The sequence below is a fragment of the Streptomyces sp. NPDC047017 genome, from assembly GCF_040644175.1.
Lineage (GTDB): Bacteria > Actinomycetota > Actinomycetes > Streptomycetales > Streptomycetaceae > Streptomyces.
This window is the reverse complement of record NZ_JBEYVW010000004.1, coordinates 224991-280831: the sequence shown is the minus strand read 5'-3', so window position 1 is coordinate 280831 and position 55841 is coordinate 224991. Positions and strand designations below refer to the sequence as shown.

Genomic DNA, 55841 nt, shown 5'->3' with positions numbered 1-55841 from the left:
GCATCGCGCCGTGCGGCACGGCGGCCGTCTCCCGCGCGAGCCAGCGTTCCGGCCGGAAGCGGTCCGGGTCGGGGAACGACGCGGGATCGTGGTGCAGCAGGTACGGGCTGTAGAGGACGGTGGCGCCGCGCGGCAGCCGGCAGCCGGCGAGTTCCGTCTCCTCGGTGGTGACACGGGTGAAGAGCCAGCCGGGCGGCGAGTGCCGCAGCGTCTCGGTGACGACGCTTCGGGTGTGGACCAGGCGCGGCAGTTCGCCGGCGGTGGGGGGCCGGCCGCCGAGCACCGCGTCGACCTCAGCGTGCACGCGGCGCTCCGCCTCCGGGTGCCCGGCCAGCAGGCTGAAGGCGGAGGCCAGGCACAGCGCGGTGGTCTCCACCCCGGTGAGCAGCAGCGTGATGAGGTGGTCGTGGACCTCGCGGCCGGTGATCGGCGGCCCCTCGCCCTCGCCGCGCTCGGCGGCCAGCAGCGTGCCCAGGAGATCGTCGCGGGGCGCCGACCGGCGGCGCTGCGCCACGGTCGCCTCGACCACGGCGTGCAGCCGCCGCAGGGCTTGGCTGTAGCGGCGGTTGGCGGGCAGCGGCACCCGGAAGGGCGCGTCGAGCGGTACGACCGTACGCACGAACAGGCCGCGCACCACGGTCGCCAGACACTCCCTCAGCTCCGCGGACGTCGTCTCGTCGAGGGTGTCGGACAGCAGGACGCGGCTGGTCACCCGGGTCGTCAGCGCCATCATGGCCGCGCTGACATCGACCCGCTCGCCCGGCCGCCAGCTGTCGCGGACGGCCACGGACTCCTCGCCCATCAGCGCCGTGTACGCCGCCACCTGGGACGGCTGGAAACACGGCTGGAGCAGGCGGCGCTGCCTGCGGTGCGTCTCCTGGCGGCTGGTGACCAGGCCGTCGCCCATCAGCGACCGCAGCCGGTCGTACTGGGGGCCGCCCTTGTCGAAGGTCCGGGTGTCCACCAGCACCCGGTGGACCAGCTCCGGACGGCACACCACCCAGGCGGGCAGCGGACCCAGCCGGATTCGGACGACATCACCGTATGCGGGAAGGGATTTCAGAAAAGCCAGCGGACGGCGGAACAAGGCGATACCGTGGCTGAAGAAGGGGAATATGCCCGGCGCAGTACCCACGGTCCAGACTCGGTCTGACGTGGGCACGGCACCGTGTAATGCACCGCTCATCGAATACCACCTGTCTCAGTCGACACACAGAAGCCGGGTGGCCCTTCAGGGCTGGGCGCTCGCATCGAGTCCTGCCCAGTCCAGCGCGTTCCCGGTCGTGGAATCGGTCGTCGACGGGGGCGCACGGAAGCGCGTGGAAGCGCGAGCTGAACCGCTTGTGTGATCTGACGTACGGCGACGGTGGTACCGCGTACACGTAGGCGGTGGTACGGCGTATACGGAGACGGTGGTACGGCGTACGGACACGCCTGACCCATCCGGCCTGTTACGGCCGGCTATGGCGCGCCCGCGCCTCCGCAGTTCTGCTACGCCTCTCCGGCACTCAGGAGCGCGCTCCGCCGTTCTGCTCGCTCTGCTCGGCGCGCTCGGCGTCCCGCTTCTTCAGCCGCGCCGCCTCCTTGCGGACCTCCGCCTGGGTGGCGCGCTCCTTCTCCAGCCACTCGGGCCGCTCCTGCTTCAGGGCTTCGATCTGCTCGGTGGTGAGCGCCTCGGTGACCCCGCCGCGCGCGAGACCCGCGATGGAGACACCCAGCTTGGCGGCGACCACCGGACGGGGGTGCGGGCCGTCGCGTCGCAGCTCACGCAGCCACTCGGGCGGATCGGCCTGGAGTTCGTCGAGCCGGGCACGCGAGACGGCGCCCTCCTGGAACTCGGCGGGCGTGGCGGGCAGGTACACACCCAGCTTCTTCGCCGCGGTGGCGGGCTTCATCGTCTGGGCGGTCTGGTGCGACTTCATGGTGTCCAGACTATCGACCGCCGGCGGGAGGTCCGACCACGCCGGGTAACCTGGCGGGGTGACAGGCTCGGAAACATCCCCCACGTTCCGGCTCGCGTACGTCCCCGGGGTGACGCCCGCCAAGTGGGTGCGGATCTGGAACGAGCGCCTGCCCGACGTCCCCCTCGCCCTCGTCCAGCTCCCGGTCGCCGCCGCGCCGGACGCGCTGCGCGAGGGCACGGCGGACGCGGGTGTCGTACGGCTGCCGGTGGACCGTACGTTCTTCAGCGCGATCCCCCTCTACACCGAGACGACCGTGGTCGTCGTCCCCAAGGACCACCTGCTGACGGCCGTGGACGAGGTCTCCCTCGCCGACCTGGCCGACGAGGTGGTGCTCCACCCCCTGGACGACGTCCTCGGGTGGGAGCAGCCGCCCGGCGAGGCCGCCTTCGAGCGCCCCGCCACCACCGAGGACGCCGTCGAGCTGGTGGCCGCGAACGTGGGCCTGCTGGTCGTCCCGCAGTCCCTGGCCCGCCTGCACCACCGCAGGGACCTGACCTACCGGCCGGTCGCGGACGCGCCGCAGTCCGGTGTCGCGCTGGTGTGGCCGGAGGAGACCACCACCGATCTGGTCGACGACTTCATCGGGATCGTGCGCGGCCGCACGGCCAACAGCACCCGGGGCCGCACCCGGACCCCGGCCGAGGAACGGTCCGCCCAGTCCGCGGACACGCGTGCCGACGGCGCCACCGCCCGCCGCAGGCCCACGGCCGGCAAGACCGGCGGCAAGACGGGCCGGGCGCCGCAGAAGCGGGGCGGTTCCGGCGGCTCCCGCGACGGCAGGGGCACCCCGGGCGGCGGCGGTGGCAAGGGCGGCAAAGGCGGCAAGCCGCGTCGGCGGTCCTAGCAGGCGGTCCTGACCGGTGGCCCTAGTCGGCGCTCCGCTCAGCGCGCGAGCAGTTCTCGCAGTGCCTCGGCCACTTCCCGTGGCGCCTCCTCGGCCATGAAGTGGCCGCACCCGACCGTGCGGTGGCGCAGGTCCGGCGCCCACGTCCGCCACAGCGCGGCGGCGTCGTACCCGAGGGCGGCACCCCAGTCCTGCTGCAGGACGGTGACGGGCATGGCCAGCCGGTTCCCGGCCTCGCGGGCGGCCCGGTCGTGGACCACGTCGATGGCCGCCGACGCCCGGTAGTCGGCCACGATCGAGGGGACGGCGGCGCGGGAGGCCGCCAGGTAGGCGGCCCGCACCTCGGCGGGCAGCGCCTGGGGGTCCTGGGTCCAGACATCGAGGAAATGGCCGAAGAAGTCGTCCGCCGCGGCGGCGATCATCCGCTCGGGCAGGCCCGGCGGCTGGGCCATCAGGTACAGGTGGAAGGCGACGGCGGCCTGCGCGCCGTGCAGCACGTCCCACATGTCGAGGGTGGGCAGGATGTCGAGCAGCGCCAGACGGCTGACCGCGTCCGGGTGGTCGAGTCCCGCGCGGAACGCGACCAGGGCGCCGCGGTCGTGCCCGGCCAGCGCGAACCGCCGGTGACCGAGGGCACGGGCCAGCGCCACGACGTCCGCGGCCATGGTCCGCTTGGCGTACGCCGTCCCGTCGCTGTCGGCGGGCTTGTCGCTGGCGCCGTAGCCGCGCAGGTCGGGGCAGATCACGGTGTGCTCGGCGGCGAGGTCGGCGGCCACGTGCCGCCACATGAGATGGGTCTGCGGGAAGCCGTGCAGCAGGATCACGGGCGAGCCCGAGCCGCCCACGGCGGCGGTCAGCTCCACACCGTCGGCGACCGGGACACGGCGCAGGTCGAAACCGGGGATGGTGGGTGTCATCGAAGATGCCTTTCGTCGAATGCGTCGAAATCGAACCGGACCGGTGAAGCGCCGGGCACCGGCCGCGACCACCGGCCCCACCGAGCCTGCCGTGCCCCGATCAGCGGACAATCAGCGCGAGTGCCTGGCGATCGATCGGCACGGCGAGAAAAACGTCAAGGAAACGGCGAGGTGGGTGCGGGATGGACGCGGTCCGGTTCGGCGTGCTCGGGCCGGTGGTGGCCGAGGGCGGCGGAGGCGCCCCGCTCGACCTCAAGGGGCCGCGGCACCGGGCCGTGCTGGCCCGGCTGGTCGTGGCCCGTCGCCGGGTCGTCCCCGTCGCCCGGCTGGTGGCGGACCTCTGGGAGGAACCCCCGGCCGGGGCCGTCGGCGCCGTGCAGACCTTCGTCGCCGCACTGCGCCGCGCCCTGGAACCGGACCGCCCGCCCCGCGCCCCCGCCCGCCTGCTGGTCACCGAGGGTCCGGGCTACGCCCTGCGCGCCGCTCCGGACGCGGTGGACGCCTGGCGCTTCGAGACGGCCGTGGCCGAGGCCGCCCGGCTGCCGCCCGAGCGGGCCCTCGGCCGCTTGGCGGAGGCACTGGCGTGGTGGCGCGGGCCCGCCTACACCGGGTTCGCCCACGAGGAGTGGTCCCGCGCCGAGCGCGCCCGGCTCGCGGAACTGCGGCTGCGCGCCGAGGAGCAGCGGGCCGCCGCCCGGCTGGAACTGGGCCGGGCCGCGGAGGCGGTACCCGACCTGGACGCCCATGTCACCGATCACCCCTGGCGGGAGGAGGCCTGGCGGCTGCTGGCCCTCGCGCTGTACCGCACGGGCCGCCAGGGCGACGCTCTCGCCGTCCTGCGCCGCGCCCGTACGACCCTGACCGGGCAGCTCGGCATCGACCCCGGCCCCGCGCTGCGCCGCCTGGAGGCGGACGTCCTCGCCCAGAGCCCCGCCCTGGACGCGCCGCCGACGAACGACGCGGCCGGCCTGTGGCACCGTGCCGCACAGGCGTACGACCGGACGGTGGCCGCCGGCTCGCGAGCCCGCCTGGAGTCGACGGTCGGGCTGCTGCGCGCTCTCGCCGTGACCGGCGGCGGGGGACTGGCCGCCGCCCGCGAGCAGCGGACCGCCGTGGTCGACGCCGCCGAGGAACTGGGCGATCCGGCGCTCACCGCCCGGATCATCGGCGCCTACGACGTTCCCGCGATCTGGACCCGCGGCGACGACCCGGAGGCGGCCCGGCGGATCGTCGCGGCGGCCGAACGCACCCTCGCCGCACTGCCGCCCCGCACGCCGGAGCACGACGCCGACCGCTGCCGCCTGCTGTCCACGATCGCCCTGGAGATGCGCGGCACCCGGTCACCGCGCGGACCGGAGGCGGCGGCCGAGGCGGAGGCGCTCGCCCGCCGGCTCGACGACCCGGCGCTGCTCGCCTTCGCCCTGAACGGCCGGTTCATGCAGTCCTGCACCCGGGCCGGGCTCGCCGCCCGGCGCGACGCGATCGGCGCCGAGCTGGTGACGCTGTCCGCGCGCCACGGGCTGGCGACCTGCGAAGTGCTCGGGCACCTCGTCCGCGTGCAGGCCAGGGCGGCGCTCGGCGACAGCGCGCGGGCGCACGCGCACGCCGTCGCCGCGGACCGCCTCGCCGAACGGCATGAACGCCCGCTGGCCACCGTCTTCACCGGCTGGTACCGCGCGATGCGGACCGGCACCGAGGAGGCCGTGCGGGCCGCCGCCGCGCTCCTGGACGGCGCCGGCATGCCGGGCCTCACGCGCGGGCTGCTGCCCCTGGCCCTGCTGTGCGTACGGCTCAGGGACCGGCCCCGAGCGGCCCTCGACGCGGCCGGAGCCGCGGCCCTTCTGGATCCCGCCGCCGACTGGGGACCGTACCGTCCCTGGGGCCTGCCCTTCGTGCTGCTGGGCACGGGGCGCCGTGCCGAGGCCGGGGACGCCCTGCGCGCGCTGCCCGAGCCGCCCGCCGACCTCCTCCACGAAGCCCTGTGCTGCCTGGAGGCGGCACTCGCCCTGGAACTCGGCGACCGGACCGCGCTGCGGCGCGTCCACGCCCGTCTGCTGCCCGCCGCCGGGGAAGAGGCAGGCGCGGGCAGCGGACTCGTCAGTCTGGGACCGGTCACGCGGTGGCTGGCGGAGATCACCGCCGAACTGGACACGCCGGAACTGTGATGAGAACTGGACACGCCGGAACTGTGATGACCGGCGGCGCCGGCCCCTCGACAGGCGGGGTCCGGGCGCGCGTCACTTCCTCGCCGCGTGGCCGATCGACTCCACCAGCGGCAGCAACCGATGCGGGACACGTTCGCGCAGGGCCACCTCCGTGCGGGTGCGGACCACGCCCGGCAGGCTGATCAGCTTCTGGATCACGTCCTCCAGGTGGGCGTTGTCCCGCGCCACGACCCGGGTGAGCAGATCGCCGCCGCCGGTGATCGAGAACGCCTCGACGATCTCCGGCACCCCCGCCAGCGCGTCCCCGACGTCGTCCAGATGCCCCTGGGTGACCTCGATGTGCACGAACGCCAGCACCGGGTGGCCGAGCGCGGCGGGGGAGAGGGCGGGACCCGTGCCGGTGATCACACCGTCCCGTTCGAGGCGGTCCAGGCGCGCCTGGAGCGTGCCGCGCGCGACGCCGAGGACGCGGGCGTACTCCCGCACGCTGGTACGCGGCTGTTCGAGGAGCAGGCGCAGGATGCGGGTGTCGAGTTCGTCCACGGCCACGGCGGTGCCGGCCTCCTCGGGGTGCGATCGGATCGGCGTACGACCATGAAGTACGACCGTACGGATGCGGGATGGTCCAGGGTGATGCGGGATGGTCCAGCGGACGTCGTCCATTGGCCCGTCACCGGCCAGAATAACCCGGCCGATGCTGTACCAATGGCCCAGTGATGCGGCGGTCGCTTGAGCCAGGGGTACCGATGATGCTCTGATGGACATGTCGATGGCGCTGCGGAATCCCGCGGCGCCTTTTTCATGCCGGTGCGTCCGTGCCGGCGTACCGGTTCTGCCAAGGGGGCGGTATTCCCGTGCTGAAGAGGGTGTTCGCGGCTCCGGACCCGGGGCGTGTACGACTGCGGTTCGCGGCCCGGGCGGTCCTCGGCATCGGCCTGGCGGTCCTCGTCTGCGGCCTGGCCGGGTACTCGCTGCCGGGCCTGGTCACCGGCGGCCTTGCCGCGCTGCTCGCCCTCTTCACCGTCACCGATCCCACGGTCCGCGGCCAGGCGGTCACCACCGCGCTGCTGCCGGTGGCGGGCCTGCCGGTGCTCGCCGCGGCGGCCCTCCTGCACGCGCATCCGGCCGCCCGGGACATCGCCTTCCTCGCCGTGGTCGGCGCCGGCGTGTACGCGCGCCGCTGGGGGCCGCGCGGGCACAGCCTGGGTGTGTTCGCGTTCATGACCTTCTTCGTGGCGCAGTTCCTGCACGCCACCGTGGAGCAGCTGCCCGAGCTGACCGTAGCCGTCGTCCTGTCGCTGCTCAGCGCGGCGGCGGCGCGCTTCGGACTGTGGTGCTACGAACGCCGGCTGCCCCAGGCCGTCGTGCCCGTGCCGCCGACCGGCACCGGATTCGCCCGGGTGACCACCCGGCAGGCGGTCCAGGCCATGGCGGGCGGCGGCTTCGCGCTCCTGGCGGGCCAGCTGATGTCCGGGCAGCGCTGGTACTGGGCCGTCGGTGCCACCTGGTGGGTGTTCGTGAACACCGCCTCGCGCGGCGAGACCCTGGTCCGCGGGTTCCGCAGGGTCCTGGGCACCGTGCTCGGCATCGGCATCGGCGCCCTGCTCGTCGCCCCGCTGCACGGCGCCGCGGTGCCCACGGCCGTCCTCGTCGCCGTCGCGGTCTTCGGCATCTTCTACACGGCCGCCGTGTCCTACACCTGGATGATGCTCTGCGTCACACTGCTCGCCGAGTCGCTCTACGGCCTCCTCGGCGTGCTCACCCCCGGCCTGGTCGCCCTGCGGATCGGCGAGACCGCCCTCGGCGCGCTCGGGGCCTGGCTGGCCGTGCTGTTCGTGCTGCCGGTCAGCACGCACGCCGTCACCGGCGCCTGGATCCAGCGCGCCCTGCGCTGCGTGCACACCTGCACCGCCGAGGCCGCCGCCCGGCTGGCGGGCACCGCGGACGCCGACCCGGCGCCCCGGGTGGCCGAACTGGAACACCTGCTCGGCCGGGTACGGCTCTCCGTCGCCCCGCTCGTGCACCCGCTGAACCCGATGCTCGGCCGCAAGCGACGCGCCCGCCAGGTGCTCGCCCTGCTCGACGACTGCGCCCGGGAGATCCGCGGCCTGGTCGCCATCGCCGCCGACCCGGAGGCCTCCCACGACGCGCGTCTGGCGGCCGCCTGCTGGCGGGTCCAGGCGGCGGTGGAGGCGCTCACCGCGGACGGCACCGAGCCCCTCACCGCGACCGACGCCGCCCCGCCCGCGGAGCTGCCCGCCCTCGCCCACCTGCACGGCCTGGAACGGGCCCTGGCGGACCTGGCCGCACCCCTGCGCGCCCCGTCGGGCTCCTTCCTGGCCGGCGCCTGACCGCAAGGGGGGCGTGCTCCCCACGCCCCCGGAACCGCCCGCCCTCCGACGCCCTCCACGAACCGCCCGCAGAACCGCCCCGCCTTGGTCTAGACCGCAGATGATCGACTGCTACCGTCACCCGCAACGCAACGGTCCGGCCGAGAGGAGACAGCGGTGGCAGACGAGGACGACAGGCGGCGGCAGGCGTTCATCGGGTCGTTCACGGCGGCGGGAGGCCCCGGCGTGGTCACCGCGGCCGTGGCCGACGACGGCGCGCTGACCTTGCTGAGCAGCGTGGACGGCGTCCTGGACCCGTCCTACCTCGCCCTGTCGTCCGACGGCGGCACGCTGTACGCGGTCAGCGAGACCGCCGAGGGCGCGGTGGCCGCGTACCGGGTGAAGGGCGGGACCGTCGAGCTGACCGGGCCGCCGGTCCGGGTGGACGGGAGCGGACCGACCCACCTGAGCCTGTTCGACGGGCACGTCCTCACCGCGAACTACGGCTCCGGCAGCGTCAGCGCCGTCCCCGTCCGTGCCGACGGCCGCCTCGGCCCCACCCCGTCCGGTGTGCTCCGGCACACCGGTTCCGGCCCGCACGACCGCCGCCAGCGCGGCCCGCACGCCCATCAGGTGCAGCCGGACCCCAGCGGCCGCTGGGCGGTCAGTGTCGACCTCGGCACGGACTCGGTACGCGTGTGCGCCCTGGACGACGGCCGGCCGGCCGTGCACCGGGAGATCGCGCTGCGCCCCGGCTCCGGCCCCCGCCACCTGGCCTTCCACCCCGACGGCCGGCACGCCTACGTCGTCAACGAACTCACCCCCACCGTCACCCTCTGCCGCTGGGAGGCCGCCACGGGCTCGCTCAAGCCGCTGGCCGAGACCCAGGTGCTCGCGGACGTCCCGGCCGGTGACGCCTACCCGTCGGGCATCGCGGTGTCGCCGGACGGCCGGTTCCTGTGGACCGCCACGCGCGGCGAGGACGTGCTGTCGGTGTTCGCCGTCGCGGCGGACGGGGAGCACCTGGAACTGCGCGGAACGGTCCCGTGCGGCGGCCACTGGCCACGGGCGCTCACCCTGTCCGGCGGCTTCCTGTACGTCGCCAACGAACGCTCCGGGGACATCACCTGGTTCTCCGTGCACCCCGGGACGGGCCTCCCGGCGCGCGCGGGCGCGGTCCGGGTGGCGGCGGCGTCCTGCGTGATCTTCGGCTGACACCGGGCGCGCGGGCGTACGGTACTCGGTCGCCCCGGTCGCCCCGGTCGCCCCGGTCGCCCCGGTCGCCCCGGTCGCCCCGGTCGCCCCGGTCGCCCGCGCGCCGGTACGGACGGCGAAGGGCCCGCCCCGCGGTGCGGAGCGGGCCCTTCGCGCTGTCCTACGGGCCTTGAAGCGGCCGTACGGGTCTTACGCCGCCGTACGTCTTACCCGCCGTACGTCTTACCGGGCGTACGCGGCTGCCGGGCGGGTCAGAGGACCGGCGCGCCCTGCGCCTGCTGCGGGGCGATGCCCAGCGCCGTCGTGTACTTGGCCAGGGCCAGCTTGCCGATCGCCGGGTACGGGCCGAGGGCCTGGGCGGCGGCGCACCCCGCCTCCTCGGCGGCCGCGCCGATCAGTTCGGCGTCGATCTCCGGGCCGATCAGGTACGGGGCCAGGGCCAGCTGCTGGGAACCCGAGGACCGCAACTGCTCGGCCACGCCCGCGATGGAACCCTCCTGGTCGAGGGCGGCGGCCATCACCGGCACGGCGAGCCGGGCGGCGAGCAGCATGCCGGTGATCCCGGCCGCCTGCACGGCCTCCTCACCGCCGACCGACGCGAGGATGATGCCGTCCGCGGCCGTCGCCACGGTGAACAGCCGGGCACGGTCGGCGCGGGCGAGACCCGCCTCCGACAGCCGTACGTGCAGCGCCTCGGCGAGCAGCGGGTGCGGGCCGAGCGCGTCGGTCAGCTCGGCGGCGACCCGGCTGTCCATGACGGCCTGGCGGACCCGGCGCAGCAGCGCGTTGTCCGGACCGGCCAGCAGCGGCACGACGACCGCCACCGGGCCCTCGGGCTCCTTGGTGCCCGCGCCGATGGCGAGGGACTGCTCGTAACGGGCGGTCCGCACGTCGGCCGCGCGCGCGAGCACGGACGGCAGGGTCGGGAACTCCGCCTCGTCCCCGTCGAGGTACCCGATCAGCGCGTCGAGGCCGGGCAGCTCGGAGCGGGCGATGCTCACGACCTCCTCGGCGAGGGCGCGCGTGGCGGCACCGGGCGTGCCCGGCACCGCGAGGACGAGCGCGGGCGCGCCCTCGGGAGCCGCCAGCGGCTCGGGTCGGCGGTGCCGTCCGGGCTGGCGGGGGCGCGGCATTCGTACTGGCAGGCCGGACGCGGGCCCAGTGGGGGAACTCATGGCGCCGCATGTTACTGGCTTTCGGGGTCCCCCTGTTCGGGGAGGGTGCGGGTGAGCGGTTTCCGTCCGGTTTTGTCTGATCGGTTACGGAGCGTTCGGAAATGATCGATGTGCGCAATCGGATCGGATGCGACAACTCGCCCGCGCGATGAGCGTACTTGTCCGGTCGATGTCCGAAGCATCGGGATGCGGGACGATCAATCCCCTTGTGCCGGTGGGACGTAGAGCATCCGCCCGTCGGCCGGCAGCGTGAGCGCGCCCCGGGCCAGGGCGGTCGCCAGGCGTACCGCGCCGTGCAGCGGATCGCCCTCGGCTGCCGTGCGGCGCGCGTGCGGCAGCCGTGCCGCCAGTTCCCCGGCCAGCGGTACGAGGAGGGGGTCGCCCATCTTGAAGAGGCCGCCGGTCAGGGCGATCAGCGGCGCTCCCTCGCGCGGGCAGACGGCGGCGGCCGATTCGGCCATGTGCCGGGCGGCGGTGCGCAGCGCGCCGGCCGCCACCGGATCGGCGGGGGCGCAGGCGGCCACCTGCGGTGCGAAGGAGGCCAGTACGGCCGCGCGGTCGGTGCGCGGGTAGAGCCTGCCGGGCAGGTGCGCGATCGGCCCGAACACCTCCTCGGCGCGGGCCAGCAGCGCGGCGGAGCCGCCGTCCCGCCCGTCGTGGGCGCGCAGCGCCGCGTCGAGTCCGGCCCGCCCGATCCAGGCGCCGCTGCCGCAGTCGCCCAGCAGATGGCCCCAGCCGTCCGCGCGCCGCCAGCCGGTCAGGTCGGTGCCGACCGCGATCAGACCGGTCCCGCCGGCGATCACCGCGCCGGACCGTTCTCCCAGCGCGCCGACATAGGCGGTGACCGCGTCGGCGGCGAGCGCGACCCTGCCGGTACCGAGTTCTCGGGCCAGCGCGCCGGGCAGTTCGGCGCGCAGGGCGTCGCCGAGGGTGGCGAACCCGGCCGCCCCGACGGCCACCGTCGCCAGCCGGTCCACTCCGGCCTCGGCGGCCGTCGCCCGCGCCATCGGCACGAGTTGTGCCATCAGGTGACCGGGGTCGATCCCGTCGGCGCCGGTGCGCACGGGCTCCCGGGACTCCCGCTGCGCCAGGGGTCCCTGCCCGGGTACGCCGACGACGACCCGGAGGCCGGAGCCGCCCGAGTCCACGGCGAGGAAGCCGGTCGCGTGACCCGCACCCATCAAGGTCCCCACCCACCTTCCCGAAAGTCCCGAGCTTCCCGAACGATGATCTCGACGACAGGGAAGAGTAGCGGCAGTGGCGTCCCGCGTGCCGGGATCTCCCCGACTGTGCGGGCACACGGCCCGGGCCAGTAGAGTGACGCGCCGTGGCACCACGACCCTTGCATGAACTCGTCGAAGCGGGCTGGGCGAAGGCTCTCGAACCCGCCGCCGAACGCATCGCGGCCATGGGGGACTTCCTCCGCGCCGAGATAGCGGCCGGCCGCACCTACCTGCCCGCCGGAGCGAACGTCCTGCGCGCCTTTCAGCAGCCGTTCGACGACGTGCGCGTGCTGATCGTCGGCCAGGACCCCTACCCGACGCCCGGGATGGCCATCGGGCTGAGCTTCGCGGTCGCGCCCGAGGTGCGGTCGCTGCCCGGCAGCCTGGAGAACATCTTCCGGGAGATGCACACCGATCTGGGGCTGCCCAGGCCGTCCAACGGCGACCTGACGCCCTGGACCCGGCAGGGCGTGCTGCTGCTCAACAGGGCCCTGACGACCGCCCCGCGCAAACCCGCCGCACACCGGGGCAAGGGCTGGGAAGAGGTCACCGAGCAGGCCATCCGGGCGCTGGTCGCGCGCGACAAGCCGCTGGTGTCCATCCTGTGGGGCCGGGACGCGCGCAATCTGCGGCCGCTGCTCGGGGATCTCCCGGCGATCGAGTCCGCCCACCCCTCGCCGATGTCCGCGGACCGGGGTTTCTTCGGCTCGCGCCCCTTCAGCCGGGCCAACGACCTCCTGCTGCGCCAGGGCGCGCAGCCGGTGGACTGGCAGCTCCCGTAGCCCGGGGCGGGCCGGTCCGCCGGCCCGCCACCGCCCCTCAGCGGATCACCACCGCGTCAACCGATCACCACGGCCTCAGCGGATCACCACCGCGTCAGTCGATCACCGCCGCGCGTACGCACAGCACGTCCGGCAGGTGCGAGGCCAGTGAGGACCAGCTGTCCCCGTCGTCCGCCGAGGCGTACACCTCGCCGTTGCGGTTGCCGAAGTACACGCCCGCCGGGTCCGCGTCGTCGGTGCACAGTGCGTCGCGCAGCACGGTGCCGTAGTGGTCCTCCTGCGGCAGGCCCGCCGCCAGCGGCTCCCAGCTCTTTCCGGCGTCCGCCGTGCGGAACACCCGGCACCGGTGGTCCGCCGGCACCCGGTCGGCGTCCGCGTTGATCGGGAAGACGTATGCCGTGTCGCCCTGACGCGGATGGGCGGCGACCGCGAAGCCGAACGTCGACGGCAGGCCCTCACCGATGTCCGTCCAGTGCGCCCCCGCGTCGTCGCTGCGGTACACGCCCCAGTGGTTCTGCAGATAGAGCCGGTCCAGGCGGGCCGGATCCTGGGCCACCTTGTGGACGCACTGACCGAACTCCGGATCGGGGTCGGGCAGGAACACCGCGGACACCCCGGAGTTGGACGGTCTCCAGCTCGCGCCGCCGTCGGTGGTGCGGAACACCCCGGCGGTGGACACCGCCACCGTGACGGCCCGCGGGTCGCGGCGGTCGGTCACCACCGTGTGCAGGCCCTCACCGCCGCCGCCCGGCACCCACCGGGACCGGGTGGGGTGCTCCCACAGCGGGCGGACCAGCGCGAAGCTCTCGCCGCGGTCCTCCGAGCGGTAGAGCGCGGCGGGCTCCGTGCCCGCGTACACCACGTCCGGCTCGGCGGCCGCGGGGTGCAGCTGCCAGACCCGCTCCAGCGAGGCCCCGGTGTCCCGCGGGAACCGCACCGCCGGCCGGGCCGGTTCCGTCCAGGTGCGGCCCAGGTCGTCGGAGTGGAACACGGAGGGGCCCCAGTGCGCGCTGTCGCCCCCGGCCAGCAGCCGCGGCACCGGGCCCCGGGTGTCGATCGCCACCGAGTAGACGGCCTGGGCGTTGAAGTGGGGCCTGTCGTCGAACTCCCACACGCCCCCGCGCCGCCGCCCGACGAACAGCCCTTTGCGGGTGCCCACGGCGAGCAGTACCTCGGGCATGCCGATCACCTCCGTGACCTCGCGCCCCGGACGCCTTCGTCCCGGACACCGGCCAGTCTGCACCCCGCCACTGACAGTCACCTCCGCGGCGGAGTCTTCGCAGGTCGCAACGGCACGTCCGGAACATCGCGGGGCTGTCGGGCCGCCGGACTGCTCCGCCTCTCACCCCACTCCCGCCAGCGCCCGCCCCAGGATCGCGTCCAGGTCCGCGGTGTCCGGCAGCGTCCCGAAGGAGTGCCCCCAGTCACCGCCCAGGCGGGTGGCGCAGAAGGCGTCGGCGACGGCGGGCGGAGCGTGCCGGACCAGCAGGGAACCCTGCAGGACCAGCGCCATCAGCTCCACCAGGCGGCGCGCGCCCACCGGGGACGCCGCGCCCAGGCCGTCCTTGAGCCGGGTCACGGCCGCGTCCAGCCGGGCGTCCGCACCCCGGGCGAGCCCGAGTTCCGCGAACAGCGCCTCGGCGGCACCGGGCTCACGTCCCAGCGCGCGCAGCACGTCCAGGGCGTTGACGTTCCCCGACCCCTCCCAGATCGACAGCAGCGGGGCCTCACGGTAGTGCCGGGGCATGCCGGAGTCCTCCACATAGCCGTTGCCGCCCAGGCACTCCAGGGCCTCCGCGGTGAAGGCCGGACCCCGCTTGGTGACCCAGTACTTGCCGACCGCGGTCGCGATCCGCCGGAACGCCGCCTGCTCCGCGGCCGCCGCGCCGCCGCGCACCGCCCGGTCGGCCGCCCCGGCCAGTCGCAGGGTGAGCGTGGTGGCGGCCTCGGACTCCAGCGCGAGATCGGCCAGCACATTGCGCATGAGCGGCTGGTCGGCGAGGAGCGCGCCGAAGGCCCGCCGGTGGCGCGCGTGGTGGCCCGCCTCCACGAGGGTCTTGCGCATGAGCGCCGCCGACATCATCACGCAGTCCAGCCGCGTGCAGTTGACCATCTCGATGATCGTCCTGACGCCCCGCCCCTCGGGCCCGACGAGCCAGGCGACCGTTCCCTCGAACTCGGGCTCGGAGGACGCGTTGGACCGGTTGCCCAGCTTGTCCTTGAGGCGCTGGATGCGGAAGGTGTTGCGGCTGCCGTCGGGCAGCACGCGCGGTACCAGGAAGCAGGACAGCCCGTCCGGCGCCTGGGCCAGCACCAGGAAGACATCGCACATGGGCGCCGACGTGAACCACTTGTGCCCGCGCAGCGTGTACACGCCGGGCTCGGCGGCCGGGGAGGCCGTCGTGGTGTTGGTCCGTACGTCCGAGCCGCCCTGCTTCTCGGTCATGCCCATGCCTGCCAGCAGACCCGGCTTCCCGGTCGGCACACGCAGGCCCGGCTCGTAGACCCGGCTGGTCAGCAGGGGTTCGTAGATCGCCGCGAGGTCGGGCTGGGCGCGCAGCGTGGGCACGGCGGCGTACGTCATCGACGCGGGACAGCCGTGCCCGGCGTCGGTGTGCCCCCACACCAGCCCGCTCGCGGTGCGGGCCACATGGGCACCGGGCCGGGGGTCCGCCCACGGCGCCCCGGCCATGCCCCCGGCGACGGCGGCGCCCAACAGGTGGTGCCAGCTCGGGTGGAAGTCGACCTCGTCGATCCGGTTGCCGTACCGGTCGTGGGTGCGCAGCTTCGGCTCGTGCCGGTTGGCCAGCTCGGCCCACTCCTGCGCCTGTTCGCTCCCGGCCCGCGCCCCGAACCGCCGCACCTCGTCCTCGGCCCAACCCGCGCCCTCGCGGCGCAGGCCCTCCAGCAGCGCCACGTCGTCGGAGGCGTCGTACGGGGCGAGGGGAGGGGCCTGGTTGGTGACGTCGTGCGTGGCGTGCGGCGGGGACGGCGCCGGGGTCCGCCGCGCCCCCGACGACTGACGGTCCTGCCGCTGGTGCGGCTCATGCGGCTCATGCGGCTCATGCGGCTCATGCGGCTCATGCGGCTCATGCGGCTCGTGCCGTTCATGCGCGAATGTGGAGGCCATGCCTCCAGTGTTGCACTTCCGCTGCGGCCGCAGCAATGATGCAACACTGGGGAAGTCCGTACAGTACGTGACCATGAACGCCGCCTCCCAGGAGATAGCCCCGGTCGAGCTGCGCCCGCTGTCCGCGCGGTCCGTCGTCCTGAGCCTGCTGCTGGGCACCCACCCGCCCGAGCTGCCCGTGAAGGACCTCCTGCGGGCCGTCGAACCCTTCGGTGTCGGCGCTTCCACGCTGCGCGCGGCGCTCAGCCGGATGGTGACCGCCGGCGACCTGCGCCGCTCCGACGGCGGTGTCTACGGCCTCAGCGACCGGCTGCTGGAGCGCCAGCGGCGCCAGGACGCGGCCGTGCACTCCGGCACCCGGCGCTGGGACGGCGACTGGGAGATGGCCGTGGTGACGGCCACTGGCCGCGGCCCCGCCGAACGCGCCGCACTCCGGGCCCGGCTGACCGCCCTCAGACTCGCCGAACTGCGCGAGGGCGTCTGGCTGCGCCCCGCCAACCTGGACCGCCCGTGGCCCGACGGCCTCGACGGCGTGGTACGCCGCTTCACCGCCCGGCCCGAGGAGCCCGCCCGTGAACTGGCCGCACGGCTGTGGCCGGTCGAGGCCTGGGCGGCGACGGCCCGGGTGCTGCTCGACCATGTGGCCCGCGGCGGCCGCCCGGCCGACCGCTTCACCGCCCTCGCCGCCGTCGTGCACCATCTGCTGGCCGACCCGGTCCTGCCCGCCGCCCTCCTGCCCGCCGACTGGCCGGGCCCGCGCCTGCGCGCCGCCTACACGGAGTACCAGCGGGAGCTGACCGAGGAGACCCTCGGCCGGACCGGGCGCTGACGGACGCGCCGGAACGCGGCCACGACGACACCGGCCCCCGCGCCGAGCACAGCGACCGCGACGACCGCGACGACAGCGGCGACCGCGGCCGGCACCGGCACTGCGACGACCGCGGGTGGCGCGGGGGCGGTCCCTGGCGTTCCCTGAGAGGGACGGGGTGACCGGCGCGCGGTCGCGGGCACCCGGTCGGCACGGAAGGGATCTCATTGCAGGCGAGGGAAGTCATGGCTGAGCAGAAGTCGTCGTCGCTCCTTACGGCTCCCCTGCACGGCGCCGTCTCGGTGCTGCGGAGGGTGCCCGGGGCCGGGACCGTCGGCAGGGCCGCACAGAGCACGCTGGACAAGGTCGGCGCCGTCTCGCCCCGTGGGCGGCGGTTCGCCGTCTACACGGGCGCCGGGGTGCTCGGCGTCGCCGGGGTGGTGGAATGGCCCGTCGCCCTCACCGGCGCGGCGGTGGCCTGGCTCACCCAGCCCCGGCCCGACCACCCGGACCACCCCGACCGGCCAGGCAAGACCGGACAGCTCACGGACGGCGGCCGACAGGCTCCCGCGCCGGACACCGGCGAGACGGGCGACGCCCAGGACGACACCTCCGCCCAGGACGGCACCCCGGCGCAGGACGACACTCCAGCCGCCCGGAACGCCGCCCGGGACACCGGCACCCCCGCCCGGAAACCCGCCCGCCGCTCCGCCGACCCGCCCGAGCCCGCCGAGGACCTCGGCACCGCGGCCCTCCGGTCCGCGCGGGACGCCGGCGCGGACGTCCCGCCCTACGCGGCGACGACCGGCGCCGAGGGCCCCGGCCCCGTACCCGATCCCGTACGCGGGAAGGAAGCCCGGCCGGCCAAGGCGGCGAAGCAGTCCAGGACCGCTGCCGCCGGACGCGGCCGGGGCAAGTCGCCCGCGCGGGCGGCCACCGACAACACCGGCACACCTCCCGCCGGCGCCCCGCCCATCGGCACACCGCCCAAGGGCCAGGCGGCCACCGGGCCCCTCGGTCCGACGGCGCGACCCGACCGCACCACTCTCTGAGAGGCCGTCATGGTGCTCGGTCTGCTGACAGCGCCCTCGGCCGCCGTGCGGCTGCTGCCCGCCGCGCCCCGGCTGCTCGCCCGGGCCGCCGCCCCGGCGGTCGGAGTGGCCGCCGGAGCGGCGGCGGGCACCGCGCGCGCCGGAGTGCGCGGCGCGGACGCCGCCGTGCGGGTCGTACGGGTGGCCCGCAACGCGCTGCCCGGCGCCGGAGGCCACTGGCGCTCCGGAAGCCGGGCCCACCTCGCCCTGCGCCCCGCCGACCCCGAGCGGGTCCGGCGCGCCGGTGGCACCGAACACCTGGCCCGCCGGGTGGCCGCCGCGCTCGCCGAGCACCCCGACGTCCTCCTCGCGTACTGGGACCAGGGGCTCGGCCGGCTGGTCGTCACCGCGACCGAGGACGAGCTGACCGACCAGGTCCTCGACCACGCGGGCGACCTCGCCGCCCGGCACGGGCTGGCCCTGGCGGGCGGCGACCCCGAGGAGACGGAGCACCCGGCCGACCCCGCCGGCGTACGGGCGGCGGCGGCCACGCTCGCCGCCGACGGAGCGGGCATCGCGGTCGGGCTCACCGCCGCCGCCCTGCGGCTGCCGCCCTCACCGCGCCTGGTGACCGCCGTCGTGACGCTGCTCCGGGAGAACCCGCGCTTCCGCGCCCGGCTGCGCGCCCAGCTGGGCAGCTCCCGGATGGACCTCCTGCTGGCCTGCGCGAACGCCGCCGCGCACGGCACCGGGCAGACCCCCACCGCGCTCGCCCTCGACGGCGTCCTGCGCGCCTGCCAGCTGGCCGAGACGGTGGCCCGCTCGGCCGCCTTCGACGCCGTGCACGACCGGCTGTGCTCGCCCGACCGCGTCAGCGTTCCCGCCGACCCCGCGCCACGCCCGCCGCTGCGCCTCTCCCCGGCCCAGGAGTACGCCAACCACGCCTCCGCCGGCAGCCTCGCCGGTGCCGCCGCGACCCTGCTGGTCAAGCACGACACGGCGGAGGCCGCGGAGGCGCTGCTCGCCGGTTCGCCCAAGGCCGCCCGCTACGGCCCCGCCGCCTTCCACTCCGTGTTCGCCACCCTGCTGGCCCGCACCGGCGTGCTGGTCCGCGACCCCGAACGGCTGCGGCAACTGGAGCTGGCCGGCACCGTCGTCCTGCACCCGAGCGCGCTGCGCACCGCGGACGGGGCGGCGGACCCGTGGGCGGAACCGGTGCTGGACGCGGCCCGCCGGGCCGGGCTGCGGGTCGTCGTGGTGGACGACCCGGCCCTGGAGGACCTCACCGGCCTCGCCGATCAGGTCGTGGACGCCCGGCGGCCCCTGGACGACGTGGTGTACGGGCTGCGCGGCGAGGAGGACGCGGGGGCGGTGCTCACCGTCGCCCGGATCGGCTCCGCCGACGACCACGACGTGCTGGCCGGGCTGCACGGCAGCGACATCGCCGTCGCGCTCACGGACGGCGACAGCGCGGTCCACTGGGGTGCGGACCTGCTGGCCCTGCACGGCCTGCCCGACGTGTGGCGGCTGCTGACCGCGGTCCCGGCCGCCCGCACCGTGGGCCGCCGGGCGCAGACCCTGGCCCGTTCCGGCGCCGCGCTGTCCGGCCTCCTCGTCGCCGTCGGCGAGTCGAAGGGCCGCCGCGGACGCTGGGCCGTCCTGCCCGGTCTGCGGCACGCGCCGGTCGACATCGGCGCCGCCGCCGCCCTGCTCTCCGGGGCCCGCGCCGCCGTCGGCGCGGCGGCGGCCCGCGCCCCCCACCCCCGCCCGCGGGTGCACTGGCACGAACTGGACCCCGAAGCGGCCGAGCGGCGGCTGGAGCGGGAACCGGTCACCGAGGCGACCCCGCTGGAACAGGCCACCGGCCGGCTCCGCGAAGCGGCCGGCGGCGCCGCCCGGCACTCCGCGCTCGCCCCGGCCCGCTGGACCTTCCAGCTCGGCCGGGCCGTACGCGGCGAACTGCACGACCCCCTCACCCCCGTCCTCGCCGTCGGCTCGGCCGCCTCCGCGATCCTCGGCTCCGTCCTGGACGCGCTGCTCGTCGTCGGCGCCCTCGACCTGAACGCCCTGGTCGGCGGCGTCCAGCGACTGCGCGCCGAGCGGGCGCTGTCCGGGCTGCTGGCCGAGCAGAAGCAGAAGGCCCGGCTCGCGCCGCCGAAGTCGCAGGCACCGGCCGGCGGCACCCGCACCGTCGAGGCCGGGCGGCTGCGGCCCGGCGACGTGATCGAACTCAAGGGCGACGACGTGGTGCCCGCCGACGCGCGTCTGCTCTGGGAGGAGGGCCTGGAGGTCGACGAGTCCGCGCTGACCGGGGAGTCCCTGCCGGTGCAGAAGCAGACCGACCCGACCCCGCACGCGGTCGTCGCCGACCGGCACTGCATGGTCTTCGAGGGCACCACCGTGGTGGCCGGGCAGGCCCGCGCGGTCGTCGTGGACACCGGCGACCGCACCGAGGCCGCCCGGGCCGTGCACCTGGCCGCCCGTACGCCGCCGTCCGCCGGCGTCCAGGCCCGGCTGCAGGAACTGACCCGCAAGGCGCTGCCGCTGACCCTCGCGGGCGGCGCGGCGGTGACCGGACTGGCCCTGCTGCGCGGCACCCCGATCCGCGATGCGGTCAGCGGCGGCGTGGCCGTCGCCGTGGCCGCGGTCCCCGAGGGCCTGCCGCTGGTGGCGACGGTGGCGCAGCTCGCGGCGGCCCGCCGGCTCAGCCGCTACGGCGTGCTCGTGCGCACCCCGCGCACACTGGAGGCGCTGGGCCGGATGGACACCGTCTGCTTCGACAAGACCGGCACCCTCACCGAGAACCGGCTGCGTCTGGTCCGGGTCTCCGACGCCGAGGGCACGGTCGGCCCGGTGGGCGACGCGGCCGGCGCCGCGACGCTGCGCGCGGCGGCGCGGGCCTGCCCCCGGACCAACGGCGGCTCCGACCGGCCGGTGCACGCCACCGACGAGGCCGTCCTCGACGCGGCCGCCCCCGACCCGGAGTGGACCCAGCTCGAAGCCCTCCCCTTCGAGGCCGCCCGCGGCTACGCGGCCGCCGTGGGCCGCGACGCCGACGGCACGCGCACGCTCGTGGTGAAGGGTGCCCCGGAGACCGTCCTGCCCGGCTGCTCCGAGCTGCCGGCCCACGCCTCCGCGGCGGCGCACGGGCTGGCCGGTGCCGGACTGCGCGTCCTGGCGGTCGCGAGCCGTCGCCCGGCCGAGCACGAGCAGAACCCGGACATCCTCGAACAGCCCCTGGAAGGACTGGAGTTCACCGGGCTGCTCGCGCTGTCCGACGTGGCCCGCGAGACCTCCATGGCCCTGGTGAGCGGCCTGTACGAGGAGGGCGTACGACCGGTCATGCTCACCGGCGACCATCCGCAGACCGCCCGCGCGATCGCCACCGAACTGGGCTGGCCGGCCGACACCACCGTGGTCACCGGGGACGAACTGGCCGCCGCCGACCGCACCGCGCGCGCCCGGATGCTGCGCGACGCGGGCGTGGTGGCGCGTGTGGCGCCGGAGCAGAAACTCCAGGTCGTCGAGGCGCTGCGGGACGCGGGCCGGGTGGTCGGCATGGTCGGGGACGGGGCCAACGACGCGGCCGCGATCCGCGCCGCCGACATCGGCGTGGGCATCAACGCCCGCGGTTCGGCCGCCGCGCGCAACGCCGCCGACATCGTGCTCACCGGCGACGACCTGACCGTCCTGATCGACGCGATCGGCGAGGGCCGCGCCCTGTGGCACAGCGTCGCCGACGCGATCGCCATCCTGATCGGCGGCAACGCGGGCGAGGTCGGCTTCGGCATCCTGGGCACCCTGCTGTCCGGGCGGGCGCCGCTGTCCACCCGGCAGATGCTGATGGTGAACCTTTTCACCGACCTCTTCCCGGCGATGGCGGTGGCGGTGACGCCCAACGAGGACGCCGCCGGGCGGGCGCGGGCCGGTTCCCCCGAGGACGCGGCCGGCGGGGTACTGGGGGAGCCGCTGGTCCGGCAGATCCGCCACCGGGCGCTGACCACCTGCCTGGGCGCGTCGACGGCCTGGCTGATCGGCCGCTTCACACCGGGCACCGCCCGCCGCTCGGGCACGATGGCGCTGTGCGGCGTGGTCGGCACCCAGCTCGCGCAGACCCTGCTGGACCGCCGTGACAGCCCGCTGGTCCGGTTCACCTCCGTCGGCTCCGCCGCCGCGCTCGTCGCCGTGGTGCAGACCCCGGGCGTCAGCCATGTGTTCGGCTGCACCCCGCTGGGCCCGGTCGCCTGGGCCGGTGTCGCCGCGGCCATCGCGCTCGCGCTGGCGGGCCAGCGGGCGCTGCCCCGCCTGGAGGAGACGGTCGTACGGCTGCTGCCGACGAGCGGTGCGCACAAGGGCGGGAGCGCGGCGGCGACGGCCGGCGCCGGATCGTGAGCGTGCCCGTCCGCACCGGACGGTGCGGACGGGCACGGCGGGGTCACGCTCGGGGGTCTCGCTCAGACGGACCGCGCTCAGACGGACCGGTGGTACTGGTCCGGCACGTGCACCGGGCCGCCCAGTTCACGCGCCGCGTGCCGGGCCCAGGACGGGTCGCGCAGCAGCTCGCGGCCGAGCAGGACGGCGTCCGCCTCGCCGTTGGCGACGATCTTCTCGGCCTGCTCGGCCTCGGTGATGAGCCCGACCGCCGCCACCGGCATCGGTGTCTCGGCCTTCACCCGGGCGGCGAAGGGCACCTGATAGCCGGGCCCGACCGGGATGCGCGCCGCGGGGACGTTGCCGCCGGTGGAGACGTCGAGCAGGTCGATGCCGTGGGCGTGCAGCTCGGCCGCCAGCCGCACCGTCTCGTCGGTCGTCCAGCCGCCCTCCTCCAGCCAGTCGGTGGCCGAGAGGCGGAAGAACACCGGCTTGTCCTGCGGCCACACCGCCCGCACCGCGTCCACCACCTCCAGCGCGAAGCGCACCCGGTTCTCGTACGAGCCGCCGTACGCGTCCGTGCGGTGGTTGGAGTGCGGGGAGAGGAACTCGTGGATCAGATAGCCGTGGGCGCCGTGGATCTCGACGATCTCGAACCCGGCGGCGAGGGCGCGGCGCGCCGCGTCCGCGAACTGCCGTACCACCTCGTGGATCTGGTCGGTGGTCAGCTCCGCGGGGACCGGGTGCCCGTCCGCGAAGGGCACCGGGCTCGGCGCCACCGGCTGCCAGCCGTGCTCGTCCGGTCCGATCGGCGCGCCGCCCTTCCAGGGGCGCTCGGTCGACGCCTTGCGGCCGCTGTGGGCCAGCTGGATCGCGGGCACGCTGCCCTGGCCCTTGAGGAAGCGGGTGATCCGGGTGAACGCCTCGACCTGCGTGTCGTTCCAGATGCCGAGGTCGTAGGGGGAGATCCGGCCCTCGGGGGAGACGGCGGTGGCCTCCACGACGATCAGGCCGGTGCCGCCGGCCGCCCGCGCCGCGTAGTGGGCGAAGTGCCAGTCGTGCGGAGCGCCGGCCGAGGGACCGTCGGGCGCGGCCGAGTACTGGCACATCGGGGCCATCCAGACCCGGTTCGGGATCGTCACTTCGCGCAGGGTGCAAGGCTGGAAGAGCGCGCTCACGGCGGACTCCATTCGTCACGGGACCGAGGGGCAGGCTTGTACGATAAACCTCGTATTACGGCGACTGTCAAACTACGATGGTTCTCGTAGGACCCGTAGAATGAGCTTCTCCTACGAAGTGGAGCCGCCCGTGACCGCTGCCCCCGCCCGCGCGTCCGTCCCCGCCGCCGGCGGCCGCGACCTCCCCCACCCCCGGCGGGAGGAGATCCGGCTGGAAGGCGTGCTGCACGCGCTCTCCGACCCGTTGCGGCTGGGGATCGTGCGCGAACTCGCCGGCATCGGCGCCGGGGAGCTGTCCTGTTCGCACTTCGAGCTGCCGGTCACCAAGTCGACCACCACGCACCACTTCCGGGTGCTGCGCGAGGCGGGCGTGCTGCGCCAGGTCTACCGGGGCACGGCCAAGATGAACGGCCTGCGCCGCGACGACCTCGACGACCTCTTCCCGGGCCTGCTCGACGCACTGCTGGACGCCGCCACCCGCCAGGCGGCCCGCCTCGGCGACGGCTGAGACACCGTCCCGACGGACGCGACACCCGTCCCGTTCCGTTCCGTCCCGTCGCCACGCCCGTCCCTCCCGTACGTCCTCCCGTCCTGCCCCCCGCGCCGGTCCGTCCCTACGCCCCCGCCGTGCGGGCCGCCGCCCGCAGCGACTCCCAGTCGGGCAGCTTGACCACGCTCCGCCCGAGCGCGGCGCCCAGCTCCGCCTCGGCCCGCTCGATGGCCAGCCAGCCCGCCCAGAGCACCGGCTCGACACCCTCGGCGCGCAGCGCCGCCAGGACGTCCCCGGGGACCGGCTCCCGTACGAGCGCGGGCGCGTCCGCCAGCAGTGAGGCCACCGTCTCCTTGGCGCACGGCCGGTTGGTGCCGATCACCCCCGTGGGTCCCCGCTTGATCCAGCCCGCCACGTACTCGCCGGACGCGACCTCGCCGTCCCGCAGCACGCGCCCCTCCCGGTGCGGCACGGTGCCGGTGGCGTCGTCGAACGGCAGCCCGTCCAGCGGCGTGCCCCGGTAGCCCACCGAGCGCAGCACCAGCCGCGCGGGCACGTCCTCGTACCGCCCCGTCCCGGTGACACCGCCCCGCCCGTCCGGCGCCGTCCGCTCGAAGCGCACCGCCGCCACCCGGCCGCCGGCCGCACCGAGCAGTTCGACGGGCCGCAGGAAGAAACGCAGCCGGATCCGCCGCGCCGCACCCTTCGGCGGCGCCTCCGCCCAGGCCCGCAGCACCTCCACATTGCGCCGCTGGGCGGCGGGCAGCGCCGCGGGGTCCGCGCAGGCCGGGTCCAGCGCCAGCTCCTCCGGATCGACGACGACCTCGGTGCCCGGCAGGGCGCCCAGCTCGCGCAGTTCCTTGGTGGTGAACCGGGCCTGCGAGGGACCGCGCCGGCCCACCATGTGGATCTCGGTGACCCGGCTCGCGGACAGCGCGGTGAGCGCGGCCGCCGGCAGGTCGGTCGGGCTCAGCTCGGTGGCGCCCCGGGCCAGCATCCGCGTCACGTCCACCGCCACGTTGCCCACGCCGACGACCACCGCGCTGTCGGCGTCCCGCAGGAAACCCGCGTCCACGGCGTCCGGGTGCGCGCTGTACCAGGACACGAACTCGGTCGCCGACCAGCTGCCCGTCAGATCCTCGCCGGGGATGCCGAGCCGGCGGTCGGTCGCCGCGCCCACGCAGTACACCACCGCGTGGTAAAGCTCCCGCAGCCGGGCGGCGGGCAGCCCGCCGGGACCGCCGACCCGCACACCGCCCAGGAACCGCACGCGCTCGTGCTCCAGGACCGAGCGCAGGTTGTTCTGCAGGGACTTGATCTTCTCGTGGTCCGGCGCCACCCCGTACCGCACCAGCCCGTACGGGCACGGCAGCCGGTCGATGACGTCGACACGCACCGAGGCGTCCCGTTCCACGAGGCCCTGAGCGGTGTAACACCCGCTCGGCCCCGAGCCGACGACGGCGACACGCAACACGGCGGAACCCCTTACCCCGGCGGACACAGGAGGTCGCTGCTGCCTCCAGCATGGCACCCGGCGGCCCGCCGGGGCAGGGCGACCGCGTCGGGGACGGCGTGTCGCGGGGCTGCGCCGGGTGTGGATGCGAGGGGAGGGCGAGGGGGCGGAGTCGGACAGCGGTGCCCGGACGGCGCCCTCGTCAGCCCGGCGCGCCGGGCTGCTCCGACTCCGGCCCGGACCGCCGGGACCGGCGAGGCCGCTGGGACGCACCGGACGCACCGGCGGGCCCCCCGGACCCTCCGGACACCGCAGGAGCGTCGTCCGTGGCGAAGAACCGGGAGACATCCGTGCCGCAGGAACCCCCGGGCGCCCCGGCACCTGTCGGCAGCCCCGCGTCCAGGTCGAGGCGGTAGCGGTCGAACAGCTCCGCCCGAAGCACCGGCACCGGCATCGGTGCCCCGGGGACCAGCACCGCGTAGACCGCGCCCATCAGCAGGGCGCGCAGCATCGGGTAGTCGGCGTCGACGTCCGCCGAACCGTGCCGGGCCACGGTGTCCCGCAGCAGGAACGACAGCCGCTGCTGCTCGGGGCACTGCACGAAGCCCTCGGCCTGGAGGATCCCCGCCATGTGCTGGCGCATCAGCACCGGCCGGTCCCGGGCCAGCCCCAGGATCGCGTCGATGGCCCGGGCCATCCGCTCCCGGCCGTCCTCGGTGTGCGGCTCGCGCTCCAGGGCCTCTTCCAGCGTGCGGTGCATCAGCCGGTGCACGGCGGACTGCACGAGCTGGCGCTTGCCGGGGAAGTAGTACGACACCAGGCCCCGGGCCGACCCCGCCCGGTCGGCGATGGCGCCGAGCGTCGTCGCGTCGTACCCGAGCTCGCCGACCAGTTCGACCGCCGCCTGCAGGAGCCGCTCGCGGGAACGCCGTCGCAACTCTTCATTGACCGAGGCGCTTCGCGGGGACATCCTGTAACTCCTGCGTTGACTGGCTGCCAGCCAACTATACTCAACGCGGGTGGACCGGCCCTGCCCTTCGGGACCCGGTCGGCCCACTGCCCGTCTCGGGCGACACGGGGGAGCGTCCGAGGCGGGCGCATCTCCACCCCGATGGTTTCCTCGGGCTACTTGCCCTCGTCGGTGACCAGGCCGAGCACGGGCCGCAGCGCGTCCGGCCGCCGCGCGACGGGCAGATGGTCCACGAAGTGCACCCCGCAGCCCAGCGCCGCCGCGCCGCCGTCCGCCTCCCGGCTGTCGCCGACCATCAGCACGTCCTCCGGCTCGGCGCCGAGCGCCGCGCAGGCCACCGCGAACAGCCGTGGGTCCGGCTTCTGGATGCCGTGTTCGTACGACAGGACGTAGGTGTCCACGTAGGCGTCCAGGCCGTGTTCGCGGAACACCGGGCGCAGGTCCCAGCCGATGTTGCTCACCACGCCCACCGCGATCCCGCGCTCGCGCAGCGTGCGCAGCACCTCGGGCGCGTCCGGGTACGGGGTCCAGGCGGCCGGGGTCATGTGCCGCTCGTACAGCGCGTCGTGCAGCGCCGGGTCGGGCAGCGGTACGCGCCGGGAGGCGCCGGTGTAGGCGGCCCGGTGCAGTTCGGCACTGCGGTCCCGGACCGCCCAGAGGCCGGCCAGCTCGTCCGGGACGCACACCGGCTCCGCCCCGCCCGGCAGCGCGCCCGCTTCCTCCAGGCCCCGTGCCGCCTCGGTGAACTCCTGCTCGCCCAGCGGCAGTTCCGCCTCGTCGAGCACGGCCCGCAGCCAGGACTCGGCGGACTCGATACGGAAGAGGGTCCCGGAGAAGTCGAAGAGAACGGCAGCCATGGTGATGATCATCGTCCATTCCGGCCGCCTGGGCCAGCGGTTGCGGGAAACCGACGTGACCGGAGCGCTCGGCGTGCTCGGGGTGACCGAAGTGCTCAGCGTGACCGGAGTGCTGGACATGACCGGCAGGGAGTGACGTGACCGGGGTGATCCACGCCGGCCGGGCGGGTGATCCACGCCGGCCGGGCCCCGCCTCCCCGCCCGTACGGGTCAGCCCAGCGCCCGCAGCCCCGGCACCAGGGCCACCAGCACCGGGACCACCGGCACCAGCGACGCCACCGCCGTCAGGCGCAGCCGGCGGCCCGCGGTGAGGCGGTCCGGGGGAGTGAGCAGGCGGTGCACGCGCTGCGGGACCTGGGCGTGCGGGGTGGGGCAGGGGCCGAACACGCCCCGGTCCTCGTTGAGTCCGACCAGGGCGAGAGCGGTGGTCAGCCGGCCGAAGCGGCGGGAGGCCATGTCGTCGGCGGCGAGTTCGACCAGGCGGTGCATCTCGTCGCGGAACGCCGCGAACACCGGCACCTGCGGGAAGCCGTCCGCCAGCGCGGCCGAGCAGTGCAGCAGCCAGTCGTGCCGGGCCCGCGCGTGTCCCTGCTCGTGAGCGAGGACCGCGTCCAGCTGCCGGCCCTTGAGCCGGCGCAGCGCGGCGGTCGTGACGACCAGCCGGGGTTCCGCGCCGGGCAGCCACCGGGCCTGCGGCCGGTCGCTCTCCAGGACGGCCAGCCGGTCGGCGCCGGGCTCCTCGCCGGGCAACAGCGGGGCCCTGACGAGCAGTTCGGCACGCCGGTGGCGGCGCCGGGCCCGGGCCCGTACGACCTCGCGGACCAGCATGGCCGCGCTCCACACCCCGCCGCAGGCCAGCGCCACCGCGGTGGTCGGCGCCCACAGGCCGGCCGGGCCGAACGCGTACGCCTCCACCACGGCACGCGGGGCCGAGGCGAACACGTGCCCGCGCACCTCCTGCCAGGCGGCCGCCGCGCTCAGCGTCATGGACAGCGCGCAGCACAGCAGGACGGCGGCCACCACGCACTGCCACGCCCACAGCGCGACCACCGGTTCGCGGTCGGGCCAGTCGGCCCGGGCGAGCAGCCGGGGAGCGACGACGGCGGTCAGCGCGCCGAGCAGCAACAGGACCGCGGGGACCATCATGCGCTCACCCTATGAGCGGCCGGCCGCCCACGGGTACGCCCCGGCCGGCCAAGTGACACAGGCCACGGCCCGCCCGCGCCCCCGGCCCGAGCCGCCGCCCTCCCCTCCGACGCGAACGCCGTCACAGCGTCAGGAGCATCGCCACCATCGCCATCCCCATCGACAGCCGGCACGCCCGCGCCAGCTCCGGCCGGTCGCCCCACCCCGGGGGGCCGCCCGTCGGCCCGCCCGTCGAAGGGCCCTGGCCCGTGGCCGCGGCCGGTACGAGCCGGGCGCCGGAGCGCAGCACGTACCCGGCGAAGTACAGCAGCAGCGCGCCGGTCAGCAGGGGTATGCCGGCCCCGCCGTGCATGTGCTCGTGGGGGCCGGGCGAGGCGGCCATCGTCAGGGACATGTAGACCATGGCGGCGGAGCCGACCAGATGGTGCAGGTGGTGCGCGCTGGTCCGCGCCGACCACAGCGCGCGCAGCGCGACCGCGCCGAACACCACCGCGTAGACGGGCCAGGTCCAGGCCGGTGGCGTGAACGCCGCCGCGGGCACCGCCATGGCGGCCATCCCGAAGCCCATCACGGCCTCCCCGCCCGCGGCGCGGCGCTGCTCCTGGACAGGGCTGCGCATGCGCAGCAGACAGTAGGCGCCGGTGGCCGCGCACAGCGCGACCAGCAGCCAGCCCGGTGAAGCCGGTGCGTGCACCCCCCACCTCCCCGCTCGAAGGTCCGGACCGCGCGGTGCGGCGGCCGTCCGGTCGGTCAAGCGATGCCCAGGGCGCGCCGCGTGCACACGAGCGCAGGGAGGTGCACGGGGAGCACTCACGGGCGCACGCGTCCGCCCCCGTCCTGCCGCCGTGCGGGGTGGCGGTGCTCACAGAGCACTAATTTACCGGTAAAACACCTGTTAATATTTCAGGTATGAGCAGTGCGACCCCCACCCCCGACCCCACGGCCCGGTCCGCCCGGCGCCTCCCGCTCACCGGTGTGCTGCGGCTCGGCCGCCCCTCCGACATCTGGTTCAAGCCCGCCCTCAGCTCCGTCGTCTCGGTCGCCCCGCCCAACCTCACGCTGCTCGCCCTCGGCCGGCTCGACCTGGCGATGTACACGATGGCCGGTTCGCTGTGCGCCCTGTACGCCCACAACCGGCCCTACGCGGCCCGCGCCCGCGTACTGGCCTGGGTGGTGCTCGGCATGGTCGGCGGCCTCGCGATCTCCCTGCTCACCGCCTCGCTCACCACCGACCCGGTGATCCTGGTCGCCGTCGGCGCGCTGATGGCGGCCACGCAGAAGGTGCTGTGCGACGCCACCCGCGTCGGCCCGCCCGGCAACGTCGTCCTCACCTTCATCAGCTCCGCCTCCCTCTTCGTCCCGCAGACCCCCGGCCAGATCCCCGGCCATCTGGCGCTGGCCGCCGGGGCGGCGCTCTGGGCGTGGCTGGTCTGCATGGCCCCCGGCCTGCTGCGCCCGCACGGCCCCGAACGCCGCGCCACCGCCCAGGCGCTGAACGCCGCCGCCGCGTACGCCGCGACCCGCGGCGCCGGCGACGGCCACCCCCAGGCCCGCGCCGCCGCGGCCGCCGCCGTACAGGCCGCCTGGCAGGCGCTGCTGGCCACCGGCGCCCGCGCCCGGCCCCGGCGCGCCCTGGAACGGCTCGTCGTCCGCGCCGAGGTCGCCCTCGCCGCGCCCGCGGACACCGACCCGGAACGGCTGCGGACCTGGGCCCGCGCCCTGTGCGGCAGCGGCCCGGTCCCGGCGGCCGGCGAGACGGCGGCGGCCACCGACGAGATCCTCGGCGTGGAGGCGGAGGCCGCCGCGCCGCACCCCCCGTGGTGGACCCGGCTCGGCCCGCTCACCCCGATCGCCGTGCGCACCGCCCTGGGCTGCGCGCTCGCCGGATACGCCTCCCTCGCGCTCGGCATCGGCCGCCCGTACTGGGCCCTGGTCACCGCCGCCGCCCTCTACCAGGCCAACGTCACCCTCACCTGGAGCCGCGGCGTTCAGCGGGTCGTCGGCAACCTCCTCGGCGTCCTCGTCTTCGCCGCGATCAGCCCGCTCGCCCACACCAGCGGCGTGGCCCTCGTCCTGTGCGCGGTGGCCCTCAACTTCGCCGCCGAGGCGCTGATGGGCCGCAACTACTGGCTCGGCAGCATCTGCGTGACCCCGATGGCACTGCTCGTCACCGAGTTCGCCCGGAAGCAGGCGGCGGGCGAGCTGATGACCGAACGGGCCGTGGACACGGTCGTCGGTGCCCTGGTCGGCTTCGCGGCGGCCGTGGCCGTCACCAACCGCCGCGCCGGTGACCGCGTCGAGGACGCCCTGACCGCCGTCGACCGGGCCCGCGAGCGGGCGGCGCGCCTGCTCGCCGAGGAGCGGCCCGCCCCCGTCGCGCTGGAGTCCGCCCGCCGGGCCCTGGCCGCCACGCTGGTCGAACTGCGCGCCACCGCCGACGCCGCGGCCGGCGAGTGGTGGCAGCGCGCCCTGCCGCAGGAGCGGGTCGTGCTCACCGAGCAGTCGGCACACCGTACGCTCGCCGCGACGGTACGACGCCTGGGCCTGCACGCCCCGGCGCCGAGCACGGGCAGGACGACGGAGGACGTACGGCCATGACGGCGAGCAACGGGCGGCCGGCCGCGGGGGAGACCGCACCCCGGGCCGGGACACCAGCCGGGCACCCGGCGCCGGTCCACGGGACGGGAGACGGGCCGGCGGGGGACACCGTGGCCGGTGTCGTCCGCCAGTGGCGGGCCGTCCACCCCGATCTGGACACCGCGCCGATGGAGATCATCGGCCGGATCAACCGCTGCGCCGCCCTGCTCCAGCAGGCCGAGGACGCACCGCTGCGCCGGGCCGGGCTCAGCCGGCCCGAGTTCGACCTGCTCGGCGCGCTGCGGCGCACCGGACACGAGCTGACCCCGGGCGAGCTGGCCCGCGAGACCTTCTCCTCGGGCGCCGCCGTCACCAAGCGGCTCAAGCAGCTCACCGAGCGCGGCCTGGTGGAGCGGCGCGGCGACACCCGCGACCGCCGGGTGGCCCACGTCCGCCTCACCGACGCCGGCCGGGAACTCGTCGACGGCCTCCTGCCGCATCAGCTCGCCTACGAACGGACCGTGCTCGCCGGCCTGGACCCCGACGGGCGCGGCGACCTGGCCGCACTGCTGGGCGAACTGCTCAGCCGGCTGGAGGGCCGCACCGGCGCGGCCGGCGGCTGAACCCAGGTCCTTCTCTCAGCCCGCGCCGCCCCTGCCCTCCGCGCCGCTGTCCTCCTCGTCCCCGGCCTGGTACACGCCGAACGCCGCGCCCTGCGGGTCGCGCAGGATCGCGATGCGGGGGCCGCCGGGCACGGAGGCGGGTTCCTGGATGGCCCGCGCACCGGCCTCCACCGCGACCTCCGCGGTCCCGTCCACGTCCTCGACCGCGAAGTACGGCAGCCAGTGCGGCGGCACGTCGGCGGGGAAACGTTCGTGCAGCGCGGTCACCCCGCCGAAGTCCATGCCGTGCAGGCCCCACTGGGTGTACCACTCGGAGGCGTTCACACCCCACCCGAAGACGGTGGTGTAGAAGTCCCGGGCCCGCTTGACGTCCCGGGTGGCCAGCTCCACCCAGCCGAGCGCGCCGGGCCGGTTGAACACCCCGGCGCCCGCGAAGTCCTTGGCCTGCCACAGCTGGAAGGCCGCGCCGGACGGGTCCAGGGCCACCGTCCGGCGGCCCTCGTCGAAGATGTCCAGCGGGCCGCGGACCACCGTCCCGCCGGCCCGCACCACCCGGTTCGTGACCGCGTCGGCGTCGGCGACGGCGAACGAGACGTTCCAGGCGACCGGCTGGGTGGTCCGGTACAGCGGGCCGATCCCGGCGACCGCCGGCTCCCCCAGGTGGGCGACGGTGTAGCCGCGCAGCTCCGGCCGGGGGTCGGGCGCGGCGCACCGCCAGCCGAAGACCTCGCCGTAGAACCGCCTGGCCGCCTCCAGGTCACTGGTACCCAGCTCCGCCCAGCAGGGGCCGCCGATCACCGGCTTGTCGAACTCCATGGCACTCCTCCGGGAAGGCTCGCCCCCACCACCAGAACGCTATCCCCGGTCACCGACGGTGGCCAGCGGAGCCGTACGCCCGGGAACCGGCTCAGATACCCGGCCGGTACCGCAGCGGATGGTCCGCGGGCACCTCGACGAGCACGATGGGAGTGCCGTCCGGATCGGCGGTCCACATCTCGATCAGCCCCCACGGCTCCCGCACCGGCGGGCGGACGATCTCCACGCCCTTGGCCCGCAGCTCCTCGTGGGCCGCCGCCACGTCCTCGACCTGGACCCACAGCCGCAGGGCGGGGGAGCGCGGCGCGTCGGAGCGGCCCGACAGCTCCAGGAACCCGCCGCCGAGGAAGTAGACGGTGCCGCGTTCCGGCCCGGTGCCGAACTCGCGGTGGACGGCCAGGCCCAGCTGCTCGCCGTAGAAGACGCGCGAGCGCTCGGGGTCGGAGGGCTGGAGCAGGATCCGGCTGCTGAGTACATGCACCATGCCGCGGAGCCTAAGCCCTGGGCCCGGCGTTACGCTCGGTGCTGCCCAGCCGCGTCCGAAAACGAGAGGCCCCTTCCATGGACACCGCCGCCGCACCGACCTTCCGTGACGCCACCGATGCCGACGTCGATGTCCTGGTGGCGCTGATCGAGTCGGCGTACCGGGGGGACGCCAGCCGGGCCGGCTGGACCACCGAGGCGGACATCCTCCAGGGGCAGCGCACGGACCCGGAGGGCGTGCTGGCCGTGATCAAGTCGCCCGACAGCAGGCTGCTGACGGTCGAGCGGGAGGGCCGGGTGGTCGCCTGCTGCCAGCTGGAGCACCGCGGCGACCACGCCTACTTCGGCATGTTCGCGGTGAGCCCGGCCCGGCAGGGCGCCGGACTCGGCAAAGTGATCATCGCGGAGGCGGAGCGGCGGGCCCGCGAGACCTGGGGCGTCAGCGCGATGCACATGACGGTCATCTCCGTGCGCGAGGACCTGATCGCCTGGTACGAGCGGCGCGGCTACCGCCGTACGGGAGAGACGAGCCCCTTCCCGTACGGCGACGAGCGCTTCGGCATCCCGCTCCGCGACGACCTGCGGTTCGAGCTGCTGGTCAAGCCGCTCGCGTAGCGCCGCGACCCGGCGGCCGGCGGCGCGGCCGGGCGGCTACGCGGTGAAGCGGCCGGTGCGTTTGATCTCCGGGTAGTCGGTGGTCGCCCCGTCCAGCTCCAGGGCGCGGACCAGCCGCAGGTGGTCCAGCGTGTTCACCACCCAGCCGATGATCCGCAGATCGGCCTCCCGCGCCTGCTCGACGACCTCCAGGGTGAGTCGGCGGATGTTCAGCACGAGGGTGCCCGCGCCCGCCGCCCCGGCGCGCTCGACGACCTCGGTGCCGTAGTGGTCGGCGACCAGCGCGGTGCGCACGCCCGGGACCAGCCGGGCCACCTCGGTGATCGCCTCGTCGTGGAAGGACAGCACCTCGACCCGGGAGACCAGATCGCGGCGGCGCAGCACCTCGGCCAGCGCACGCGCGGCGGCCACGTCCTTGATCTCCGCCTGCAGCGGCGCCCGTACGGCGTCCAGCACCTCCTCGAAGACGGGAACCCGCTCGCCGTGCCCCGCGTCGAGCGCGCGCAGCTCGGCGAGGGTCTTGTCGGCGATCGCCCCGCTGCCGTCGGTCGTGCGGTCCACGTCCGGGTCGTGCATGACGACGAGGGCGCCGTCCTTGCTCAGGTGCAGATCGAGTTCGATGGCGTCGAGCCCGGCCTGCTGGGCGGCGACGAAGGAACGGAGGGTGTTCTCTGGTTCCACACCCATGACTCCGCGGTGACCGATGGTAAGGAAGTTCAAGGTACAACTCGCTTCCGTCGACGGCGGCTCGGCACGCACGCGGACCTTCGGGGACCTCGTCGTCCACGCGGCAGGGCCGCAGCCTAACGGCCCGGGGACGCGATGAACCCGCGCGTACACGGGGCAGTGGGGTGACGGCCGGGGCACGGCGGGGCCGTACCCGCCGGGACGGTCACTCCGGCGTGGGCGAGTCCCACGGACGTTGACCTTCACACCCGGGCCGCCGCACCGCCGTCGCCGACGGCCGGAAACAACCCCTGGTCCGGAGCGGGGCGTTCACCCGACCGGCGTAGCCCAAGTGGCCGCCATCCGGGTGTCCGGCAGGAAAATAGGCGGTGATGGCGCGGGCTCGCAGGATAATTTCCGGAGGGCACCCTTGCTGGGAGAAACCTCGTATGTATACGGTTCCCTTACGCGAGCTTCTCCCGTGGAGGATGGGTCATGACGGAAATTCTTGTGCAGACAGGTATGGAGGGGCAGGTTCCTCCGACGGACAGGGTGGTCGAGCACCCGGCGTGGCCTGTGCTCAAGGATGTCGTGGAGCAGATCCGGCCATGGCAGTCCAAGGACGGCTCGATCGACTTCGCGGCCGAGGGCGCCCCCGCGCGCGAGGACGCCGACGCCGCCGTGCGCCGGCTCGTCGAGGCCGTCGAGGAGCTGTCCCCGCTGCTGCCGCACGACGCCGACTACCACCGCGCGCTCGTGGCCGACCTGCGCCGCTGGGCCGGCGACGGCTTCCAGGTCCCGGACTTCCTGGACTCGCTGCTGGCCTTCCAGCCCGCCGCCCACCGCGCGGACGGCCTCCAGCACCTGGTCGTCTTCGCGATGTACACGCAGAACGGCAACCCGGACCGCAACCTGGAGGCGGTCGTGCTGCGCATGGTCTGGCCCGAGTGGCTGGCCGAGCTGGAGCGCACCCGGTACGACAACCCGCTCTTCTGCGGCATCACGTTCGAGGACTTCACCTCCGGGTACGACACCAACTCCGCCGTGCTCTTCCCCGAGACCATCGCCGTGCGCGAGGCCCCGGAGCGCTTCTCCTGGGGCGGCATCTTCTGCGACCGCGAGGCCGCCCGCTTCCGCCGGGTGACCGCCGCCGCCGTCGACCTCCTGGGCCTGCGGCTGCCCGAGGACATCGCCGCGATGGTCCACGACCAGAAGCGCTGCGAGGAGGCGTTCGTGCTGTGGGACATGGTCCACGACCGCACCCACAGCCACGGCGACCTGCCGTTCGACCCGTTCATGATCAAGCAGCGCCAGCCGTTCTGGATGTACGGCCTGGAGGAGCTGCGCTGCGATCTGACCGCCTTCAAGGAGGCCGTCAAGCTGGAGGCGGACGGCGTCGCGCAGGCTCGTGACGTGCAGTACGCGGTCCTCTTCGACCGCATGTTCCGCTTCCCGGTCACCGGTGAGCGGGTGCGCAACTACGACGGCCTCGGCGGCCAGCTGCTCTTCGCCTACCTGCACAAGCACGACGTGGTCCGCTGGACCGACAACAAGCTCTCCATCGACTGGGAGCGCGCCCCGCAGGTCACCAACCAGCTCTGCGCCGACATAGAGCAGCTCTACCGCGACGGCATCGACCGCCCCAAGCTGGTGCACTGGTTCGCCGGCTACGAGCTGGTCGCCGGTTACCTCGCCCCGCACCCCGGCTCCAGGTGGGCCAAGGGCCCCGACGCCCTCGACCTGACCCAGCCGCCGCGCAAGCTCGTGGATGACGTGCTTCCGGACGAGTTTCCGCTCAGCATGTTCTACGAGGCACTGTCCAAGAAGCTGAAGCATGTGATCGCCTCCACCAAGGGCATCACGGCGGACGGCGCCGAGCAGGTCGCCGCGTGAGCGACCGCGTCCAGAACACTGCTGCTACGGAGGCGAAGAACATGGGGAACGGGGCTCTCAGCGGTGCGGTGATCGCGGTGGCCGGCGCGGGCGGACCCGCCGGCCGGGCGGCGCTGCTCAGGCTCGCCGAGGCGGGCGCGACCGTCGTCGGCGCGGACAACGACCCCGAGCGGCTCTCGGAGGCCGTGGACGCGGCCCGCTACGCCTCCGGCGGCGCCAGCGTCATCGGGGACACCGTCGACCTGCTCGACCTCAACTCCACCCGCGAGTGGGCCGCCCACATCGAGAAGGACTTCGGCCGCGTCGACGGCCTGGTCCACCTCGTCGGCGGCTGGCGCGGCAGCGAGACCTTCACCAAGACCAGCCTGGACGACTGGGACTTCCTGGAACTGCTGCTTGTCAAGACCGTCCAGCACACCTCCCTCGCCTTCCACGAGGCGCTGCAGCGCAGCGACCGCGGCCGCTACCTGCTGATCAGCGCCTCGGGCGCCAGCAAGCCCACCGCGGGCAACGCCGCGTACTCCGCCGCCAAGGCCGCCGCCGAGGCGTGGACGCTGGCCATGGCGGACTACTTCCGCAAGGCCGGCAAGGCCGAGGGCGCCGAAGGAGCGACGTCGGCGGCTGCGATCCTGGTGGTGAAGGCGTTGGTGCACGACGCGATGCGCGCCGAGCGCCCCAACGCGAAGTTCGCGGGCTTCACGGACGTCAAGGACCTGGCCGAGGCCATCACCGACGTCTGGACGAAGCCCGCCGCGGAAGTGAACGGAAAACGTCTGTGGCTGACCGAGCAGCCGTGAACCCTGCCAAGACCGACGCCCGCCGCCACCACGACCCACAGGTCCGCGGCTTCGCCAGCGACAACTACGCCGGGGTCCACCCGGAGGTGCTCGCCGCCCTGGCCCTGGCCAGCGGCGGGCATCAGGTCGCGTACGGCGAGGACGAGTACACCGAGAATCTCCAGCGGCTCGTCCGCAGCCACTTCGGCGCCACGGCCGAGGCGTTCCCGGTGTTCAACGGCACCGGCGCCAACGTCGTCGCGCTGCAGGCCGTGACCGACCGCTGGGGCGCGGTGATCTGCGCGGAGAGCGCGCACATCCACGTCGACGAGTGCGGCGCCCCCGAGCGCATGGCCGGCCTCAAGCTGCTCACCGTGCCCACCCCGGACGGCAAGCTCACCCCCGAGCTGATCGACCGGCAGGCGTACGGCTGGGACGACGAGCACCGCGCGATGCCGCAGGTCGTCTCGATCACCCAGAGCACCGAGCTGGGCACCCTCTACACGCCGGAGGAGATCCGCGCGATCTGCGAGCACGCCCACGGGCACGGCATGCGGGTGCACCTGGACGGCTCCCGGATAGCCAACGCGGCGGCCTCGCTGGACGTGCCCATGCGCACGTTCACCAACGCGGCCGGCGTCGACATCCTCTCCCTGGGCGGGACGAAGAACGGCGCGATGTTCGGCGAGGCGGTCGTCGTCATCGACCAGGACGCCGTCCGGAAGATGAAGCACATCCGCAAGATGAGCATGCAGCTCGCCTCCAAGATGCGTTTCGTCTCGGTGCAGCTGGAGGCCCTGCTCGCCAAGGACCTGTGGCTGCGCAACGCCCGGCACGCCAACGAGATGGCGCAGCGCCTGGCCGAGGGCGTGCGCGCCGTGCACGGGGTGGAGATCCTCTACCCGGTGCAGGCCAACGGCGTCTTCGCCAAGCTGCCGCACGACGTGGCCGAGCGCCTGCAGAAGAGGTCCCGCTTCTACTTCTGGGACGAGGCCGAAGGCGTCGTGCGCTGGATGTGCTCCTTCGACACCACCGAGGACGACGTGGACGCGTTCGTGGCGGCGGTGAAGGAGGAGATGGCGCGCTAGCCCACCTCGTGCCAGACCCCGGCGCGGCGCGCCCGGATTTCGCATAGTTATGCGATCACTCGTAAAGTCATTGACTCACGAGTGATCGCATTCCTATGCTCTGCCGTCATGGAGCTGATCCAGGAAACCCCTGACCTGTCCGCCTATCTGGCCGCCGACGAGGCGATCGACCATGGGCATCCGGTGGTCCGTGAAACGGCAACCCGGCTGGCCCAGGGGGTGACGGACTCGTATGCCTATGCGCGGGCCGCGTACGAGTTCGTCCGCGACACCGTGCCGCACTCCCAGGACGCGGACGACCCGCGCGTCACCTGGCGCGCCTCCGACGTCCTCAGGTTGCGGACCGGGATCTGCCACGCCAAGGCCCACGCCCTGGCCGCCCTGCTGCGGGCCGAGGGCATCCCGACCGCGCTCTGCTACCAGCGGCTGGCCTGCGACGACGGCGGCGGATACGCGCTGCACGGGCTCGTCGCCGTCCGGTTCCACGGCGCCTGGCACCGGCAGGACCCGCGCGGCAACCGGCCCGGCGTCGACGCGCGGTTCTCCCTCGGCACCGAGCGCCTGGCGTACGTACCGGATGAGGAGTCGAATGAGATGGACTACCCGGTACTGTACGCTGAACCGCATCCGGCGGTGCTGAGCGCCCTCAAGGCCGCTCCCGACCGGCAGCGGCTGGGGAAGACGCTCCCCACCGCGCTCTGAGACCGAGGCGGGAGACGATGACGCTCACACTGACCGTGTCCGACGAGGTGCGCACGCTCGCGCCCGGCTTCACCCATGTCGCCGTCGAGGCGCACGGCCTGGTCAACGGCCCCAGCACGGAAGCCGGTTCGGCCCTCCTGGACGACGCGGCCCGCCGCCTCGCCGCACGGCTGGCCGGGCGCGCCCCGCACGAGGACCCGCACATGGCCGCCTGGCGCGAGGTCTACACGGCGTTCGGCAGCAAGCCCTCGCGCACCCGCAACTCGGCCGAGGCCCTGGCGAAGAGGGCGCTGTCCGGCGCCGGACTGCCCCGCATCAACCTGCTCGTCGACCTCTACAACGCGATCAGCGTCGCCCATCTGATCCCGGTGGGCGGCGAGGACCTCGACCGGATCGAGGGCGGCATGAGCCTGGTGCGGGCCGGCGGTGACGAGGACTTCACGACCGTGGCCGGCGGCGAGGAGGTCGTCGAGCACCCCGACGAGGGCGAGGTGGTCTGGCGCGACAAAGCCGGTGTCACCTGCCGCCGCTGGAACTGGCGCCAGGGCCCCCGCACCCGCCTCACCGAGCAGAGCACCTCGGGCGTCTTCCTGCTGGAGAGCCTGGCCCCCGTGCCGGTGGCCGAGGTGGTGGCGGCCGGCGCGGAACTCGCCGAACTCCTGGAGAAGTTCAGTCCGGGGGCGCGGATCACCGTCCGGCCCCCGTGGTCCGCGGCCTGAGACGGCCGCCCGGGCGTCAGTGCGCCTCGGCCAGCCGCAGCTGCTCCGGGGTCGGGGCCGTGCCGCCGAGGTGGGCCGGCATCCACCAGGTGTCCTCCGGGCCCCTGGGCCGCACCGGGTAGGCGCGCTGAGCGGCCTCCAGCAGCTCCTGGACGCGCTCGCGCAGCCGGCGGGTGATGGCGCCCGCGTACTGGTCGAGAGGGGCCTGGACCGCCTCGCCCACGCGGATGGTGACGGGCGTGTGGCTGCGCCGGAAGTTGCGCGGGTGCCCCTTGGTCCACAGCCGCTGGGTGCCCCAGACCGCCATCGGGATCAGCGGGACGCCCGCCTCCTGGGCCAGCCGCGCCGCGCCCGACTTGAAGCTTTTGAGGGTGAAGGACTGGGAGATGGTCGCCTCGGGGAACACCCCGATCACCTCGCCGGAGCGCAGCGAGTCCAGCGCGTGCTCGTAGGCCGCCTCGCCCCGGGTGCGGTCCACCGGGATGTGCTTCATGCCGCGCATCAGCGGACCGGAGATCCGGTGCCGGAACACCGACTCCTTCGCCATGAAGCGCACCAGCCGCTTCTGCGGGAGCGCCGCCAGCCCGTTGAAGATGAAGTCCAGATAGCTGATGTGATTGCTCACCAGCACGGCGCCGCCCTCGCGCGGGATGTTCTCCGAACCACGGCAGTCGATCTTGAGATCCCACACCTTGAACATCGTGCGGGCGAAACCGATGACGGGACGGTAGACAAGCTCGGCCATGGGCGGGGCGGACCCTTCTGTTCGCCGGGGAGGGGAGTCCCGGCGGAAGTTACGCTGCCGTAGGTTTACGGCATGTCGCAGATCGTGCCCGAAGAACGGCCGGGGAGCCAGTCCCCGTGCCCGTCCACGGCGAGATCCTCGTCACGTCGGCCCAGCGGCCGCGGGGACCGCCCGCGGGAATGACCCCGGCCGTGCGCGCGCTGGAACGAGGTGACGGTACGACACCGTGCGGCGGGCGAACGGACACAGGAGGACACGGGTGCGCGGACACGACCAGGAGCGGCGGCTCGGCCCCGCCGAACTGCCCGGCGGCCTGGGCGAGCGGGCCACGCTGGTGCAGTTCTCCACCGCCTTCTGCGCCCCCTGCCGGGCCACCCGCCGGGTGCTGGACGAGGTGGCCGCCATGGTCCCGGGCGTCATCCATGTCGAGATCGACGCCGAGGACCGCCTGGCACTCGTCCGCGAGCTGGACGTCCGCAAGACCCCGACCGTGCTCGTCCTGGACGCCGGGGGCCGTATCGTGCGGCGGGCCACCGGGCAGCCGCGCCGGGCGGACGTCATCGCCGCCCTCGGGGAAGCGGTCCGGACCCCGTGACCGGGACCGTGAGGCTTCTCCCATGTCGCGGCACGCACTTGACTGAGCATGCCACCTCTCGTCAGCCTGACCGTATGCCTTGGGAACACCTTCTCTTCGGGCGCGTCCACGCCGGCCTGGCCCGCACCGCGAGCGCGCGCTGTCCGGGCTGCTGAGCAGCCGCGGAACCGACGTGTCCCACCACCAGAAGGACAACTCCATGACGGCCCCGTCCGACCTCGCCGCCTGTGCCGACCGCCGGCCCGCCGCCCCCGAGCTGCTGCGGTCCGTCTTCCGGCGGCACGCGGCGGGCGTCGCCGTGATCACCGCGCGCGGTACCCAGGGACCGGCCGGTTTCACCGCCACCTCCCTGACGTCCGTGTCCGCCGAGCCGCCCCTGGTCTCCTTCGGGGTCGGCACCGGTGCCTCCAGCTGGCCGGCGATCTCGCGCAGCGACCACATCGGCGTCCACCTACTCGGCGAGCACCAGGAGGACCTGGCCGCCACCTTCGCCCGCAGCGGCGCCGACCGCTTCGGGGCGCCCACCTCCTGGCGCGAGGGCCCCGAGGGAGTGCCCGTCCTGGACGGCGTGCTCGCCTGGCTGGTCTGCCGGATCGTCGCGCGGGTCCCGGCGGGCGACCACCGGATCGTGATCGCCGAGGTGCTCTCCGGCGACCCGGCCGGCACCGGGCGCCCCCTCGTCTACCACCAGGGCCGCTTCAACGGCCTGCGCGACTGAACCCGGCTGCGCCGCCGCGCCTGCGGAGCCGTCGAGTTCCGGTTACGCTGCGTTGCGAAGGTCACAGTTCAAAGCGCTTGCTTAGCGGGAAAGAACTAGGTGTACTGACGAGTAATATTCCGCTCGGAGCGCGGGGTCGCCCCGACCGGGATCGGCCGCTTGAGGCGCCTATGCTGCCTCCAGAAGGCAGCCCCCAATGACGATGCAGTAGGAGAGCCGGCGTGAGCTTGAGGATCGTTGTCACTGTGAAGTACGTGCCCGACGCCACTGGCGACCGGCACTTCGCCGATGACCTGACCGTCGACCGTGACGATGTGGACGGTCTGCTCTCCGAGCTGGACGAGTACGCGGTCGAACAGGCGCTGCAGATCGCCGAGGACGCCGACGACGCCGAGGTCACGGTCCTGACGGTGGGCCCCGAGGACGCCAAGGACGCGCTGCGCAAGGCGCTGTCGATGGGCGCGGACAAGGCGATCCACGTCGAGGACGACGACCTGCACGGCACCGACGCCATCGGCACCTCGCTGGTGCTGGCCAAGGCGATCGAGAAGGCCGGCTACGACCTGGTGATCTCCGGCATGGCCTCCACCGACGGCACCATGGGCGTGGTCCCGGCGCTGCTGGCCGAGCGCCTGGGTGTCCCGCAGGTCACCCTGCTCTCCGAGGTCTCGGTCGAGGACGGCACGGTCAAGGGCCGCCGCGACGGCGACGCCGCCTCCGAGCAGCTTGAGGCGTCCCTGCCGGCCGTCGTGTCGGTCACCGACCAGTCGGGTGAGGCCCGCTACCCCTCCTTCAAGGGCATCATGGCGGCGAAGAAGAAGCCGGTGGAGTCCTGGGACCTGTCCGACCTGGACATCGACGCGGACGAGGTCGGCCTGGAGAACGCGTACACCGCGGTCGCGTCGGCCACCGAGCGCCCGGCCCGCACCGCGGGCACGATCGTCAAGGACGAGGGCGAGGGCGGCAAGCAGCTCGCCGAGTTCCTCGCGGGCCAGAAGTTCATCTAGCTCCCGCCCGCAGACCGCCCCTCATACTTCGCACAGCAGGAGAGAAGAAGTCCCATGGCTGAAGTTCTCGTCTACGTCGATCACCTGGACGGTGCCGTCCGCAAGCCCACCCTGGAGCTGCTGACCCTGGCCCGCCGCGTCGGCGAGCCGGTCGCCGTCGCCCTCGGCAATGGCGCCGCCGACACCGCCGCCGCCCTCGCCGAGCACGGCGCGGTGAAGGTCCTCACCCACGACGCCGCCGAGTACGCCGACTACCTGGTCGTCCCCAAGGTGGACGCGCTGCAGGCCGCCGTCGAGGCCGTCTCCCCGGCCGCCGTCCTGGTCCCCTCCTCCGCGGAGGGCAAGGAGATCGCCGCCCGCCTCGCGCTGCGCATCGGTTCGGGCATCATCACCGACGCCGTCGACCTGGAGGCCGGCGAGGAGGGCCCGGTGGCCACGCAGTCGGTGTTCGCCGCCTCCTTCACCACCAAGTCCCGTGTCGCCAAGGGCACCCCGGTCATCACGGTCAAGCCGAACAGCGCCGCCGTGGAGGCCGCCCCGGCCGCCGGCGCGGTCGAGGCCCTGTCCGTGTCCTTCTCCGCGCAGGCGACCGGCACCAAGGTGACCGGCCGTACGCCGCGCGAGTCGACGGGCCGTCCGGAGCTGACCGAGGCCGCGATCGTGGTCTCCGGCGGCCGAGGCGTCAACGGCGCGGAGAACTTCGCGCTCATCGAGGCGCTGGCCGACTCCCTCGGCGCGGCCGTCGGCGCCTCGCGCGCCGCGGTGGACGCGGGCTGGTACCCGCACACCAACCAGGTCGGCCAGACCGGCAAGTCGGTCTCGCCGCAGCTGTACATCGCCAACGGCATCTCGGGCGCGATCCAGCACCGCGCCGGCATGCAGACGTCGAAGACGATCGTCGCGGTGAACAAGGACGCCGAGGCGCCGATCTTCGACCTGGTCGACTACGGCGTGGTCGGCGACCTCTTCGAGGTCGTCCCGCAGCTGACCGACGAGATCAAGACCCGCAAGGGCTGATCCTCCCCGCCGGCTCGGACCCGGTGCGTGCTGTACGAGGCCCCTGTGACCCGGCCCGGTCACGGGGGCCTCGGTCTGTTCCCCTTCCACGCCCGGAGCGTCCCCGGTGACGGGACCGTCCTGTCCCGGTTTCCGGTTCCCCGGCTTCCCGGTTGTCCGGGGCCCGGCGCGGGTTCAGGCTGCGGACAGGTGTTGACCAGCGGGAAGCTCCACGGATAACTTCGTACTGCGGATTCTTGATTCCGTACAGCGGAAAAACAGGAGGGTGTGGAAATGGGTCAGGGCCAGCAGGAGACGGTGGCGACCAGCCTCGCGGGCGCCGTCAGCGAGGAGATCAGCGCCTCCCTCGCGCCGGTCGACGCCGAGCTGGAGCGCCACTACCCGGGCGACCCGGGGACCCGCCAGCCCGTCCACACCGTCTACGTCCCCGGCGACGCCTTCGACGCCGGCACCCTGCGCTCCTGGGGCGACCGGGCCCTGGCGGCCCTCGACGAGCACGCCCCGGACGCCGCCTCCTTCGCCGCCGTCCTCGGCCTGGGCGACGAACTGGCCGAGCCGGTGTACTCCCGCGTCCGCGCCAAGCTGGAGCGCGAGCCGATCGAAGACCTGCGCATCGACTTCGAGGACGGCTACGGGCCGCGCCCCGACGCCGAGGAGGACCAGGCCGCCGCCCGCGCGGCCCGGCTCGTCGCCGAGGCGTACGCGAAGGGCACGGCCGCCCCCTGCATGGGCATCCGGATGAAGTGCATGGAGGCGCCGGTACGCGACCGGGGCATCCGCACCCTCGACGTCTTCCTCAGCGGCCTGATGCAGGCCGGCGGACTGCCCGACGGGCTGGTCCTGACGCTGCCGAAGGTCACCTACCCCGAGCAGGTCACCGCGATGGTGCGGCTCCTGGAGGCGTTCGAGAAGGCCCACGGCCTGGACGCCGGGCGCCTCGGGTTCGAGATCCAGATCGAGACCAGCCAGTCCATCCTCGCCGCCGACGGCACCGCCGCCGTGGCCCGGATGATCCAGGCGGCCGAGGGCCGCGCCACCGGACTGCACTACGGCACCTTCGACTACAGCGCCTGCCTCGGCGTCTCCGCCGCCTACCAGGCCAGCGACCACCCGGCCGCCGACCACGCCAAGGCGGTCATGCAGGTCGCCGCGGCCGGCACCGGCGTACGCGTCTCGGACGGCTCCACCAACGTCCTGCCGGTCGGCCCCACCGAGAAGGTCCACGACGCCTGGCGGCTGCACTACGGCCTCACCCGCCGCGCCCTGGCCCGCGCCTACTACCAGGGCTGGGACATGCACCCCGGCCACATCCCCACCCGGTACGCGGCCGTCTTCGCCTTCTACCGCGAGGGCTTCGAGCAGGCTGCCGCCCGTCTCGCCCGGTACGCCAACCGGGCCGGCGGCGACGTGATGGACGAGCCCGCCACGGCCAAGGCGCTCAGCGGCTACCTGCTGCGCGGCCTGGACTGCGGCGCCCTCGACATCGCCGAGGTGGCCCGCCTCACCGGCCTCACCCGCGCCGACCTGGAGAGCTTCTCCGCCCCTCGGCGCGGCGACCTGACTGCCTCCGCCAAGTAGTCCGCGAGGTCCTCCGCCGAGTACTCCGCTCTGCACTACGAGCGCTCCGAGGGGGCGTGACCTCACGGGTTCCGCCGTGAGGTCACGCCCTCTGCGCGTGTACGGCGGCCGTACGTACGCACGCAGGGCCGAACCACACGCGCAGAGGCGTACGCCCGCGCACACGCCCGGCGTACGCCTCCACGTACGCGCACCCCTCGCACCTACGGGTGCTCCGCGTCGTACGCTGCCCGGCCCGCCCGCCGTCCCGGTGGGCGGGCCGGCGGGCCGGGTGCCGCGGTTGCTCAGGCCGGCGGCCGCAGCTCACCCGAGCCGCGCTGGACCAGCCGGGTCGGCAGTTCGACGCGCTCGGGGGCCAGCAGGGTGCCGTCGAGCTGGCGGAAGAGACGCTCGGCGGCGGTCCGGCCGAGGGCCGCCGCGTCCTGGGCGACGACCGTCACGCCCGGCTGGAGCAGATCGGCCAGCTCGATGTCGTCGAAGCCGACCAGGGCGACCGGCCGCGGCAGTCCGGCCAGCACGCGGATGACGGTGACCGTCACCCGGTTGTTGCCCGTGAAGACGGCGGTGACCGGCTCCGGCCCGGACAGCATCGCCTCGGCCGCCCGCCGCACCCGTTCCGGATCGGTGACCCCCAACGACATCCAGGAGTCCTCGACGGCTATGCCCGCGTCCTCCATCGCCGCCCGGTAACCGCGCAGGCGCTCGGCGGCGGTGTGGATGCGCGGCATGTCACCGATGAAGCCGATCCGGCGGTGGCCGTGCGCGATCAGGTGCGCCACGCCGTCACGGGCGCCGCCGAAGTTGTCCGACAGCACCACGTCGGCGTCGATCCGCCCGGCCGGACGGTCCACGAACACGGTGGCGACACCGGCCTTGATCTCCGGCTCCAGGTACCGGTGGTCGTCACCGGCGGGAATGACCACCAGCCCGTCCACCCGCCGCGCGCACAGCGCCAGCGCCAGTTCCTGCTCGCGGTCCGGGTCCTCCGCGCTGGAGCCGTTGATGAGCAGCGCGCCGTGCGCCCGGGCGACCTCCTCCACCGCGCGGCTCAGCGGCCCGTAGAACGGGTCCGCCAGATCCTCCAGGATCAGCCCGATGCTCGCCGTACGCCCCTTGCGCAGCACCCGCGCGCTGTCGTTGCGGCGGAAGCCGAGCGCGTCGATGGCCTCCTGGACGCGCCGCTCGGTGTCCGGGGTGACCCCGGGCTCGCCGTTGACGACCCGGGAGACGGTCTTGAGGCCCACGCCGGCCCGGGCCGCCACGTCCTTCATGGTCGGGCGGTTGCCGTAGCGTGTCCCGGCGACACGGTCGGCGGGGCGTTCTTCTCGGCGGGCGGTCTCTGGCACGATACGGCGTCCTGTCCTGTCGTCCACGGGGAGAGCTGGTCGGTCCGATGCGTATGAGGATGTGGCGACGAGCATAGAGCCTGGACAACGTTGTCAGAGACGCGAGAGACTGTCCGGGCGCACTCCGGCCTGCGCCCCCACCACGAGGCCGGGCTGCGGCACCTTTCTGGTTCCTGGTTGACGGGGAGAACTGACTCTGATGCACACCGACCTCGTGGCCGCGCTCGACATCGGCGGCACCAAGATCGCCGGAGCGCTGGTGGACGGCCAGGGCAGCATCCTGGTGCGCGCCCAGCGCCCGACCCCGGCCCGGCAGGACGGCGAGACCGTCATGCGGGCCGTGCGGGACGTGCTCGGCGAGCTGAGCGCGTCGTCGCTGTGGGAACGGGCCACGGCGCTGGGCATCGGCAGCGCGGGACCGGTGGACGCCTCCGCCGGTACGGTCAGCCCGGTCAACGTGCCGGGCTGGCGCGCGTACCCGCTCGTCGAGCGGGCCCGGGCCGCGGCCGGCGGGCTGCCCGTGGAGCTGATCGGCGACGGGGTGGCCATCACGGCGGCCGAGCACTGGCAGGGCGCCGCGCGCGGCCACGACAACGCGCTGTGCATGGTGGTCTCCACCGGGGTCGGCGGCGGCCTGGTCCTGGGCGGCCGGCTGCACACCGGGCCGACCGGCAACGCCGGGCACATCGGCCACATCAGCGTCGACCTGGACGGCGACGCGTGCCCGTGCGGCTCGCGCGGGTGCGTGGAGCGCATCGCCAGCGGCCCGAACATCGCCCGCCGGGCGCTGGAGAACGGCTGGCGGCCCGGTCCTGACGATGACACCTCGGCCGCCGCGGTGGCCGTCGCGGCGCGCGCCGGCGACCCCGTCGCCGTGGCCTCCTTCGAGCGCGCCGCCCGGGCGCTGGCCGCGGGCATCGCCGCGACCGCCACCCTGGTCGAGATCGACATCGCGGTCGTCGGCGGGGGAGTGGGCAAGGCGGGGGACGTGCTGTTCGGCCCGCTGCGCAGGGCCCTGTCCGACTACGCCACCCTCTCCTTCGTGCAGCACCTGACGGTCGTACCGGCCCGGATGGGCACGGACGCGGGCCTGGTGGGAGCGGCGGCCGCGGCGCTCACCAGGCGGGAGAACGCGACGGCCGCCGGGGTGTGAGGACCGGGGGACCGGGGGCTGCCGTCCGGGCGCCCCGGGAAACCTTCCCGCGAAGGGCGCAGGGGCCGGGCTCGGGTCCCGTGGCGCGGGTCCTGCGTGGGTCCCTTGGCGTGGATCCTGCGTGGGTCCCTTGGCGTGGGTCCTGGCCGTGCCACCGTGACCAACCCGTGGGCCGCGCCGTTGACCCAGGTATGAAGAAGCGCAGCATGCTCGCCCTCGCCTCCCTCGCCACCGGTTTCGTGGTGGCCGCCGTCAGCCCGTCGCACGCCGCCGACCGCGGCGCGCTCGGTGAGCTGGGCGTGCAGGACACCGTCGGCACCGTGGACCACCTCGTCAGCCACGACAGTTTCGCCATGGACGAGGACGCCGCGCCGGGGCACACCGGCTGAGGCAGGACACGGCGGCGCCGGCCCTCCCCGCGCGGAGGGCCGGCGCCGCCGTGCGTGCCGCCCTCAACTGGGCCTGGTTTCCGTGGCAGGGTGGAGCGGGCAAGCCTCTGGGGGCCAACAGAAGAGGGGGACCAGTGACCGTCGTCTGGATCAACGGCACGTTCGGTGCGGGGAAGACCACCACCGCGGGGGAACTGATCGACCTGATCCCGAACAGCACGCTCTTCGACCCCGAGGTCATCGGCGGCGCGCTCACGCACCACCTCCTGCCGCCCAAGCACCTGGCCGAGGCCGGGGATTTCCAGGACCTGCCGATCTGGCGCCGGCTGGTGATCGACACGGCGGCCGCGCTCCTCGCCGAACTGGGCGGCACCCTCGTGGTCCCCATGACCCTGCTGCGCCAGGAGTACCGCGACGAGATCTTCGGCGGCCTCGCCGCCCGGCGCATCACCGTCCGGCACATCCTGCTCGCCCCGGCCGAAACGATCCTGCGGGAGCGGATAGCCGGCCGCCCCCTGCCGTCCGACCAGCCCGACGCCGATCTGCGGATACGCCAGTGGTGCTACGACCACATCGAGCCCTACCGCGCCGCGCTCTCCTCCTGGCTCGCCGCCGACGCCCATCTCGTCGACACCAGCGTGCTCACCCCGCGCGAGTCGGCCGTCCGCATCGCCGCGGCCCTCGGCAGCGACGCCGTACCCGCGTGCGACATCGTGCAGACGCCCGAGCCCACCGGCGAGACCGTCGCCTCCGGCGTGCTGCTCTTCGACGAAGCGGACCGGGTGCTGCTCGTCGACCCCACCTACAAGCCGGGCTGGGAGTTCCCCGGCGGCGTCGTCGAACCCGGCGAGGCCCCCGCCCGCGCGGGGATGCGCGAGGTCGCCGAGGAGACCGGGATACGGCTGGAGGAGGTGCCCCGGATGCTCGTCGTCGACTGGGAACCGCCGGCGCCCCCCGGCTTCGGGGGACTGCGGCTGCTCTTCGACGGCGGGCGGCTGGACTCCGCGACGGCCGGCCGGCTGCTGCTGCCCGGGCCCGAACTGCGCGCCTGCCGCTTCGTCACCGAGCGGGAGGCCGAGACGCTCCTGCCGCCCGTCCGCTACCGGCGGCTGCGCTGGGCGCTGCGGGCCCGGGAGCGGGGCGCGGCGGTCTACCTGGAGGGCGGGGTTCCGGTCGGCGGGCTCCCCGACCCGGCCTGATCCGGGCGGGAGGCCCTGGTCCACGGCCTCAGCAGGACCCCTCATACGTCCCCGCCGCCCGGCGCAGCCGCTCCCCGGCCCGTGCGGTCACCGGGTCGCCGTGCCCGAAGCAGGCCACGTCCGTGTCCAGCGCGGCGAGCCGCCGGAAGGAGGCGAGGACGCGGTCCCGGTCGAGGTTGAAGACGCCCGGCACGACCGTGCCGTCGACCGGCGAGGCGGCGATCGCGTCGCCGGTGAACAGGACGCCGTGGCGCGGGAGATGCAGCGCGATGCTGCCGTGGGTGTGCCCGGGGGCGTGCACGACGCGGGCGCCGCCGCCGAAGTCGAGCACGTCGCCGTCGCAGAGCCCGGTGACCCGCGCCGGGCGCCGGGGCTCTCCTCGGGGCAGGTGCTTGACGGCCTCGGCGTGCAGAGGGCGCTCCCAGTCCTCGAACACCGGCGGCGGCCCCGGCGCCTCACCCCGGACCACCGGCGCGTCCAGACGGTGGGCCAGCACCTCGGCCCCGCACAGGCCGGCCAGTTCGCCGGCGCCGCCCGCGTGGTCCTCGTGGAAGTGGGTGAGCACGATCCGCCGTACGTCCGCGAGGTCGTGCCCGAGGGACCGGACGGCCCCGGCGATCGCCGCGCCCGCGCCCCGGGCACCGGCGTCGACCAGGGTCAGCGCGTCCCCGTCACGCCACAGGTACGCCTGGCCCACGGCGAAGCGCAGCAGGCACAGGCGGGGAAGGATCTCCACGACGTCCATGGCACGACCGTAGAAGGGCCCCCGCCGTACGGCGAGGGCCCTTCGCTGTCGGCAGAGCGCGGCGGGACGCTCAGCCGGCCGCGTAGTTGCGCAGGAACAGCGCCTCGGCGACCGACAGCCGCTCCAGCTCCTCGGGCGAGACGCTCTCGTTCACCGCGTGGATCTGCGCCTCCGGCTCGCTCAGGCCGATGAGCAGGATCTCCGCCTGCGGGTACAGCGCGGCGAGGGTGTTGCACAGCGGGATGGAGCCGCCCTGCCCGGCGTACTGGAGTTCCTCGCCGGGGTAGGCGACCGCCATCGCGTCGGCCATCGCCTGGTACGCCGGGCTGGTGGTGTCGGCGCGGAAGGGCTGGCCCTGGCCGATCTGCGTGGTGCGCACCCGGGCGCCCCACGGGGTGTGTGCCTCCAGGTGGGCCTGGAGCAGCTTGGTCGCCTCGGCCGCGTCCACGCCCGGCGGCACCCGCAGGCTGACCAGCGCGCGGGCACCGGCCTGCACGGACGGGGTGGCGCCGACGACCGGCGGGCAGTCGATGCCGATGACGGTGACGGCCGGCCGGGCCCAGATGCGGTCGGCGACCGTGCCCGAGCCGGTCAGCTCCACGCCGTCCAGCACCTTGGCGTCCTTGCGGAACTGCTCCTCGTCGTACTGCAGGCCGTCCCAGGCGGCGTCGGCGCCCAGGCCGTCGACGGTGGTCGAACCGTCCTCGGCGCGCAGCGAGTCCAGGACGCGGATCAGCGCGGCGAGCGCGTCGGGGGCGGCGCCGCCGAACTGGCCGGAGTGCAGGTTGCCTTCGAGGGTGTCCACCTCGACGCGGAGCATGGTCATGCCGCGCAGGGTGCTGGTGACGGTCGGCAGGCCGACGCGGAAGTTGCCGGTGTCGCCGATCACCACGGCGTCGGCCGCCAGCAGCTCCGGGTGCTGTTCGGCGTAGCGCTCCAGGCCGCCGGTGCCCTGCTCCTCCGAGCCCTCGGCGATCACCTTGACGGCGACCGGTATGCCGCCGTCGGCCTTGAGGGCGCGCAGCGCGAGCAGGTGCATGATGATCCCGCCCTTGCAGTCGGCCGCGCCGCGTCCGTACCAGCGGCCGTCGCGCTCGGTCAGCTCGAAGGGCGGGGTGGCCCAGGCGGCCTCGTCGAGTGGCGGCTGCACGTCGTAGTGGGCGTACAGCAGGACCGTCCTGGCGCCCTCGGGGCCGGGCAGGTGGCCGTACACCGACTGGGTGCCGTCCGGGGTGTCGAGGAGGGCCACGTCGGTGAAGCCCTCGGCGCGCAGCGCGTCGGCGACCCACCGCGCGGCGCCCTCGCTCTCGCTCCTCGGGTACTGGTCGAAGTCCGCCACCGACTTGAAGGCCACCAGCTCGGCCAGTTCCGCGCGGGCCCTGGGCAGCAGGGAGGCGACGGTCTCGGCGACCGGATTCGACGACATGGGCACGCTCCTTGTGGGTGCGAGTCGCACTCGTGAGCACTTCGGCGGTGCCGCGCGAGCACTTCTGTGTTCCGGATGATCGTGTCAGCGTAGGCGCGGGCCCGGGATACGGGACGCGCCCGCTGCCGATCCTCCCACAGCGGGCCCCGGCGGCAGCCCCCGTAGGATGCCAGGGACAGCAGCGGCAGCCGGCTTGATGTGGAGCGGTAGACCATCGTGAGCAGCGAGAACTCTTCAGCGGACGACGTGCAGCAGGTGTGGGACGTCGTCGTGGTGGGCGCGGGACCCGCGGGGGCCTCGGCCGCCTACGCGGCGGCGGTCGCGGGGCGGCGCGTACTGCTGCTGGAGAAGGCGGAACTGCCGCGGTACAAAACCTGCGGCGGCGGGATCATCGGCCCCTCGCGCGACTCGTTGCCGCCCGGCTTCGAGCTGCCGCTCAAGGACCGGGTGCACGCGGTCACCTTCTCCCACAACGGCCGTTTCACCCGCACCCGCCGTTCCCGGCAGATGCTGTTCGGCCTGATCAACCGGCCCGAGTTCGACCAGCAGCTGGTCGAGCACGCGCAGAAGGCGGGCGCCGAACTGCGCACCGGGGCCACCGTGGTGCGGGTCGAGCAGCACGGTTCGGCGGTGCCCGACCGGCGCACGGTCGCCGTGGTGCTCCAGGGCGGCGCGACGGTGCTCGCCCGCGCGGTGGTCGGCGCCGACGGCAGCGCCAGCCGCATAGGGGCCCATGTCGGCGTCAAGCTCGATCAGGTGGACCTCGGCCTGGAGGCGGAGATCCCGGTGCCCGAGACGGTCGCCGCGGACTGGCGCGGGCGCGTCCTGATCGACTGGGGGCCGATGCCCGGCAGTTACGGCTGGGTCTTCCCCAAGGACGACACGCTGACGGTCGGGGTCATCTCGGCCCGCGGCGAGGGCGCCGCCACCAAGCGGTACTTGGAGGACTTCGTCGCCCGGCTGGGGCTGGCCGGTTTTGAACCGGCGGTCTCCTCCGGGCATCTGACGCGGTGCCGTGCCGACGACTCGCCGCTGTCGCGCGGGCGCGTGCTGGTGTGCGGGGACGCGGCGGGCATGCTGGAGCCGTGGACCCGCGAGGGCATCTCCTTCGCGCTGAGGTCCGGGCGGCTCGCGGGGGAGTGGGCGGTGCGGATCGCCGAGGCCCACGACGCGGTGGACGCCCGGCGCCAGGCGCTGAACTACGCGTTCGCGATCAAGGCGGGCCTCGGCGTCGAGATGGCCGTCGGCCGCCGGATGCTGGCGGCCTTCGAGCGCCGCCCCGGCCTCTTCCACGCCGCGCTGACCGGTTTCCGGCCCGCCTGGAAGGCGTTCAAGGAGATCACCCAGGGGTCGACCTCGCTGGGCGAGCTGGTCCGTACCCATCCGATCGCCCAGCGCGCCCTGTCCCTGATGGACCGGCGCCCGGCCGCGTCCGTCGCGGAGGACGCCGAGGCCACCGAGGACGGCGAGAACGGCGAGGGCGCCGAGGACACGGGGGCCGCGGTCACTCCGTGACCGTGACGCGGAAGACCGGGTGGTCGGCGGCGGCCGCGGCGATCTCCTCGTCGGAGGAGCGGGCGGTGACGCCCTGGAAGAACTGGTCGACCTGCCAGCCCCACCGCTCCAGGTAGGTCCGCAGGACCGGGAGCTTCTCGGCGTCGGGAAGCTCCACCACGGTGAACTCGCGGACCTTGCGTCCCACCCGCAGCTGACCGCCGCCCGCGGCGCGCATGTTGCGCACCCACTGGGAGTGGCCACGGGCCGAGACCAGATACTGCGCCCCCTCGTGGGTGTGCGGGTTGACCGGGATGCGCTGCAGGGTGCCGCTCTTGCGGCCGCGCACGGACAGCTCGGCCGAGCCGGCCAGGCTCAGCCCGTGCCGGGCCAGCCATCCGATCACGCCGTTCAGGCGGGCGTTCAGCGGGCTGCTCTTGAGGTAGTACGGCGACGACGACATTGGGTGACCCCCACGGATCGTTCGGAGATGCGGGAGAGCAGTGCTCTCGTTCGAGAACAGTGTGCACGGGAGTGGTGCTCCCTTGCAAGAGCACTGCTCTTATTTCTGTGCACCGCTTCCTTCTGCGTGCACCGCTTCCTTCTGCGTGCGCCGCTTCCCTCTGTGTGCGCCGCTTTCTTCTGCGTGCACTGCTCCGATACGTGTGCGCCGCTCCCGTTCCGTGGCAGACTCCTCCCCATGAACCCCAGGAACACCGCGCAGGGCGCCCGCGCCCGGGCCAGGACGGAGATCACCGCGGCCATCAAGGACGAGGCCCGCGCCCAGCTCGCCGCCGACGGCGCCGCCAAGCTCTCCCTGCGCGCCGTGGCCCGCGCGCTGGGCATGGTCTCCTCCGCGCTGTACCGGTACTTCCCCAGCCGCGACGACCTGCTCACCGCGCTGATCATCGACGCCTACGACTCGCTGGGCGAGGCCGCGGAGACCGCGCACCACACGGTGGCCGGGGCGCCGCCGGCGGAGCGCTGGACCACGGTGTGCGAGGCGGTGCGCGGCTGGGCGCTCGCCCACCCGCACGAGTACGCCCTCATCTACGGCTCGCCCGTGCCCGGCTACACCGCGCCGCAGGCCACCGTGCCGGCCGCGGCCCGCGTCGGCCTGCTCCTCATCGGCATCGTCCGCGACGCCCACGGACAGGGCGCCCTGACCGTGCCCGCGCTCCCCGAGGCGCTGCGCGCGGAGGCCGAGCGGATGACCGCCGACTTCGCGCCCGGGCTGCCCCCCGGGGCGACGGCCGCCCTCGTCGCCGCCTGGGCGCAGCTGTACGGACTGGTCGGCTTCGAGCTGTTCGGGCAGTTCAACCGGGTGGTGGAGGACCGCGAGACGTTCTTCCGGCAGGCGGCGGTCCGGCTCGCGCAGGGGGTGGGACTGGGCCTGGAGCCCTGAGCCGGCCGTCCCGGCGCCGTGCCGATGGGCGGCCGTACTGCACCGGCCGTACCTCCGCGGCCACGCTTCCCGGCCGTACTTCCCCGGGAGTACGGGTGAGCACGTCGGCGGGCGGACGCGCCCGGTGCCGCCGGACGTCCAGCGTGGCGGCATGGACGAGCAGCGCGGGTCCCGGGGCGGGCCGCCGCGGTGGTGGCACCACGGGCCCCCGTGGTGGCACCGCGCGGACGAGGAGCGGCGGCCCGGCGGCCCGGTGGCCCTGGGCGTCCACCGCGCTGTGCACCGCCGTCGTGATCGTCGGCTCCCGGTTCGCGGCCCGGGCGCAGCACGGCGGGCACGGCGGCCCGCGCGAGCCGCTGGACGCGTCCGCGTACGCGCTGCTGGCCGTGGCCTGCGCACTGCTGCTGTGGCGCCACCGGCGCCCGGTGGCCGTCGTGTACGGGACGGCCCTCGCCACCCTCGCCTACCTCGCCGCCGGATACCCGTACGGGCCCGTGTTCCTGACCGTCGCCGTCGGCTGCTTCGGCGCCGTCGTCGCCGGGCACCGGCGGGCCGCCTGAACGGCGGTGGGACTGCTGTGGGCCGGGCACGCGCTGATCGCGCTGTGGCTGTACCGGTGGCTGCCGCCGGCCGGCGACGCCGCCTCCACCTGGGGGCAGGAACTCGCCGTCGCCACCTGGGTGGTCGCCGTCGTCGTCGTCTCCGAACCGGCCCGCGTCCGCCGCGAGCAGTGGGCCGCGCAGCGCGCCGAACGCGCCCGGGCGGCCCGGCGGCGCGCCGACGAGGAGCGGCTGCGGATCGCCCGCGAACTGCACGACGTCCTCGCCCACAGCATCTCCGTCATCAACGTACAGGCGGGCGTCGGCCTGGCCCTGCTGGACAGCGACCCGGAACAGGCCCGCACCGCGCTCACCACCATCAAGGCCGCCAGCAAGGAGGCGCTCGGCGAGGTGCGCCAGGTTCTCGGCACTCTGCGCGCCCCCGGCGCCGCGCCGCGCACCCCCGCGCCCGGCCTGGACCGGCTGCCCGAACTGGCCGACCAGGCGGCTGCCGCAGGGCTCACGGTCGCCGTCGAGGGCACCCCGCCCCGGCTGCCGCCCGGCACCGGCCTCGCCGCCTTCCGGATCGTCCAGGAGGCCCTGACCAACGTCGTCCGGCACTCCGGTTCGCGGCACGCCCGCGTACACCTCGACCGCGACGGCACCACCCTGCGGCTGCGGATCGACGACGACGGGCCGCCGACCGGCGCGGACGCGGGCGGCGGCGGCAACGGGCTGGCCGGGATGCGGGAGCGAGCCGCCGCGCTCGGCGGCACCATCGACGCGGGCGCCCGCCCCGAGGGCGGCTGGCGGGTGCTCGCCGTCCTTCCCCTGACGACCGAGGAGGACCGGTGATCCGCGTACTGCTCGCCGACGACCAGTCACTGGTGCGGGCCGGGTTCCGGGCACTGCTCGACGCCCAGCCCGACATCGAGGTCGCCGGGGAGGCCGCCGACGGCGAGGAGGCCGTGCGCGGGGTGCGCGCACTGCGCCCCGGCGTGGTCCTGATGGACATCCGCATGCCGGTCCTCGACGGCCTCGCCGCGACCCGCCGCATCACCGGCGACACCGGCCTGGCGGACGTCAAGGTCGTCATGCTCACCACCTTCGAACTCGACGAGTACGTCTTCGAGGCGATCCGCTCGGGCGCCTCCGGGTTCCTCGTCAAGGACACCGAGCCCGACGAACTGCTGCGCGCGGTACGGGCGGTGGTCGCCGGCGACGCCCTGCTGTCCCCCGGAGTCCCCCGGCGGCTGATCGCCGAGTTCGCCGCCCGCTCCAAGGAGCCCGCGACCGCCGGTGCCCTGGCCCGGCTCACCGAACGCGAACGGGAGGTCATGGCCCTGGTCGGCATCGGCCTGTCCAACGAGGAGATCGCCCGCCGCCTGGTGGTCAGCCCGCTCACCGCCAAGACCCACGTCAGCCGCACCATGGTCAAACTCGGCGCCCGCGACCGCGCCCAACTGGTCGTCCTGGCC

Annotated in this window: 50 protein-coding genes and 2 pseudogenes (2 of these 52 cut by a window edge); 30 read left to right on the top strand and 22 right to left on the bottom strand. The window is 74.6% G+C overall.

What is annotated here, in order from left to right; genetic code table 11:
* Positions 1–1186: the 5' portion of a cytochrome P450 gene (locus tag ABZ858_RS08870; protein WP_361374161.1), read on the bottom strand. The gene continues 218 nt to the left of window position 1, outside the view; only the first 1186 of its 1404 coding nucleotides appear in the window; the start codon lies at positions 1184–1186; its stop codon lies off the left edge, out of view.
* Positions 1187–1508: 322 nt separating this feature from the next.
* A complete protein-coding gene (locus ABZ858_RS08865; RefSeq protein WP_361374159.1) occupies positions 1509–1922 on the bottom strand; it encodes a DUF5997 family protein in 414 nt (137 codons plus the stop codon).
* A 58-nt stretch (positions 1923–1980) separates the two neighbouring features.
* Between ABZ858_RS08865 and ABZ858_RS08860 the strand changes: the two genes are divergently transcribed.
* Positions 1981–2808, top strand: a complete 828-nt coding sequence (locus tag ABZ858_RS08860; protein WP_361374157.1) for a LysR family substrate-binding domain-containing protein — start codon at positions 1981–1983, stop codon at positions 2806–2808.
* Between the two features lie 38 nt (positions 2809–2846).
* Here ABZ858_RS08860 and ABZ858_RS08855 read toward each other — a convergent pair whose 3' ends face one another.
* Complete coding sequence (locus tag ABZ858_RS08855; RefSeq protein WP_361374155.1) at positions 2847–3725, bottom strand: alpha/beta hydrolase; 879 nt, start codon at positions 3723–3725, stop codon at positions 2847–2849.
* Positions 3726–3907: 182 nt separating this feature from the next.
* On the opposite strand from ABZ858_RS08855, the gene ABZ858_RS08850 reads away from it, so the two are divergent.
* Positions 3908–5890, top strand: coding sequence for an AfsR/SARP family transcriptional regulator (locus ABZ858_RS08850; protein WP_361374153.1), 1983 nt, complete (start codon positions 3908–3910; stop codon positions 5888–5890).
* A gap of 72 nt (positions 5891–5962) precedes the next feature.
* Here the strand turns inward: ABZ858_RS08850 and ABZ858_RS08845 are convergent, their stop codons facing one another.
* On the bottom strand, positions 5963–6439 hold the full coding sequence (locus ABZ858_RS08845; RefSeq protein ID WP_361374151.1) for an Lrp/AsnC family transcriptional regulator: 477 nt from the start codon (positions 6437–6439) through the stop codon (positions 5963–5965).
* Between the two features lie 305 nt (positions 6440–6744).
* On the opposite strand from ABZ858_RS08845, the gene ABZ858_RS08840 reads away from it, so the two are divergent.
* Together ABZ858_RS08840 and ABZ858_RS08835 are read left to right on the top strand one after the other, a co-directional pair.
* A complete protein-coding gene (locus tag ABZ858_RS08840; RefSeq protein ID WP_361374149.1) occupies positions 6745–8241 on the top strand; it encodes an FUSC family protein in 1497 nt (498 codons plus the stop codon).
* A gap of 156 nt (positions 8242–8397) precedes the next feature.
* On the top strand, positions 8398–9435 hold the full coding sequence (locus tag ABZ858_RS08835; RefSeq protein WP_361374147.1) for a lactonase family protein: 1038 nt from the start codon (positions 8398–8400) through the stop codon (positions 9433–9435).
* A 251-nt stretch (positions 9436–9686) separates the two neighbouring features.
* On the opposite strand, the gene ABZ858_RS08830 is transcribed toward ABZ858_RS08835, so the two are convergent.
* Together ABZ858_RS08830 and ABZ858_RS08825 are read right to left on the bottom strand one after the other, a co-directional pair.
* On the bottom strand, positions 9687–10610 hold the full coding sequence (locus ABZ858_RS08830) for a hypothetical protein (protein ID WP_361374145.1): 924 nt from the start codon (positions 10608–10610) through the stop codon (positions 9687–9689).
* 197 nt (positions 10611–10807) lie between these two features.
* Positions 10808–11791, bottom strand: coding sequence for a BadF/BadG/BcrA/BcrD ATPase family protein (locus ABZ858_RS08825; RefSeq protein WP_361374143.1), 984 nt, complete (start codon positions 11789–11791; stop codon positions 10808–10810).
* 146 nt (positions 11792–11937) lie between these two features.
* Between ABZ858_RS08825 and ABZ858_RS08820 the strand changes: the two genes are divergently transcribed.
* Positions 11938–12615 carry a uracil-DNA glycosylase gene (locus tag ABZ858_RS08820; protein WP_361374141.1) on the top strand — a complete coding sequence of 226 codons (678 nt, stop codon included), beginning with the start codon at positions 11938–11940 and terminating at the stop codon, positions 12613–12615.
* A gap of 94 nt (positions 12616–12709) precedes the next feature.
* Here ABZ858_RS08820 and ABZ858_RS08815 read toward each other — a convergent pair whose 3' ends face one another.
* Both ABZ858_RS08815 and ABZ858_RS08810 read right to left on the bottom strand, forming a co-directional pair.
* Positions 12710–13795 carry an exo-alpha-sialidase gene (locus ABZ858_RS08815; RefSeq protein ID WP_361374139.1) on the bottom strand — a complete coding sequence of 362 codons (1086 nt, stop codon included), beginning with the start codon at positions 13793–13795 and terminating at the stop codon, positions 12710–12712.
* Between the two features lie 162 nt (positions 13796–13957).
* Complete coding sequence (locus ABZ858_RS08810) at positions 13958–15745, bottom strand: acyl-CoA dehydrogenase family protein (RefSeq protein ID WP_361374137.1); 1788 nt, start codon at positions 15743–15745, stop codon at positions 13958–13960.
* A 73-nt stretch (positions 15746–15818) separates the two neighbouring features.
* Between ABZ858_RS08810 and ABZ858_RS08805 the strand changes: the two genes are divergently transcribed.
* The 3 genes and pseudogenes from ABZ858_RS08805 (at position 15819) to ABZ858_RS08795 (ending at position 21976) form a co-directional block, all read left to right on the top strand.
* A complete protein-coding gene (locus tag ABZ858_RS08805) occupies positions 15819–16574 on the top strand; it encodes a PaaX family transcriptional regulator C-terminal domain-containing protein (protein ID WP_361374135.1) in 756 nt (251 codons plus the stop codon).
* 224 nt (positions 16575–16798) lie between these two features.
* Positions 16799–17053: pseudogene (locus ABZ858_RS08800) on the top strand (hypothetical protein); the annotation flags it as partial.
* A gap of 561 nt (positions 17054–17614) precedes the next feature.
* Complete coding sequence (locus ABZ858_RS08795) at positions 17615–21976, top strand: cation-translocating P-type ATPase (RefSeq protein ID WP_361374133.1); 4362 nt, start codon at positions 17615–17617, stop codon at positions 21974–21976.
* Positions 21977–22053: 77 nt separating this feature from the next.
* On the opposite strand, the gene ABZ858_RS08790 is transcribed toward ABZ858_RS08795, so the two are convergent.
* Entirely contained in the window at positions 22054–23133 is a 1080-nt protein-coding gene (locus ABZ858_RS08790; RefSeq protein WP_361374131.1) for an NADH:flavin oxidoreductase/NADH oxidase, read from the bottom strand.
* A 100-nt stretch (positions 23134–23233) separates the two neighbouring features.
* On the opposite strand from ABZ858_RS08790, the gene ABZ858_RS08785 reads away from it, so the two are divergent.
* On the top strand, positions 23234–23641 hold the full coding sequence (locus tag ABZ858_RS08785; protein WP_361374129.1) for a helix-turn-helix domain-containing protein: 408 nt from the start codon (positions 23234–23236) through the stop codon (positions 23639–23641).
* A 106-nt stretch (positions 23642–23747) separates the two neighbouring features.
* On the opposite strand, the gene ABZ858_RS08780 is transcribed toward ABZ858_RS08785, so the two are convergent.
* From ABZ858_RS08780 to ABZ858_RS08770, 3 genes are all read right to left on the bottom strand, one after another.
* Positions 23748–25097 (bottom strand): FAD-dependent oxidoreductase, encoded by a 1350-nt coding sequence (locus ABZ858_RS08780; protein WP_361374127.1) that lies wholly within the window; start codon positions 25095–25097, stop codon positions 23748–23750.
* Positions 25098–25278: 181 nt separating this feature from the next.
* The gene (locus ABZ858_RS08775; protein WP_361374125.1) at positions 25279–26046 is read right to left on the bottom strand and encodes a helix-turn-helix domain-containing protein; all 768 of its coding nucleotides are present in this window, start codon (positions 26044–26046) and stop codon (positions 25279–25281) included.
* 155 nt (positions 26047–26201) lie between these two features.
* Positions 26202–26903: an HAD-IA family hydrolase gene (locus ABZ858_RS08770; protein WP_361374123.1), complete on the bottom strand. Its 702-nt coding sequence runs from the start codon at positions 26901–26903 to the stop codon at positions 26202–26204.
* On the opposite strand from ABZ858_RS08770, the gene ABZ858_RS08765 reads away from it, so the two are divergent.
* A complete protein-coding gene (locus ABZ858_RS08765) occupies positions 26902–27039 on the top strand; it encodes a hypothetical protein (protein ID WP_361374121.1) in 138 nt (45 codons plus the stop codon). The two genes, ABZ858_RS08770 and ABZ858_RS08765, sit on opposite strands and share 2 nt — an antisense overlap.
* Positions 27040–27113: 74 nt before the next feature.
* On the opposite strand, the gene ABZ858_RS08760 is transcribed toward ABZ858_RS08765, so the two are convergent.
* Together ABZ858_RS08760 and ABZ858_RS08755 are read right to left on the bottom strand one after the other, a co-directional pair.
* Entirely contained in the window at positions 27114–28049 is a 936-nt protein-coding gene (locus tag ABZ858_RS08760) for a M56 family metallopeptidase (RefSeq protein ID WP_361374119.1), read from the bottom strand.
* Positions 28050–28170: 121 nt separating this feature from the next.
* The gene (locus ABZ858_RS08755) at positions 28171–28743 is read right to left on the bottom strand and encodes a DUF5134 domain-containing protein (protein WP_361374117.1); all 573 of its coding nucleotides are present in this window, start codon (positions 28741–28743) and stop codon (positions 28171–28173) included.
* Positions 28744–28958: 215 nt separating this feature from the next.
* Between ABZ858_RS08755 and ABZ858_RS08750 the strand changes: the two genes are divergently transcribed.
* Entirely contained in the window at positions 28959–30647 is a 1689-nt protein-coding gene (locus ABZ858_RS08750; RefSeq protein WP_361374115.1) for an FUSC family protein, read from the top strand.
* Positions 30644–31249: a MarR family transcriptional regulator gene (locus tag ABZ858_RS08745; protein ID WP_361374113.1), complete on the top strand. Its 606-nt coding sequence runs from the start codon at positions 30644–30646 to the stop codon at positions 31247–31249. Before ABZ858_RS08750 ends, ABZ858_RS08745 begins: the two co-directional genes overlap by 4 nt.
* 15 nt (positions 31250–31264) lie before the next feature.
* Here the strand turns inward: ABZ858_RS08745 and ABZ858_RS08740 are convergent, their stop codons facing one another.
* Positions 31265–32065, bottom strand: coding sequence for a VOC family protein (locus ABZ858_RS08740; protein ID WP_361374111.1), 801 nt, complete (start codon positions 32063–32065; stop codon positions 31265–31267).
* Between the two features lie 91 nt (positions 32066–32156).
* Positions 32157–32549, bottom strand: a complete 393-nt coding sequence (locus ABZ858_RS08735) for a VOC family protein (protein WP_361374109.1) — start codon at positions 32547–32549, stop codon at positions 32157–32159.
* 77 nt (positions 32550–32626) lie between these two features.
* Between ABZ858_RS08735 and ABZ858_RS08730 the strand changes: the two genes are divergently transcribed.
* A complete protein-coding gene (locus tag ABZ858_RS08730; RefSeq protein WP_361374107.1) occupies positions 32627–33163 on the top strand; it encodes a GNAT family N-acetyltransferase in 537 nt (178 codons plus the stop codon).
* Positions 33164–33199: 36 nt separating this feature from the next.
* Here ABZ858_RS08730 and ABZ858_RS08725 read toward each other — a convergent pair whose 3' ends face one another.
* A complete protein-coding gene (locus ABZ858_RS08725; RefSeq protein WP_361374105.1) occupies positions 33200–33883 on the bottom strand; it encodes a glycerophosphodiester phosphodiesterase family protein in 684 nt (227 codons plus the stop codon).
* 441 nt (positions 33884–34324) lie between these two features.
* Here ABZ858_RS08725 and ABZ858_RS08720 point away from each other — a divergent pair, with 441 nt between their 5' ends.
* The 5 genes from ABZ858_RS08720 to ABZ858_RS08700 all read left to right on the top strand — a co-directional run bounded on the left by ABZ858_RS08720 (position 34325) and on the right by ABZ858_RS08700 (position 39007).
* Complete coding sequence (locus ABZ858_RS08720; RefSeq protein ID WP_361374103.1) at positions 34325–35722, top strand: DUF6421 family protein; 1398 nt, start codon at positions 34325–34327, stop codon at positions 35720–35722.
* A 41-nt stretch (positions 35723–35763) separates the two neighbouring features.
* Positions 35764–36519: an SDR family NAD(P)-dependent oxidoreductase gene (locus ABZ858_RS08715; protein WP_361374525.1), complete on the top strand. Its 756-nt coding sequence runs from the start codon at positions 35764–35766 to the stop codon at positions 36517–36519.
* Complete coding sequence (locus ABZ858_RS08710; RefSeq protein WP_361374101.1) at positions 36516–37586, top strand: low specificity L-threonine aldolase; 1071 nt, start codon at positions 36516–36518, stop codon at positions 37584–37586. The genes ABZ858_RS08715 and ABZ858_RS08710 overlap by 4 nt, the downstream gene beginning before the upstream one ends.
* Before the next feature lie 108 nt (positions 37587–37694).
* On the top strand, positions 37695–38288 hold the full coding sequence (locus tag ABZ858_RS08705) for a transglutaminase family protein (protein ID WP_361374099.1): 594 nt from the start codon (positions 37695–37697) through the stop codon (positions 38286–38288).
* A 17-nt stretch (positions 38289–38305) separates the two neighbouring features.
* On the top strand, positions 38306–39007 hold the full coding sequence (locus ABZ858_RS08700) for a phenylalanine--tRNA ligase beta subunit-related protein (protein ID WP_361374097.1): 702 nt from the start codon (positions 38306–38308) through the stop codon (positions 39005–39007).
* A 16-nt stretch (positions 39008–39023) separates the two neighbouring features.
* Here the strand turns inward: ABZ858_RS08700 and ABZ858_RS08695 are convergent, their stop codons facing one another.
* Positions 39024–39752, bottom strand: coding sequence for a lysophospholipid acyltransferase family protein (locus tag ABZ858_RS08695; RefSeq protein ID WP_361374095.1), 729 nt, complete (start codon positions 39750–39752; stop codon positions 39024–39026).
* Between the two features lie 226 nt (positions 39753–39978).
* Between ABZ858_RS08695 and ABZ858_RS08690 the strand changes: the two genes are divergently transcribed.
* The 5 genes from ABZ858_RS08690 (at position 39979) to ABZ858_RS08670 (ending at position 44667) form a co-directional block, all read left to right on the top strand.
* Complete coding sequence (locus tag ABZ858_RS08690) at positions 39979–40347, top strand: thioredoxin family protein (RefSeq protein WP_361374093.1); 369 nt, start codon at positions 39979–39981, stop codon at positions 40345–40347.
* A gap of 199 nt (positions 40348–40546) precedes the next feature.
* On the top strand, positions 40547–41065 hold the full coding sequence (locus tag ABZ858_RS08685; protein ID WP_361374523.1) for a flavin reductase family protein: 519 nt from the start codon (positions 40547–40549) through the stop codon (positions 41063–41065).
* 221 nt (positions 41066–41286) lie between these two features.
* Positions 41287–42072 carry an electron transfer flavoprotein subunit beta/FixA family protein gene (locus ABZ858_RS08680; protein WP_361374091.1) on the top strand — a complete coding sequence of 262 codons (786 nt, stop codon included), beginning with the start codon at positions 41287–41289 and terminating at the stop codon, positions 42070–42072.
* 54 nt (positions 42073–42126) lie between these two features.
* Positions 42127–43089: an electron transfer flavoprotein subunit alpha/FixB family protein gene (locus ABZ858_RS08675; protein WP_361374089.1), complete on the top strand. Its 963-nt coding sequence runs from the start codon at positions 42127–42129 to the stop codon at positions 43087–43089.
* 273 nt (positions 43090–43362) lie between these two features.
* Positions 43363–44667 (top strand): aldolase/citrate lyase family protein, encoded by a 1305-nt coding sequence (locus tag ABZ858_RS08670; RefSeq protein ID WP_361374087.1) that lies wholly within the window; start codon positions 43363–43365, stop codon positions 44665–44667.
* Between the two features lie 284 nt (positions 44668–44951).
* Here the strand turns inward: ABZ858_RS08670 and ABZ858_RS08665 are convergent, their stop codons facing one another.
* Positions 44952–46013: a LacI family DNA-binding transcriptional regulator gene (locus ABZ858_RS08665; RefSeq protein WP_361374085.1), complete on the bottom strand. Its 1062-nt coding sequence runs from the start codon at positions 46011–46013 to the stop codon at positions 44952–44954.
* 199 nt (positions 46014–46212) lie between these two features.
* Here ABZ858_RS08665 and ABZ858_RS08660 point away from each other — a divergent pair, with 199 nt between their 5' ends.
* From ABZ858_RS08660 to ABZ858_RS08650, 3 genes are all read left to right on the top strand, one after another.
* Positions 46213–47166 carry an ROK family protein gene (locus tag ABZ858_RS08660; protein WP_361374083.1) on the top strand — a complete coding sequence of 318 codons (954 nt, stop codon included), beginning with the start codon at positions 46213–46215 and terminating at the stop codon, positions 47164–47166.
* A 191-nt stretch (positions 47167–47357) separates the two neighbouring features.
* Entirely contained in the window at positions 47358–47555 is a 198-nt protein-coding gene (locus ABZ858_RS08655; protein ID WP_361374081.1) for a hypothetical protein, read from the top strand.
* A gap of 134 nt (positions 47556–47689) precedes the next feature.
* On the top strand, positions 47690–48754 hold the full coding sequence (locus tag ABZ858_RS08650) for an NUDIX domain-containing protein (protein WP_361374079.1): 1065 nt from the start codon (positions 47690–47692) through the stop codon (positions 48752–48754).
* Positions 48755–48782: 28 nt separating this feature from the next.
* Here the strand turns inward: ABZ858_RS08650 and ABZ858_RS08645 are convergent, their stop codons facing one another.
* Together ABZ858_RS08645 and ABZ858_RS08640 are read right to left on the bottom strand one after the other, a co-directional pair.
* On the bottom strand, positions 48783–49499 hold the full coding sequence (locus tag ABZ858_RS08645) for an MBL fold metallo-hydrolase (RefSeq protein ID WP_361374077.1): 717 nt from the start codon (positions 49497–49499) through the stop codon (positions 48783–48785).
* Between the two features lie 70 nt (positions 49500–49569).
* Entirely contained in the window at positions 49570–50925 is a 1356-nt protein-coding gene (locus ABZ858_RS08640) for a dipeptidase (protein ID WP_361374075.1), read from the bottom strand.
* A gap of 216 nt (positions 50926–51141) precedes the next feature.
* On the opposite strand from ABZ858_RS08640, the gene ABZ858_RS08635 reads away from it, so the two are divergent.
* Entirely contained in the window at positions 51142–52440 is a 1299-nt protein-coding gene (locus ABZ858_RS08635) for a geranylgeranyl reductase family protein (RefSeq protein ID WP_361374073.1), read from the top strand.
* On the opposite strand, the gene ABZ858_RS08630 is transcribed toward ABZ858_RS08635, so the two are convergent.
* Positions 52430–52882 carry a nitroreductase family deazaflavin-dependent oxidoreductase gene (locus ABZ858_RS08630; protein ID WP_361374071.1) on the bottom strand — a complete coding sequence of 151 codons (453 nt, stop codon included), beginning with the start codon at positions 52880–52882 and terminating at the stop codon, positions 52430–52432. The genes ABZ858_RS08635 and ABZ858_RS08630 overlap by 11 nt on opposite strands.
* Before the next feature lie 237 nt (positions 52883–53119).
* Between ABZ858_RS08630 and ABZ858_RS08625 the strand changes: the two genes are divergently transcribed.
* The 3 genes and pseudogenes from ABZ858_RS08625 to ABZ858_RS08615 all read left to right on the top strand — a co-directional run.
* On the top strand, positions 53120–53824 hold the full coding sequence (locus ABZ858_RS08625) for a TetR/AcrR family transcriptional regulator (RefSeq protein WP_361374069.1): 705 nt from the start codon (positions 53120–53122) through the stop codon (positions 53822–53824).
* Positions 53825–53975: 151 nt separating this feature from the next.
* Positions 53976–55218, top strand: a pseudogene (locus ABZ858_RS08620) (sensor histidine kinase).
* Positions 55215–55841, top strand: the 5' portion of a protein-coding gene (locus ABZ858_RS08615) for a response regulator transcription factor (protein WP_361374067.1). The gene runs 39 nt beyond the window's last position; 627 of the gene's 666 nt are visible here — the first part of the coding sequence; its start codon is at positions 55215–55217; its stop codon lies off the right edge, out of view. Before ABZ858_RS08620 ends, ABZ858_RS08615 begins: the two are co-directional and overlap by 4 nt.

What these genes read in the sequence shown, in the direction of transcription:
- ABZ858_RS08730 (WP_361374107.1), top strand. Translation starts at nt 32,627, where the DNA reads ATGGACACCGCCGCCGCACCGACCTTCCGTGACGCCACCGATGCCGAC.
- ABZ858_RS08695 (WP_361374095.1), bottom strand. Translation starts at nt 39,752, where the DNA reads ATGGCCGAGCTTGTCTACCGTCCCGTCATCGGTTTCGCCCGCACGATG.
- ABZ858_RS08775 (WP_361374125.1), bottom strand. Translation starts at nt 26,046, where the DNA reads ATGTCCCCGCGAAGCGCCTCGGTCAATGAAGAGTTGCGACGGCGTTCC.
- ABZ858_RS08760 (WP_361374119.1), bottom strand. Translation starts at nt 28,049, where the DNA reads ATGATGGTCCCCGCGGTCCTGTTGCTGCTCGGCGCGCTGACCGCCGTC.
- ABZ858_RS08750 (WP_361374115.1), top strand. Translation starts at nt 28,959, where the DNA reads ATGAGCAGTGCGACCCCCACCCCCGACCCCACGGCCCGGTCCGCCCGG.
- ABZ858_RS08815 (WP_361374139.1), bottom strand. Translation starts at nt 13,795, where the DNA reads ATGCCCGAGGTACTGCTCGCCGTGGGCACCCGCAAAGGGCTGTTCGTC.
- ABZ858_RS08810 (WP_361374137.1), bottom strand. Translation starts at nt 15,745, where the DNA reads ATGGCCTCCACATTCGCGCATGAACGGCACGAGCCGCATGAGCCGCAT.
- ABZ858_RS08830 (WP_361374145.1), bottom strand. Translation starts at nt 10,610, where the DNA reads ATGAGTTCCCCCACTGGGCCCGCGTCCGGCCTGCCAGTACGAATGCCG.
- ABZ858_RS08850 (WP_361374153.1), top strand. Translation starts at nt 3,908, where the DNA reads ATGGACGCGGTCCGGTTCGGCGTGCTCGGGCCGGTGGTGGCCGAGGGC.
- ABZ858_RS08655 (WP_361374081.1), top strand. Translation starts at nt 47,358, where the DNA reads ATGAAGAAGCGCAGCATGCTCGCCCTCGCCTCCCTCGCCACCGGTTTC.
- ABZ858_RS08745 (WP_361374113.1), top strand. Translation starts at nt 30,644, where the DNA reads ATGACGGCGAGCAACGGGCGGCCGGCCGCGGGGGAGACCGCACCCCGG.
- ABZ858_RS08670 (WP_361374087.1), top strand. Translation starts at nt 43,363, where the DNA reads ATGGGTCAGGGCCAGCAGGAGACGGTGGCGACCAGCCTCGCGGGCGCC.
- ABZ858_RS08825 (WP_361374143.1), bottom strand. Translation starts at nt 11,791, where the DNA reads ATGGGTGCGGGTCACGCGACCGGCTTCCTCGCCGTGGACTCGGGCGGC.
- ABZ858_RS08765 (WP_361374121.1), top strand. Translation starts at nt 26,902, where the DNA reads ATGGTGATGATCATCGTCCATTCCGGCCGCCTGGGCCAGCGGTTGCGG.
- ABZ858_RS08685 (WP_361374523.1), top strand. Translation starts at nt 40,547, where the DNA reads ATGACGGCCCCGTCCGACCTCGCCGCCTGTGCCGACCGCCGGCCCGCC.
- ABZ858_RS08740 (WP_361374111.1), bottom strand. Translation starts at nt 32,065, where the DNA reads ATGGAGTTCGACAAGCCGGTGATCGGCGGCCCCTGCTGGGCGGAGCTG.
- ABZ858_RS08770 (WP_361374123.1), bottom strand. Translation starts at nt 26,903, where the DNA reads ATGGCTGCCGTTCTCTTCGACTTCTCCGGGACCCTCTTCCGTATCGAG.
- ABZ858_RS08795 (WP_361374133.1), top strand. Translation starts at nt 17,615, where the DNA reads ATGGTGCTCGGTCTGCTGACAGCGCCCTCGGCCGCCGTGCGGCTGCTG.
- ABZ858_RS08705 (WP_361374099.1), top strand. Translation starts at nt 37,695, where the DNA reads ATGGAGCTGATCCAGGAAACCCCTGACCTGTCCGCCTATCTGGCCGCC.
- ABZ858_RS08675 (WP_361374089.1), top strand. Translation starts at nt 42,127, where the DNA reads ATGGCTGAAGTTCTCGTCTACGTCGATCACCTGGACGGTGCCGTCCGC.
- ABZ858_RS08785 (WP_361374129.1), top strand. Translation starts at nt 23,234, where the DNA reads ATGAGCTTCTCCTACGAAGTGGAGCCGCCCGTGACCGCTGCCCCCGCC.
- ABZ858_RS08660 (WP_361374083.1), top strand. Translation starts at nt 46,213, where the DNA reads ATGCACACCGACCTCGTGGCCGCGCTCGACATCGGCGGCACCAAGATC.
- ABZ858_RS08625 (WP_361374069.1), top strand. Translation starts at nt 53,120, where the DNA reads ATGAACCCCAGGAACACCGCGCAGGGCGCCCGCGCCCGGGCCAGGACG.
- ABZ858_RS08720 (WP_361374103.1), top strand. Translation starts at nt 34,325, where the DNA reads ATGACGGAAATTCTTGTGCAGACAGGTATGGAGGGGCAGGTTCCTCCG.
- ABZ858_RS08630 (WP_361374071.1), bottom strand. Translation starts at nt 52,882, where the DNA reads ATGTCGTCGTCGCCGTACTACCTCAAGAGCAGCCCGCTGAACGCCCGC.
- ABZ858_RS08865 (WP_361374159.1), bottom strand. Translation starts at nt 1,922, where the DNA reads ATGAAGTCGCACCAGACCGCCCAGACGATGAAGCCCGCCACCGCGGCG.
- ABZ858_RS08640 (WP_361374075.1), bottom strand. Translation starts at nt 50,925, where the DNA reads ATGTCGTCGAATCCGGTCGCCGAGACCGTCGCCTCCCTGCTGCCCAGG.
- ABZ858_RS08700 (WP_361374097.1), top strand. Translation starts at nt 38,306, where the DNA reads ATGACGCTCACACTGACCGTGTCCGACGAGGTGCGCACGCTCGCGCCC.
- ABZ858_RS08645 (WP_361374077.1), bottom strand. Translation starts at nt 49,499, where the DNA reads ATGGACGTCGTGGAGATCCTTCCCCGCCTGTGCCTGCTGCGCTTCGCC.
- ABZ858_RS08735 (WP_361374109.1), bottom strand. Translation starts at nt 32,549, where the DNA reads ATGGTGCATGTACTCAGCAGCCGGATCCTGCTCCAGCCCTCCGACCCC.
- ABZ858_RS08805 (WP_361374135.1), top strand. Translation starts at nt 15,819, where the DNA reads ATGAACGCCGCCTCCCAGGAGATAGCCCCGGTCGAGCTGCGCCCGCTG.
- ABZ858_RS08715 (WP_361374525.1), top strand. Translation starts at nt 35,764, where the DNA reads ATGGGGAACGGGGCTCTCAGCGGTGCGGTGATCGCGGTGGCCGGCGCG.
- ABZ858_RS08855 (WP_361374155.1), bottom strand. Translation starts at nt 3,725, where the DNA reads ATGACACCCACCATCCCCGGTTTCGACCTGCGCCGTGTCCCGGTCGCC.